This window comes from Saccharopolyspora mangrovi, assembly GCF_035320975.1.
GTDB lineage: Bacteria > Actinomycetota > Actinomycetes > Mycobacteriales > Pseudonocardiaceae > Saccharopolyspora > Saccharopolyspora mangrovi.
In genome coordinates this window covers 6,962-63,114 of sequence record NZ_JAWLNX010000020.1, presented here as the reverse complement: position 1 = coordinate 63,114, position 56,153 = coordinate 6,962, and the positions used below count along the sequence as shown (strand labels likewise).

At 70.2% G+C, this 56,153-nt stretch carries 57 protein-coding genes (1 of these 57 cut by a window edge); 27 read left to right on the top strand and 30 right to left on the bottom strand.

The window, feature by feature from the left end; genetic code table 11:
- The 5 genes from R4I43_RS24810 to R4I43_RS24790 form a co-directional block, all read left to right on the top strand.
- Positions 1-836, top strand: the 3' portion of a protein-coding gene (locus R4I43_RS24810) for a long-chain-fatty-acid--CoA ligase (protein WP_324268105.1). Its footprint begins 754 nt before the window's first position; 836 of the gene's 1,590 nt are visible here — the last part of the coding sequence; the start codon falls outside the window, past its left edge; the stop codon is at positions 834-836.
- Positions 837-941: 105 nt separating this feature from the next.
- A complete protein-coding gene (locus R4I43_RS24805; protein ID WP_324268104.1) occupies positions 942-2,099 on the top strand; it encodes a Rieske 2Fe-2S domain-containing protein in 1,158 nt (385 codons plus the stop codon).
- Complete coding sequence (locus tag R4I43_RS24800; RefSeq protein WP_324268103.1) at positions 2,096-2,395, top strand: hypothetical protein; 300 nt, start codon at positions 2,096-2,098, stop codon at positions 2,393-2,395. Before R4I43_RS24805 ends, R4I43_RS24800 begins: the two co-directional genes overlap by 4 nt.
- A gap of 104 nt (positions 2,396-2,499) precedes the next feature.
- A complete protein-coding gene (kstR, locus tag R4I43_RS24795) occupies positions 2,500-3,126 on the top strand; it encodes a cholesterol catabolism transcriptional regulator KstR (protein WP_324268102.1) in 627 nt (208 codons plus the stop codon).
- Between the two features lie 121 nt (positions 3,127-3,247).
- Positions 3,248-3,820: a TetR/AcrR family transcriptional regulator gene (locus R4I43_RS24790; protein ID WP_324268101.1), complete on the top strand. Its 573-nt coding sequence runs from the start codon at positions 3,248-3,250 to the stop codon at positions 3,818-3,820.
- On the opposite strand, the gene R4I43_RS24785 is transcribed toward R4I43_RS24790, so the two are convergent.
- The gene (locus tag R4I43_RS24785) at positions 3,786-4,784 is read right to left on the bottom strand and encodes an ABC transporter ATP-binding protein (RefSeq protein WP_324268100.1); all 999 of its coding nucleotides are present in this window, start codon (positions 4,782-4,784) and stop codon (positions 3,786-3,788) included. The genes R4I43_RS24790 and R4I43_RS24785 overlap by 35 nt on opposite strands.
- Before the next feature lie 23 nt (positions 4,785-4,807).
- Entirely contained in the window at positions 4,808-5,569 is a 762-nt protein-coding gene (locus R4I43_RS24780) for a glucose 1-dehydrogenase (RefSeq protein ID WP_324268099.1), read from the bottom strand.
- Between the two features lie 169 nt (positions 5,570-5,738).
- On the opposite strand from R4I43_RS24780, the gene R4I43_RS24775 reads away from it, so the two are divergent.
- Genes R4I43_RS24775 through R4I43_RS24745 form a run of 7 tightly spaced genes read left to right on the top strand, consistent with a single transcriptional unit; the run spans position 5,739 to position 10,506 of the window.
- Entirely contained in the window at positions 5,739-6,932 is a 1,194-nt protein-coding gene (locus tag R4I43_RS24775) for a cytochrome P450 (protein ID WP_324268098.1), read from the top strand.
- A gap of 2 nt (positions 6,933-6,934) precedes the next feature.
- Complete coding sequence (locus tag R4I43_RS24770) at positions 6,935-7,714, top strand: SDR family oxidoreductase (RefSeq protein ID WP_324268097.1); 780 nt, start codon at positions 6,935-6,937, stop codon at positions 7,712-7,714.
- On the top strand, positions 7,711-9,066 hold the full coding sequence (locus tag R4I43_RS24765) for a cytochrome P450 (RefSeq protein WP_324268096.1): 1,356 nt from the start codon (positions 7,711-7,713) through the stop codon (positions 9,064-9,066). Before R4I43_RS24770 ends, R4I43_RS24765 begins: the two co-directional genes overlap by 4 nt.
- A complete protein-coding gene (locus R4I43_RS24760; protein ID WP_324268095.1) occupies positions 9,066-9,260 on the top strand; it encodes a ferredoxin in 195 nt (64 codons plus the stop codon). Before R4I43_RS24765 ends, R4I43_RS24760 begins: the two co-directional genes overlap by 1 nt.
- Before the next feature lies 1 nt (position 9,261).
- On the top strand, positions 9,262-9,813 hold the full coding sequence (locus R4I43_RS24755; RefSeq protein WP_324268094.1) for a Cif family virulence factor: 552 nt from the start codon (positions 9,262-9,264) through the stop codon (positions 9,811-9,813).
- Between the two features lie 23 nt (positions 9,814-9,836).
- Positions 9,837-10,025 carry a ferredoxin gene (locus R4I43_RS24750; RefSeq protein WP_324268093.1) on the top strand — a complete coding sequence of 63 codons (189 nt, stop codon included), beginning with the start codon at positions 9,837-9,839 and terminating at the stop codon, positions 10,023-10,025.
- A 4-nt stretch (positions 10,026-10,029) separates the two neighbouring features.
- Positions 10,030-10,506 (top strand): nitroreductase family deazaflavin-dependent oxidoreductase, encoded by a 477-nt coding sequence (locus tag R4I43_RS24745; protein ID WP_324268092.1) that lies wholly within the window; start codon positions 10,030-10,032, stop codon positions 10,504-10,506.
- Between the two features lie 84 nt (positions 10,507-10,590).
- Here R4I43_RS24745 and R4I43_RS24740 read toward each other — a convergent pair whose 3' ends face one another.
- From R4I43_RS24740 to R4I43_RS24720, 5 genes are read right to left on the bottom strand one after another with little or no spacing between them, the layout of a single operon-like run.
- A complete protein-coding gene (locus R4I43_RS24740; protein ID WP_324268091.1) occupies positions 10,591-11,442 on the bottom strand; it encodes an LLM class F420-dependent oxidoreductase in 852 nt (283 codons plus the stop codon).
- Positions 11,439-11,798, bottom strand: coding sequence for a carboxymuconolactone decarboxylase family protein (locus tag R4I43_RS24735; RefSeq protein ID WP_324268090.1), 360 nt, complete (start codon positions 11,796-11,798; stop codon positions 11,439-11,441). Before R4I43_RS24735 ends, R4I43_RS24740 begins: the two co-directional genes overlap by 4 nt.
- Positions 11,795-12,649, bottom strand: a complete 855-nt coding sequence (locus R4I43_RS24730) for an NAD(P)-dependent oxidoreductase (protein ID WP_324268089.1) — start codon at positions 12,647-12,649, stop codon at positions 11,795-11,797. The genes R4I43_RS24735 and R4I43_RS24730 overlap by 4 nt, the downstream gene beginning before the upstream one ends.
- A complete protein-coding gene (locus R4I43_RS24725) occupies positions 12,646-13,398 on the bottom strand; it encodes an SDR family oxidoreductase (protein WP_324268088.1) in 753 nt (250 codons plus the stop codon). Before R4I43_RS24725 ends, R4I43_RS24730 begins: the two co-directional genes overlap by 4 nt.
- Positions 13,399-13,413: 15 nt before the next feature.
- Entirely contained in the window at positions 13,414-14,877 is a 1,464-nt protein-coding gene (locus R4I43_RS24720; protein ID WP_324268087.1) for an aldehyde dehydrogenase, read from the bottom strand.
- A gap of 172 nt (positions 14,878-15,049) precedes the next feature.
- Between R4I43_RS24720 and R4I43_RS24715 the strand changes: the two genes are divergently transcribed.
- The 7 genes from R4I43_RS24715 (at position 15,050) to R4I43_RS24685 (ending at position 22,410) form a co-directional block, all read left to right on the top strand.
- A complete protein-coding gene (locus R4I43_RS24715) occupies positions 15,050-15,679 on the top strand; it encodes a PaaI family thioesterase (protein ID WP_324268086.1) in 630 nt (209 codons plus the stop codon).
- An 18-nt stretch (positions 15,680-15,697) separates the two neighbouring features.
- Entirely contained in the window at positions 15,698-16,726 is a 1,029-nt protein-coding gene (locus R4I43_RS24710; protein WP_324268085.1) for a ferredoxin--NADP reductase, read from the top strand.
- A gap of 174 nt (positions 16,727-16,900) precedes the next feature.
- Complete coding sequence (gene kstD, locus R4I43_RS24705) at positions 16,901-18,574, top strand: 3-oxosteroid 1-dehydrogenase (protein ID WP_324268084.1); 1,674 nt, start codon at positions 16,901-16,903, stop codon at positions 18,572-18,574.
- A gap of 64 nt (positions 18,575-18,638) precedes the next feature.
- Positions 18,639-19,442: a crotonase/enoyl-CoA hydratase family protein gene (locus R4I43_RS24700; RefSeq protein ID WP_324268083.1), complete on the top strand. Its 804-nt coding sequence runs from the start codon at positions 18,639-18,641 to the stop codon at positions 19,440-19,442.
- Between the two features lie 83 nt (positions 19,443-19,525).
- Entirely contained in the window at positions 19,526-20,743 is a 1,218-nt protein-coding gene (locus tag R4I43_RS24695) for a hypothetical protein (RefSeq protein ID WP_324268082.1), read from the top strand.
- Between the two features lie 11 nt (positions 20,744-20,754).
- Positions 20,755-22,086: an AMP-binding protein gene (locus tag R4I43_RS24690; protein ID WP_324268081.1), complete on the top strand. Its 1,332-nt coding sequence runs from the start codon at positions 20,755-20,757 to the stop codon at positions 22,084-22,086.
- A 9-nt stretch (positions 22,087-22,095) separates the two neighbouring features.
- Complete coding sequence (locus R4I43_RS24685) at positions 22,096-22,410, top strand: AMP-binding enzyme (RefSeq protein ID WP_324268155.1); 315 nt, start codon at positions 22,096-22,098, stop codon at positions 22,408-22,410.
- A gap of 64 nt (positions 22,411-22,474) precedes the next feature.
- Here R4I43_RS24685 and R4I43_RS24680 read toward each other — a convergent pair whose 3' ends face one another.
- The 4 genes from R4I43_RS24680 to R4I43_RS24665 form a co-directional block, all read right to left on the bottom strand.
- On the bottom strand, positions 22,475-23,578 hold the full coding sequence (locus R4I43_RS24680) for an NAD(P)H-dependent flavin oxidoreductase (protein ID WP_324268080.1): 1,104 nt from the start codon (positions 23,576-23,578) through the stop codon (positions 22,475-22,477).
- Positions 23,579-23,668: 90 nt separating this feature from the next.
- Positions 23,669-25,309: an acyl-CoA synthetase gene (locus R4I43_RS24675; protein WP_324268079.1), complete on the bottom strand. Its 1,641-nt coding sequence runs from the start codon at positions 25,307-25,309 to the stop codon at positions 23,669-23,671.
- A 157-nt stretch (positions 25,310-25,466) separates the two neighbouring features.
- Positions 25,467-27,017 (bottom strand): acyl-CoA synthetase, encoded by a 1,551-nt coding sequence (locus R4I43_RS24670; RefSeq protein ID WP_324268078.1) that lies wholly within the window; start codon positions 27,015-27,017, stop codon positions 25,467-25,469.
- A gap of 241 nt (positions 27,018-27,258) precedes the next feature.
- The gene (locus R4I43_RS24665; protein WP_324268077.1) at positions 27,259-28,314 is read right to left on the bottom strand and encodes an LLM class F420-dependent oxidoreductase; all 1,056 of its coding nucleotides are present in this window, start codon (positions 28,312-28,314) and stop codon (positions 27,259-27,261) included.
- Positions 28,315-28,399: 85 nt separating this feature from the next.
- Here R4I43_RS24665 and R4I43_RS24660 point away from each other — a divergent pair, with 85 nt between their 5' ends.
- From R4I43_RS24660 to R4I43_RS24640, 5 genes are read left to right on the top strand one after another with little or no spacing between them, the layout of a single operon-like run.
- Entirely contained in the window at positions 28,400-29,374 is a 975-nt protein-coding gene (locus R4I43_RS24660; protein WP_407691308.1) for a Zn-ribbon domain-containing OB-fold protein, read from the top strand.
- 10 nt (positions 29,375-29,384) lie between these two features.
- A complete protein-coding gene (locus tag R4I43_RS24655; protein ID WP_324268076.1) occupies positions 29,385-30,440 on the top strand; it encodes a thiolase domain-containing protein in 1,056 nt (351 codons plus the stop codon).
- Positions 30,440-31,600, top strand: a complete 1,161-nt coding sequence (locus R4I43_RS24650) for a thiolase domain-containing protein (RefSeq protein ID WP_324268075.1) — start codon at positions 30,440-30,442, stop codon at positions 31,598-31,600. Before R4I43_RS24655 ends, R4I43_RS24650 begins: the two co-directional genes overlap by 1 nt.
- Positions 31,601-32,470: a TIGR03619 family F420-dependent LLM class oxidoreductase gene (locus R4I43_RS24645; RefSeq protein ID WP_324268074.1), complete on the top strand. Its 870-nt coding sequence runs from the start codon at positions 31,601-31,603 to the stop codon at positions 32,468-32,470.
- Positions 32,471-32,481: 11 nt separating this feature from the next.
- On the top strand, positions 32,482-32,913 hold the full coding sequence (locus R4I43_RS24640; protein WP_324268073.1) for a nuclear transport factor 2 family protein: 432 nt from the start codon (positions 32,482-32,484) through the stop codon (positions 32,911-32,913).
- Between the two features lie 202 nt (positions 32,914-33,115).
- Here R4I43_RS24640 and R4I43_RS24635 read toward each other — a convergent pair whose 3' ends face one another.
- Positions 33,116-34,342 carry a cytochrome P450 gene (locus tag R4I43_RS24635; RefSeq protein ID WP_324268072.1) on the bottom strand — a complete coding sequence of 409 codons (1,227 nt, stop codon included), beginning with the start codon at positions 34,340-34,342 and terminating at the stop codon, positions 33,116-33,118.
- A gap of 200 nt (positions 34,343-34,542) precedes the next feature.
- Here R4I43_RS24635 and R4I43_RS24630 point away from each other — a divergent pair, with 200 nt between their 5' ends.
- Positions 34,543-35,673, top strand: coding sequence for a steroid 3-ketoacyl-CoA thiolase (locus R4I43_RS24630; RefSeq protein ID WP_324268071.1), 1,131 nt, complete (start codon positions 34,543-34,545; stop codon positions 35,671-35,673).
- A gap of 236 nt (positions 35,674-35,909) precedes the next feature.
- Here the strand turns inward: R4I43_RS24630 and hsaB are convergent, their stop codons facing one another.
- The 13 genes from hsaB to R4I43_RS24565 all read right to left on the bottom strand — a co-directional run bounded on the left by hsaB (position 35,910) and on the right by R4I43_RS24565 (position 49,249).
- Positions 35,910-36,464: a 3-hydroxy-9,10-secoandrosta-1,3,5(10)-triene-9,17-dione monooxygenase reductase subunit gene (hsaB, locus tag R4I43_RS24625; protein ID WP_324268070.1), complete on the bottom strand. Its 555-nt coding sequence runs from the start codon at positions 36,462-36,464 to the stop codon at positions 35,910-35,912.
- A gap of 11 nt (positions 36,465-36,475) precedes the next feature.
- Positions 36,476-37,387 carry an iron-dependent extradiol dioxygenase HsaC gene (gene hsaC / locus R4I43_RS24620; RefSeq protein WP_324268069.1) on the bottom strand — a complete coding sequence of 304 codons (912 nt, stop codon included), beginning with the start codon at positions 37,385-37,387 and terminating at the stop codon, positions 36,476-36,478.
- Positions 37,388-37,408: 21 nt separating this feature from the next.
- Positions 37,409-38,260 carry a 4,5:9,10-diseco-3-hydroxy-5,9,17-trioxoandrosta-1(10),2-diene-4-oate hydrolase gene (gene hsaD, locus R4I43_RS24615; RefSeq protein WP_324268068.1) on the bottom strand — a complete coding sequence of 284 codons (852 nt, stop codon included), beginning with the start codon at positions 38,258-38,260 and terminating at the stop codon, positions 37,409-37,411.
- Complete coding sequence (gene hsaA, locus R4I43_RS24610) at positions 38,260-39,432, bottom strand: 3-hydroxy-9,10-secoandrosta-1,3,5(10)-triene-9,17-dione monooxygenase oxygenase subunit (protein ID WP_324268067.1); 1,173 nt, start codon at positions 39,430-39,432, stop codon at positions 38,260-38,262. Before hsaA ends, hsaD begins: the two co-directional genes overlap by 1 nt.
- A gap of 13 nt (positions 39,433-39,445) precedes the next feature.
- Entirely contained in the window at positions 39,446-40,489 is a 1,044-nt protein-coding gene (dmpG, locus tag R4I43_RS24605; protein ID WP_407691307.1) for a 4-hydroxy-2-oxovalerate aldolase, read from the bottom strand.
- A complete protein-coding gene (locus R4I43_RS24600) occupies positions 40,486-41,391 on the bottom strand; it encodes an acetaldehyde dehydrogenase (acetylating) (protein WP_324268066.1) in 906 nt (301 codons plus the stop codon). The genes dmpG and R4I43_RS24600 overlap by 4 nt, the downstream gene beginning before the upstream one ends.
- A gap of 10 nt (positions 41,392-41,401) precedes the next feature.
- Positions 41,402-42,178: a 2-keto-4-pentenoate hydratase gene (locus tag R4I43_RS24595; protein ID WP_324268065.1), complete on the bottom strand. Its 777-nt coding sequence runs from the start codon at positions 42,176-42,178 to the stop codon at positions 41,402-41,404.
- 111 nt (positions 42,179-42,289) lie between these two features.
- Entirely contained in the window at positions 42,290-43,456 is a 1,167-nt protein-coding gene (locus R4I43_RS24590; protein ID WP_324268064.1) for a lipid-transfer protein, read from the bottom strand.
- On the bottom strand, positions 43,453-43,878 hold the full coding sequence (locus tag R4I43_RS24585; protein WP_324268063.1) for a MaoC family dehydratase: 426 nt from the start codon (positions 43,876-43,878) through the stop codon (positions 43,453-43,455). The genes R4I43_RS24590 and R4I43_RS24585 overlap by 4 nt, the downstream gene beginning before the upstream one ends.
- Positions 43,875-44,840, bottom strand: a complete 966-nt coding sequence (locus R4I43_RS24580) for a bifunctional MaoC family dehydratase N-terminal/OB-fold nucleic acid binding domain-containing protein (RefSeq protein WP_324268062.1) — start codon at positions 44,838-44,840, stop codon at positions 43,875-43,877. Before R4I43_RS24580 ends, R4I43_RS24585 begins: the two co-directional genes overlap by 4 nt.
- Before the next feature lie 14 nt (positions 44,841-44,854).
- Positions 44,855-46,009, bottom strand: coding sequence for an acyl-CoA dehydrogenase family protein (locus R4I43_RS24575; protein WP_324268061.1), 1,155 nt, complete (start codon positions 46,007-46,009; stop codon positions 44,855-44,857).
- Positions 46,010-46,018: 9 nt separating this feature from the next.
- Positions 46,019-47,074 (bottom strand): acyl-CoA dehydrogenase family protein, encoded by a 1,056-nt coding sequence (locus tag R4I43_RS24570; protein WP_324268060.1) that lies wholly within the window; start codon positions 47,072-47,074, stop codon positions 46,019-46,021.
- A gap of 78 nt (positions 47,075-47,152) precedes the next feature.
- On the bottom strand, positions 47,153-49,249 hold the full coding sequence (locus R4I43_RS24565) for an acyl-CoA dehydrogenase (RefSeq protein ID WP_324268059.1): 2,097 nt from the start codon (positions 49,247-49,249) through the stop codon (positions 47,153-47,155).
- Positions 49,250-49,362: 113 nt separating this feature from the next.
- On the opposite strand from R4I43_RS24565, the gene R4I43_RS24560 reads away from it, so the two are divergent.
- On the top strand, positions 49,363-50,046 hold the full coding sequence (locus tag R4I43_RS24560; protein WP_324268058.1) for a class I SAM-dependent methyltransferase: 684 nt from the start codon (positions 49,363-49,365) through the stop codon (positions 50,044-50,046).
- A 294-nt stretch (positions 50,047-50,340) separates the two neighbouring features.
- On the opposite strand, the gene R4I43_RS24555 is transcribed toward R4I43_RS24560, so the two are convergent.
- The 3 genes from R4I43_RS24555 to R4I43_RS24545 are packed head-to-tail and all read right to left on the bottom strand — an operon-like array spanning position 50,341 to position 53,364.
- Positions 50,341-51,405 (bottom strand): prenyltransferase/squalene oxidase repeat-containing protein, encoded by a 1,065-nt coding sequence (locus R4I43_RS24555; RefSeq protein ID WP_324268057.1) that lies wholly within the window; start codon positions 51,403-51,405, stop codon positions 50,341-50,343.
- The gene (locus tag R4I43_RS24550; protein WP_324268152.1) at positions 51,392-52,105 is read right to left on the bottom strand and encodes a methyltransferase domain-containing protein; all 714 of its coding nucleotides are present in this window, start codon (positions 52,103-52,105) and stop codon (positions 51,392-51,394) included. Before R4I43_RS24550 ends, R4I43_RS24555 begins: the two co-directional genes overlap by 14 nt.
- 2 nt (positions 52,106-52,107) lie before the next feature.
- Complete coding sequence (locus R4I43_RS24545; RefSeq protein WP_324268056.1) at positions 52,108-53,364, bottom strand: glycosyltransferase family 4 protein; 1,257 nt, start codon at positions 53,362-53,364, stop codon at positions 52,108-52,110.
- 171 nt (positions 53,365-53,535) lie between these two features.
- Here R4I43_RS24545 and kstR (R4I43_RS24540) point away from each other — a divergent pair, with 171 nt between their 5' ends.
- A complete protein-coding gene (gene kstR, locus R4I43_RS24540) occupies positions 53,536-54,141 on the top strand; it encodes a cholesterol catabolism transcriptional regulator KstR (protein WP_324268055.1) in 606 nt (201 codons plus the stop codon).
- Here kstR (R4I43_RS24540) and R4I43_RS24535 read toward each other — a convergent pair.
- Positions 54,127-55,152, bottom strand: coding sequence for an MBL fold metallo-hydrolase (locus tag R4I43_RS24535; RefSeq protein WP_324268054.1), 1,026 nt, complete (start codon positions 55,150-55,152; stop codon positions 54,127-54,129). The two genes, kstR (R4I43_RS24540) and R4I43_RS24535, sit on opposite strands and share 15 nt — an antisense overlap.
- Positions 55,153-55,209: 57 nt before the next feature.
- A complete protein-coding gene (locus R4I43_RS24530; RefSeq protein ID WP_324268151.1) occupies positions 55,210-56,115 on the bottom strand; it encodes an SDR family oxidoreductase in 906 nt (301 codons plus the stop codon).
- Positions 56,116-56,153: the final 38 nt, after the last annotated feature.

Below are 56,153 nucleotides of genomic sequence, written 5' to 3'. Positions count from 1 at the left end.
ACTACGTCGGCACCCCGCTGTCCTACGTGCTGGCCACCCCGGAGAAGCCGGACGACGCCGAGAACCCGCTGCGCGTCGTCTACGGCAACGAGGGCAACCAGCGCGACATCGCCCGCTTCGCCGAGCGCTTCGGCTGCCACGTCGTCGACGGCTTCGGCTCCTCGGAGGGCGGCATCGCCGTCTCACGCACCCCGGACACCCCGGCGGGCGCGCTCGGCAAGGCCACCGACGGCGTGGCCGTCCTCGACCCGGACACCGGAAAGCCCTGCCCTCCTGCTGAATTCGACTCCGCCGGTAGGCTGCTCAACGGCGACGCGGCGATCGGCGAGCTGGTCAACACCACCGGCCCCGGCTGGTTCGCCGGTTACTACGGAGCCCCCGAGGCCGACGCGCAGCGGATGCGCGAGGGCATGTACTGGAGCGGCGATCTCGGCTACCTCGACGCCGACGGGTTCTGCTACTTCGCGGGGCGCTCGGGCGACTGGCTGCGGGTGGACGGGGAGAACCTCGGCACCGCCCCGATCGAGCGGATCCTGCTGCGCCACCCGCACATCCGCGAGGCCGCGGTGTACGCGGTGCCCGCGGAGGTGGGCGACGCGGTGATGGCGGCGATCACCACCACCGGGGACTTCGACCCGGCGTCGCTGGCGGACTTCCTGGCCGCGCAGGCGGATCTGGGCCCCAAGCAGTGGCCGAGCCACGTCCGGCTGGTGCCCGAACTGCCCCGGACCTCCACGCACAAGGTGCTCAAGCGGGAGCTGGCCGCCGAGGCGCTCAGCACGTCGGACCCGGTCTGGACCCGCGCGAGCGGCGGCTACGAACTCCACCTTCTATAACATGTTCTATTTTTCTTCCAATCGATCGACGTTAGCCAATGGCGTAGATGCCCCCTATTCCTATAACCTGTTTCACATACAACACGTGACTTACGGAGGGACGCGATGAGCGGGACGGAGCGTGAGCACGGGGTGCGCACGATCGATGCCGGTGCCCCGCCGCAACGGTTCGCCCGGGGGTGGCACTGCCTGGGCCCCGTCGAGGAGTTCCAGGACGGCAAGCCGCACGCCGTGCACGCCTTCGGCACCAAGCTGGTGGTCTTCGCCGACAGCCAGGGCGCGCTGCACGTGCTCGACGGCCACTGCAGGCACATGGGCGGCGACCTCACCCAGGGCGAGATCAAGGGCGACTCGGTGGCCTGCCCGTTCCACGACTGGCGCTGGGGCGGCAACGGGCGCTGCACCTCCATCCCCTACGCCAAGCGGGTTCCCGGCCGCGCCCGGACCCGCTCCTGGCTGACGCTGGAGGAGAACAAGCAGCTGTTCGTCTACCACGATCCGCAGGGCAACCCGCCCCCGCCGGAGGTCACGATCCCGCAGATCGACGAGGTCTTCACCGACGAGTGGTCGAACTGGACCTGGGACCGGGTGCAGATCGACAACTCCAACTGCCGCGAGATCATCGACAACGTCGTGGACATGGCGCACTTCTTCTACGTGCACTTCGCCTTCCCGACGTACTTCAAGAACATCTTCGAGGGGCACGTCGCCACCCAGTACCTGCGCTCGCGCGGCCGTCCCGACGTGGGCGCCTCGCAAGGCAACTACGCCGGTGACGACACGACGCTGCGCTCCGAGGCCAGCTACTACGGGCCGTCGTACATGATCAACCGGCTCTGGACCGAGTTCAAGGGCACGCCGATCGACGCCTTCCTGATCAACTGCCACTACCCGGTCTCGCCGACGAGCTTCGTGCTGCAGTGGGGTGTGTCGGTCAAGAAGCTGCCCGGGCTCGACGACGAGCAGGCCAACATGGTGGCCGGCAAGTTCGCCAAGTCCTTCGGCGTCGGCTTCCTGCAGGACGTGGAGATCTGGAAGAACAAGTCGCGCATCGACAACCCGCTGCTGGTGGAGGAGGACGGGCCGGTCTACCAGCTGCGCCGCTGGTACGACCAGTTCTACGTGGACGTCGAGGACGTCAGCGAGGAGATGACCGCCCGCTTCGAGTTCGAGGTCGACACCACGCGCGCCGTGCAGGCGTGGGAGGCCGAGGTCGCCGAGAACCTGGCCCGCCGCGAAGCCGAAGAGGTCGGCAAGTCATGACGGCCGCGCGCACCGACGTCCCGCCCAGCACCACCGCCGACCAGCGGCTGTACCTGGAGGGAGGCCTGCGCCCGCTGCCCTGCGCCACGTGCGGGGTGCGGGTGCTGGTCAAGAAGCTCAGCCCGGAGCAGACCAGCATCCAGTGGACGACCTCGACGGGCGAGTGCCCGGAGATCTCCGCCCGCATCGCCGACGGTGAGCACCCGGCGCTGGTCGACACCTGCCCGCGGTTGCGCGCCACGATCGAGCACGCCATCCGCGAAGGAATCCTCGAAGTCCCCGATACCGGCGAATGAGTTCGAAACGCAGGTGAAACGAGTTACCGAACGCACCGTGTTAACGTGATCTCGCGGTTGGCGCGATCCGCCTTTCCGCCAAGGGGCTAGGGGGCTCTGCGTCGATGACTTCTGCGGCCAACCGGAACGGCCAGGGCGCCAACGCGCTCAACGCGATGGCCGACGAGGAGCTCACCGCCACCGCCCAGCGCGACCGCCGCAAGCGGATCATCGACGCGACCATGACCCTGGCCGACAAGGGCGGGTTCGACGCGGTGCAGATGCGCGCCGTGGCCGAGCGCGCCGACGTCGCCCTGGGCACGCTCTACCGCTACTTCCCGTCCAAGATCCACCTGCTGGTGGCGAGCCTGGTCCGGGAGCTGGAGCGGATCCAGGAACGCCTGGACCGCTCCCCGGTCCGCGGTGATTCCCCCTACGAGCGACTGCTGTTCGTGCTCGGCCGGCTCACCCGCGCCTTCCAGCGCAACCCGAACCTCTCCGAGGCCGTCACCCGCGCGCTGATGTCGGCCGACGCCTCGGCGGCCACCGAGGTGGACGCGGCGAACCGGATGATGGAGGGCATGTTCATCGCGGTGATGAGCGATGGTGAGCCCAGCGAGGAGCAGGTGGCCGTGGCCCGGGTGATCGGCGACGTGTGGCTGTCGAACCTGGTGGCGTGGGTGACCCGGCGCGCCTCGGCCACCGACGTCTCCAACCGCCTGGAACTGACGGTCCGACTCCTCCTCCGATGAATTCCCACGACGTAGAACACGTTATCGGTTTGTGTCGCCCACGAGCGAATTCCGGGCAGTTCTCACACGGAGCGATGCGACCAGGAAATCACGTCGCGACTCCGGGCGTTAGGCTGATCGCATGACCGAGCCTGTGCGTCAGTTCGTCGAAGGTCGGCGTGCGGATACCGTTCGCCGGTTGTTGGACGCCACGGTCGAGGAGCTGGAGAGCCGCGGTTTCGGTTCGATGACCGTGCGGTCGGTGGCCGAGCGCGCCGAGGTCTCGCGCGCCACCGCCTACTCCTACTTCTCCTCCAAGGAGCACCTGGTCACGGCCGTGTTCTGGAAGCGGGTCCAGGCGTTGCCGCCGAGCGGCGAGGACCGCCGCACCGGCAAGCCGGGCGAGGACGTCGCGCAGGTGGTGGACACGATCGCGCGCATGCTGGCCGCCGAACCGGCCCTGGTGCGCGCCTGCACGACGGCGCTGCTGGCCGATCAGCAGGAGGTCAAGCGGCTGCGCGACGAGATCGGCCGCGAGGTCTACCGGCGGTTGACCGACGCGGTCGGCGACGCCGACCGCTCGGCGCTGGAGGCCGTGATGACGGCGTTCGTGGGATCGCTCGTGCTGGCGGGCAGCGGTTATCTGCCGATGGAGGAGATGGCCTCGCACGTGGCGGGCATCACCGACCGGGTGTTGCCGCCGGCTGGGAGTTGATGCTGCGCAGCACGCTGTCGCGAGCCGCGGGCGGGAGTTCGTCGAGCATGCCCAGCACCCGGTCCTGCCTGCGCCGCACGGCTTGACGTTCCGGCAACCCGTCGCTGACCGGCAGCTGCGGCGGCACGCCGGTGACCCGCTGCTCGGCGGCGATCCGGCCGCTGGCCAGCCACTGCCGCTCGCGGTCGACGCTGGCCTGGTCCTTCTCCTCGCTCATCCCGATCGGCCCGGTCCGGTGCCCGCCGAGGAACTGCGAGACCACCGGTTCCTCGCTGGTCAGCAGCACTTCGCGGGGTCCGAACAGGACGAGTTCCCGGCGGAAGAGCATGCCGAGGTTGTCGGGCACGGTCCGCGCGACGTTGATGTTGTGGGTGACGATCAGGATCGTGGCGTCGAGCTGGGCGTTGAGGTCGATCAGCAGTTGCGAGAGGTAGGCGGTGCGCACGGGGTCGAGCCCGGAGTCCGGCTCGTCGCAGAGGATGATCTCCGGGTCCAGCACCAGCGCGCGGGCCAGTCCGGCGCGCTTGCGCATGCCGCCGGAGATCTCGCCGGGCAGCTTGTCCTCGGCACCGGTGAGCCCGACCATCTCCATGCGTTCCAGCACGATTCGGCGGATCTCCGCCTCGGTCTTGCGGGTGTGCTCGCGCAGCGGGAACGCGACGTTGTCGAACAGGTCCATCGACCCGAACAGCGCGCCGTCCTGGAACAGCACCCCGAAGAGCTTGCGGATCTCGTAGAGCTCGTCCTCACCGCACGAGCAGATGTCGACGCCGTTGACCAGGCACCGCCCGCTCTCCGGTTTCAGCAGCCCGATCATCGACTTCAGGAACACCGACTTCCCGGTCCCCGAGGGACCCAGCAGCGCTGAGACCTCCCCCGCGGGCAGCGTGAAGTCCACGTCCCGCCAGATCGTCTGCGGCCCGAAGGACTTGCTCAACCCCTCGATCACGACCTCGGCGCCCATACCGCGCTCCTCACGTCGACGTGTCAGCGGCGGTAGTAGGCGTGGGTGGCCGTGGCCCCGCCGTCGGCCACGAACTCCGCACCGGTGCAGTAGGTGCTCTCCTCGCTCGCCAGGAAGACCACCAGGCCGACGATGTCCTCGGGCTGGCCGATGCGGCCGAGCGGAACCATCTCGCCGATCGGGGTGAGATCGGTGCCCTCGCCGGTGAACTGCCGGGTCATGCCGGTGTCGAACATGCCCGGGTGCACGGAGTTGACCCGGATGTTGCGCGGGCCCAGCTCGGTCGCGGCGGCCTTGGTCATGCCGCGGATGGCGAACTTGCTCGCGGTGTAGGCCACCAGCTGCGGCATGCCACCGATGCCCTCGACCGAGGAGAAGTTCACGATCGACCCGCCCCCGGCCGAGGTCAGCGCCGGTGTCGCGGCGCGCATGCCGAGGAAGGTGCCGAACTGGTTGACCCGCACGATGCGCTCGTAGTCGGCCAGCGAGGTGTCCTCCAGCGCGGAGAACATCAGCACGCCGGCGTTGTTGACCAGGACGTCGAGCCGGCCGAAGCGTTCGGTGGCGCGGTCGACCGCGGCGGTCCAGTCGTGCTCGTCGGAGACGTCGAGGTGCACGTAGCTCGCGGATTCGCCGAGCTCGTCGGCGAGTTCCTTGCCCGGTGCGTCGAGGATGTCGCCGATGACCACCGAGGCACCTTCGGCGACGAAGCCGCGCGCGATGGCCGCGCCTTGCCCTCGTGCCGCGCCGGTGACCAGTGCGACCTTTCCCGCGAGCCGTCCCATTCGCCGCCCTCCCTGCCGAGCCGAACCCGTCCGCAGTCGAGACTAGAACACGTTCTCGACATAAGGGAACCCACCTCGCAATATGGGGCGATAACCGGATGAACTTGTTCTCGATTCAGCCGAGAGCGGGCTTGCCGAGGGGGAACTTTCCGTACTAGCGTCTGGACACATGTCCAGTGATGTCGTGTTCAGCCCCTACGACTACGCCGTGCACTCCGACCCGTACCCGATCTACGCGCGGCTGCGCGACGAGGCGCCGGTCTACCGCAACGACGAGCTCGACTTCTGGGCGCTGTCACGCCATTCCGACGTCGCAGCGCTGTTCCGGGACAACACGCGGCTGTCCAACGCCAACGGCGTCTCGCTGGACCCCGCGGCCTGGGGACCCGACGCGCACAAGACGATGTCGTTCCTCGGCATGGACGATCCCCGGCACAACCGGCTGCGCTCGCTGGTCTCGCGCGGGTTCACCCCGCGCCGGGTCCGCGACCTGCAACCCCGCATCCTCGAACTGGCCCGCCACCACCTGCTCCCGGCGCTGAAATCCGGCGAGTTCGACTTCGTCGCCGACTTCGCGGGCAAGTTCCCGATGGACGTCATCTCCGAGCTCATGGGCGTCCCGGAAGCCGACCGCGACCGGCTGCGGGAACTCGCCGACACCGTGATGCACCGCGAGGAAGGCGTTTTCGACGTTCCGCAGCCGGCGGTGGAGGCCTCCCTGAACCTGGTGGCCTACTACGCCGACATGCTCGCCGAACGTCGCCGCGAGCGCACCGACGACCTCACCTCCGCGCTGCTGGACGCCGAGATCGACGGCGACCGGCTCAGCGACGAGGAGATCATCGCGTTCCTGTTCATGATGGTCGTCGCCGGAAACGAGACCACGACGAAACTGCTGGCCAACGCCGTGTACTGGGCTCACCGCAACCCCGGCGAGCAGGCCAAGCCGTTCGCCGACCCGACCCGGGTCACCGACTGGATCGAGGAGACGCTGCGCTACGACACCTCCAGCCAGATGGTCGCCCGCACCGCCACCGAGGACATCCGCTCGCACGGCACCACGATCCCGGCCGGATCCCGCGTGCTGCTGCTGATCGGGGCGGCCAACCGCGATCCGCGCGCCTTCGACGACGCCGACCGCTACGACCTCGACCGCAGCACCGACACCCAGATCGTCAGCTTCGGCGGCGGCACGCACTTCTGCCTCGGCGCGCACCTGGCGCGGCTGGAGGCGCGGATCGCGCTCACCGAATTCGTCGAGCTGGTCAAGTCCTACGACGTCGACACCGACCGCGCCCAGCGGGTGCACTCCAGCAACGTGCGCGGCTTCGCGACGCTGCCCGTCCGCGTGGAAAGCAGGTAGCCATGCCCAGATTCGAACCGAACCCGCAGCGCAGGCCGACCGCGATCGCCGGCGCCTCGGCCGGCATCGGCGCCGCCACCGCGCAGGCGCTGGCCGCGTCCGGTCACCCGGTGGCGCTCGGCGCGCGTCGCCTCGACAAGTGCCAGGAGCTGGCCGAGAAGATCTGCGCCGACGGCGGTCAGGCCATCGCCGTGCCGCTGGACGTCACCGACGAGGACTCGGTCAGCGCCTTCGTCACCAGGTCCGCCGACGAGCTCGGCGACATCGAGATCCTGGTCTACGGGGCGGGCGACCTCGACGCCGACCTGGTGCACGAGATGGACGGCGAGCGCTTCCACGGGCAGCTCGACGTCCACCTCGGCGGCGCGCACCGGCTGGTGTCCCGGGTGGTGCCCGGCATGGTGGAGCGCAAGCGCGGCGACGTGGTGTTCATCGGCTCCGACGTGGTCCCCAAGCCCCGACCCCGGATGGGCGCCTACGTGCCCGCCAAGGCCGGGCTGGAGGCGATGGCGCGCACCATGCGCATGGAGCTGGAGGGCACCGGCGTGCGCGCGAGCGTCGTGCGACCCGGCCCCACGTTCACCTCGATGGGCATGCAGTGGGACGACGAGACCACCGAGGCCGTGCTCAACGACTGGGTCAAGTGGGGCCTGGCGCGGCACCCGTACTTCCTGCGCGCCTCCGACATCGCCGACGCCGTGCACCACGTGGTGTCGGCTCCGCGCGGCGTGCACCTGACGTTGATCGAGGTCGAGCCCGAGGCACCCCTGGAGGACCGATGACCCTGCTCGCTCCGAAACAGGTTTCCGGTGGCCACGACGAGCACGGCCACCTCGAGGAGTTGCGCACCGACCCGATCGCGCTGATGCGCCGGGTCCGCGAGGAGTGCGGCGACGTGGGCACCTTCGACCTGGCCGGGCGCCGGGTGGTGCTGCTGTCGGGCGCCGACGCCAACGAGTTCTTCTTCCGCTCCTCCGACGACGACCTGGACCAGGCCGCCGCCTACCCGTTCATGAGGCCGATCTTCGGGCCGGGCGTGGTGTTCGACGCCCCGCCGGAGCGGCGCAAGGAGATGTTGCACAACCAGGCGCTGCGCGGTGAGCAGATGCGCGGGCACGCCCAGACCATCGACGCCGAGATCGCGCGCATGGTGGCCGGTTGGGGCGACGAGGGCGAGATCGACCTGCTGGACTTCTTCGCCGAGCTGACCATCTACACCTCCTCGGCGTGCCTGATCGGCAAGCGGTTCCGCGACCAGCTCGACCACCGCTTCGCCGAGCTCTACCACGACCTGGAGCGCGGCACGGACGCGCTGGCCTACGTCGACCCGCACGCGCCGATCGAGAGCTTCCGGCGCCGCGACGAGGCGCGGGCCGGTCTGGTGCGGCTGGTGCAGGAGATCATGGACGGCCGCGCCGCCGCCGGGAAGCCGCCGCGCGACGAGCGGGACATGCTCGACGTGCTGATGTCGGTCAAGGACGAGGTCGGCGAGCTGCGGTTCAGCGCCGACGAGATCACCGGCATGTTCATCTCGATGATGTTCGCCGGGCACCACACCAGCTCCGGAACGGCCGCGTGGACGCTGATCGAGCTGCTGCGCAACCCCGGCGTGCTCGACGGGGTGGTGGGCGAGCTCGACGAGCTCTACGCCGACGGTTCCGAGGTGAGCTTCCGCTCGCTGCGCGCGATTCCGCGGCTGGAGGGGGCGATCAAGGAGGCGTTGCGGCTGCACCCGCCGCTGATCCTGCTGCTGCGGGTCGCCCAGGGCGACTTCGACGTCCGGGGACATCGCATCGAGCGGGGTGATTTCGTGGCGGCCACGCCGGCGATCTCCAACCGGATCCCGGAGGACTTCCCCGATCCCGACGCCTTCCGCCCGGAGCGCTATGCCGAGCCGCGCCAGGAGGACCTGGTCAACCGCTGGACGTGGATCCCCTTCGGCGCCGGTCGGCATCGCTGCGTCGGTGCGGCTTTCGCGATGATGCAGCTCAAGGCCATCTTCTCGGTGCTGCTGCGGGACTTCGAGTTCGAGCTGGCGCAGCCACCGGAGTCCTACCGCAACGACCACTCGAAGATGGTCGTCCAGCTCGCCCAGCCGTGCCGGGTGACCTACCGCCGCCGGAAGGAGTCGTGATGCGAGTCGTGTGCGACCTCGACCTGTGCCAGGGGCACGCGATGTGCGAGCTGGAGGCGCCGGAGGTGTTCTCGGTGCCCAAGCGGGGCAAGGTCGAAGTGCTGGTCAGCGAGCCGCCGGCGGATCTGCGCGGCGAGGTCGAACGTGCTGTGCGGGAGTGTCCCACGCAGGCTTTGAGCATCGAGGAGGCTTGACATGCCCGCACACCCTCGGGAAGAACTGGAGCGCATGGTCCAGCTCTGGCTGGACGAGAACGAGCGGTGCGAACGGCTCGGCGACTGGAAACCGTTGGCGCAGCTCTACACCGAGGACGCCACCTACGGCTGGAACACCGGGCCCAACGAGGACTTCATGACGGTGGGCCGCGACGAGATCCGCGACATCGCCCTGGGCGTGGAGATGGAGGGCCTGCAGGGCTGGAGCTACCCGTACGAGCGGGTGCTCATCGACGACGAGCAGGGTGAGGTGATCGGGTTGTGGAAGCAGATCGCCGACGCGAAGCGACCCGACGGCACGCCGTACCAGGTCGCGGGCATCGGCGGCAGCTGGTTCCGCTACGGCGGGAACATGCGGTGGTCGTGGCAGCGGGACTTCTTCGACTTCGGCAACGCCGCGCACCTCTTCCTGGAGATGATCAAGGCCGACGTGCTCTCACCCGGCATGAAGAAGCGCATGGAGGTCGCCGCGTCCGGCGTGCCGCAGCCCGGTCACTACCGCAGGGGCACGGCGCCGGTCGAGCTGTGGTGATCCGCGAGAGAACGGGAGTGCTGATGAAGATCGTGGTCGACTTCGACCTGTGCGAGGCCAACGGCATGTGCGAGGCCGTGGCGCCCGACGTCTTCGAGATCGATGAGGACGACAACCTCCACATCATCGCCGAACCCACGGCCGAGCTGCGGGATTCCATCGAGCAGGCCGTGCAGTCCTGCCCGAAGGCCGCGCTGTCGCTGGAGGACTGAGCGGATGCCGAAAGAACGCCCACCGCAGCTGGATTCGCCGATGGTCGGCAAGGTCATCAAGGTGGCCTCGCGGGCCAACACGAAGCTCTACCGGCTCACCGGCGGGAGGCTGGGCGGGAACTGGCGCATCGGCGCCGGTTTCCGCAAGAGCGTTCCGATCTGCCTGCTCACCACCACCGGCCGTCGCAGCGGTCAGCCCCGCACCGCACCGCTGCTGCACATGTCCGACGGCGACCGGGTCGTCCTGGTCGCCTCGCAGGGCGGCCTGCCCCAGCACCCGGCCTGGTACCACAACATCAGGGCGAACCCCGAGGTCACGGTCCAGATCAAGCGCGACGTCCGCCGGATGCGCGCCCGCACGGCCAGCCCGCAGGAGCGGGCCGAGCTGTGGCCCCGCCTGGTCGAGATGTACGCGGACTTCGACGACTACCAGTCCTGGACCGAGCGCGAGATCCCCGTGGTGATCTGCGAACCCACCTGACCGGGCGACCATTTCAAATTTCGCGAGAAATTCGACCGCTGCACGGCGCCGTCGAATTTCTCGCGAAATTGTGAGAGCTTCGTCCTACCGGGTGATGTTGAGCTTGCCGGCGAGGCGCTGGAAGTACTCCGCGACCCACTGCTCGCCCTTCTCGGGGAAGCCGAAGAGGACTTCGGTGACACCGATCTGCTCCCAGCGGGCCAGCGCGTCGAAGTCGGGTTTTCCGGAGAGCGCCACGATCTGCGGCTTGCCTTCGCGCCCGGCTTCCTTCCAGGTGCGTTGCAGCAGGGCGACCTTGTCGTCGATCTCGCCTTCGGTGGGGGTGGTGATCCAGCCGTCGGCGGACCGGGCGATCCAGGTGAAGGTCTTCTCCGTGCCGCCGGCGCCGATGAGCACCGGGGGCCGCGGTTGCTGGATCGGCTTGGGCCAGGCCCAGCTGGGCCCGAAATCGACGTGCTCGCCGTGGTATTCGGCTTCCTCCTCGCACCACAGCTGCTGCATGGCCTCGACGTACTCGCGCAGCACGGTGCGCCGCTTGGCCTTGGGGACGCCGTGGTGGGTGAGCTCGTCGATGTTCCAGCCGAAGCCCGCCCCCAGGCTCACCCGGCCGCCGGAGAGGTGGTCGAGGGTGGCGATGGTCTTGGCGAGGGTGATCGGGTCGTGCTCGACCGGCAGCGCGACCGCGGTCGCGAGCCGGATCCGCGAGGTCACCGCGGCGACCATCGACAGCGCCACCCACGGGTCCAGCGTCCGCAGGTAGCGGTCGTCGGGGAGCTCCTCGGTCCCGGTGCCGGGGTGCGCGGCCTCGCGCTTGACCGGGATGTGGGTGTGCTCGGGCACCCAGAAGGAGTCGAAACCGGCCTCCTCGGCGGCTTTCGCCGCGATCGCGGGCGGGAGGCCGCGGTCGCTGGTGAACTGCACGATGCCGTACTTCATGTGTGGTCCTCCTCGCCGAGGATCTTCTCGATGCGCATGGTGAACTTGGTGCCCAGCGGCCAGCCGACGTAGTGGGTCAGGAACAACCCGATCTCGCGCAGCTGCTCGGCGTCGAGCTCGTCGTTGCCCAGCGCGGCCCGCACCTGGATGTCGGCGACGTCGTCGAGGCCCTGCGCGGCCAGCGCGCCCAGCAGCAGCAGCCGCCGGTCGCGCAGGCTCAGGCCTGGCCGGGACCAGATCTCGGCGAAGAGGTGGTCGACGGTGACGGCGAAGAAGTCACCGGGTCCGTCGGAAACGTCCCAGCCGTAGACCTCACCCATCTTGGCCAGGCCGCGTTTGCGCTGCTCATCGCTCATGTCGCCTCCCGTGCGACGCCGAGTTCGGCGGCCAGGTCGCGCAGCGCGCGGCCGGCCAGCGGCAGCTCGACGCCGAGCCGCTCGCCGAGCCGCAGGGCCAGCGCGAGGTCCTTCTCGCCGAGGTCGCGGACGTTGCTGAAGATCGGGTACCAGTCGTCCGATGCCGACAGCTGCGCGGTGTCGGTGCGCAGCATGATCGCGCCGGGTCCGCCGGTGATCGCGTCGGTGTGCCGCACGATCTCGCCGAGCTCGCGCAGGTCCACACCGGCCGCCTCGGCCAACCGCTGCGCTTCCGCGGTGGCGGCGAAGGACACGAAGTGCAGCAGGTTGCGGGCGAGCTTGCAGCGGGTCCCGGACCCGACCTCGCCGGTGTGCACCACGCGCCCGGCCCAGTGCTCGAACACCGCTGCGCATCGGCTGAAGGCCTCCTCCGCGCCTCCGACCATCACCGCGAGGTTGCCCTGATCGGCCCCCATCGGTCCTCCGCTGACGGGAGCGTCCACCACGGCGACCTCGCGCATCTCGGCCAGTTCGGCGAGCCGGGGCGCGGTGGTCTCGTCGATGGTGGAGTGGATCGCCAGGACCGTCCCCTCAGCGGCACCCGCCAGCAGCCCTTCCGGGCCGCACACCACCTCTTCGACCTGCGCGTCGTCGCGCACCATCACCGAGATGACCTCGGCGTGCCGGGCCACCTCGGCGGGTGTGGTCGCCGCGCGGGCGCCCCGGTCGACGAACTCGGCGACGACCTCGGGCCGCAGGTCGTGCACGACGAGGCCGTCCGGCCAGTCCAGGAGCGTGCGGGCCATCGGGGCGCCGATGTGGCCGAGGCCGACGAAACCGACCGCGCTCACGAGCGGATCACCTGCCCGCCGTCGACGTTGAAGATCTGCCCGGTCACCCACGCGGCGTCGTCCGACAGCAGGAACAGGCACATGCCCACCAGGTCCTCGGGCTGCCCCATGCGCTTCAACGCCATCCCCCTGACCAGCGCCTTCACCATGTTCGGCGGGGTGGTCTCGCGGGTGGCCTCGGTGTCGATCGGCCCCGGGGCGATGGCGTTGATCCGCACGCCCATGCCACCGATCTCGTGCGCGAGCTGCTGGGTCAGGCCGTTGACCGCGACCTTGGCCAGCCCGTAGAAGCCGGAGTACACCCAGGCCGCCGTGGAGGACTGGTTGACGATCGAGCCACCGCCGCGTTCCTGCATGTGCGGCACGCAGGCGCGGGCGCACAGCAGCGCGCCGTCCATGTTCACGCCCAGGAACTTCTTGTAGTAGTCCCAGTCCACCGTGTACAGCAGGTCGAGCTTCATGCCGCCGTAGATGGCGGCGTTGTTCACCAGGTGATCGATCCCGCCGAACCGCTGCACCGCGAAATCGGCCATCGCCGCGGTCGATTCCGGCGAGGAGACGTCGACTTCCACGAACGCCGCGCTGCCGCCGTCGGCGTTGATCTCCGCGGCGACCTTCTCCCCCGCTGCGGTGTTGAGGTCGGCGACCACCACGTGCGCGCCCTCGGTGGCCAGCGCACGGGCGTAGGCCTCGCCGATGCCCTGCGCGGCCCCGGTGACCACGGCGACCTTGCCCTCGAAACGCCCCATCGCGTCCTCCTCGCTCTACGCCGGTTCGGCGATCAGCTTGGTCTCCAGGTATTCCTCGAAGCCCGCGACACCCATCTCGCGGCCGATGCCCGACTGCTTGTAACCACCGAACGGCGCGTCGGCGCCGTACCAGACGCCACCGTTGACGCTGATCGTCCCGGTGCGGATGCGGGACGCCACGGCCCGCGCCCGCTCCAGGTCCTGGCCGTGCACCGCACCCGAAAGGCCGTAGGGCGAGTCGTTGGCGATGCGCACCGCGTCGTCGTCGCCGTCGTGGGGCATGATCCCCAGCACCGGCCCGAAGATCTCCTCGCGAGCCACCCGGGAGTCGTTGGTCAGCCCGGTGATGAGCGTCGGTTCGACGAAGAACCCGCGGTCCCGCTCCGCCCGGCCACCACCGCAGGCGAACTGGCCGCCTTCCTGTCGGGCCAGTTCCAGGTAGCCCTCCACCCGCTCCCGCTGACGCGCGGAAATCACCGGTCCGCACACGGTTCCGGGCTCGTCGGGGTCACCCACGCCGATGCCGCGCAGCGCTTGGGCCGTCACCTCCACCGCCTCGTCGTAGCGGGCGCGGGGCACCAGCAGCCGCGTGGTGAGCGCGCACCCCTGCCCCGCGTGGGTGCAGACGGTGAAGGCCGCCAAGCCGCAGGCCGCGGCCAGGTCGGCGTCGTCGAGGACGACGAACGCCGACTTCCCGCCCAGTTCCAGGAAGGTGCGCTTGATGCCCGGCGCGGCTGCCGCCATCACCGCACGACCGGTGGCGGTCGATCCGGTGAACGACACCAGGTCCACCCGCTCATCGGACGACAGTTGCGCGCCGAGCGCGTGATCGTCCGAGGTCACGATGTTGACCACACCTGGCGGGATGTCGGTCTCGTTCAGCAGGACCTCCCCCACCGCCGCCGCGCACCACGGCGTGTCCGGGGCGGGTTTGAGCACCACCGAGTTGCCCGCCGCCAGCGCCGGACCGAGCTTGGCGAGGTTGATCTGGTGCGGGAAGTTCCACGGCGTGATCGCCGCGACCACGCCGACGGCCTCGCGCCGGGTCCACCGCCTGCTCGGCATCCCCATCGGCTCGGCGACGCCGAGGTCGCGGGTCCACTCGTAACCGGCGGCCACGTCGGCGAAGTGGGCGAGGTCGGCGATCGGCGCGTCCAGCTGGGCACCACCGGTCAGGAACCGCGGCGCCCCGGCCTCGGCGATCGTCAGCTCCCGCAACTCCTCGGCGTGGCCCTGCAGCGCCGCGCTGAGCTGCTTCAAGCAGCGCACGCGCAGGTCGAGGTCGCGGGACCACTCCGTCTCGTCGAACGCCCGCCGCGCGGCCCCGATCGCCCGGTCCAGGTCGGCGGTGGTCGCGTTGGCCGCCGTGCCGAGCACTTCTTCGGTGGCGGGATTCGCGGTTTCGAACCGCCCTCCGGAGCCGGGGATGGATTCACCGTCGACCAGCAGGTTCGACGACTTGTCGGTCCAGACGCTCATCGGCAACACATCCGGTTTCTAGACACCTGTCAAGACTAAGGTCCATCTTTGCCGCCCACAAGGCCGGTCGGCAATAGAACCGGTTGCCCCTCTTCCGGCGAGCTCCCGTTGACACAGCATAATCGAGCCGTAGAACATGTTCTAGATATTCGGCGCACGAGGGGACCACCGGATGACCGACAGAACACCAGGCGCGACCTCGCTACCGGCGGCCGGACCGGTCCCGGTCATCCCGGAGATCCCGGCCGGAACGACCCTGCTGGCCGGACGGGCCCGCGAACTCGCCGAGGCCGCGGTCTTCACCGACGCCGACGCCGACGCGCTGCAGCGAGCCGCCGAGCACGTCGCCGCCGCCACGGCGCTGCTGCGCGGGCGCACCAGGGAGAAACCGCTGCTGCTGTCCTACGTGGACGGACACCAGGTCAGCGTGCACAACCCGGTGGAAGGCCCCGGCAACCCCCTCGCGCCGCCGATGGTGGGCCTGGAGATCGACGAGTCCGGGACAACCTCCTCGACCGCGCTGCTCAGCGCCGCCTACGAGGGGCCTCCCGGGCGGGTGCACGGCGGCTGGGTGGCCTCGCTGCTGGACCACGCCGTGGGCCGCGCGGTGGCGGTCGCCGGTCACCCGGCGATGACGGTGTCGCTGACCGTGGACTACCGGCGCGGCACCCCGCACGGCGTGCCGCTGACCATCAACGCGCGGTTCACCGGCGAAGAGGGCCGCAAGGTCTTCGCCACCGCCGAGATCGTCGCCGACGGCGAGATCACGGCCGAGGCCAGCGCGATCCTGGTGACCTACTGACCAGCGAGGAGACTTGCGATGCCTGAGTTCCACCGGCTGCGGGTGGCCGAGGTCGTCGAGGAGACGGCCGACGCCCGCTCTGTGGTCTTCGACGTCGACACCACCCGCTTGCCCTACCGGCCGGGTCAGTTCCTGACGCTGCGGATCCCCAGCGACCGCTGCGGATCGGTCGCCCGCGCCTACTCGCTGTCGAGCTCGCCGGCCACCGACGGGCGGCTGGCGGTCACGGTCAAGCGCACCACCGACGGTTACGCCTCGAACTGGATCTGCGACAACGTCGCCGCGGGCACCGAGCTGGACGTGCTGGAACCGGCCGGGGTGTTCACCCCGAAGTCGCTGGAGACCGACCTGCTGCTGTTCGCCGCGGGCAGCGGTGTCACGCCGATCATGTCGATCCTGAAGTCCGCGCTGGCCACCGGTTCCGGGCGGATCGTGCTGGTGTACGCCAACCGGGACGAGAGGTCGGTGATCTTCGCGCGCGAGCTCACCGAGCTCGCCGCCGCGCACCCCGAGCGGCTGCTGGTCCTGCACTGGCTGGAGTCGGTGCAGGGGCTGCCCACGCAGGAGGCGCTGCAGTCGCTGGCCGGGGCGTTCCCGGAGCACGACGCGTTCATCTGCGGGCCGAAGCCGTTCATGGACGCGACCCGAAAGGCACTGCGCGAGGCGGGCTTCCCGAAGTCCGCGATCCACCTGGAGCGCTTCGCGTCGCTGGCGGGCAACCCGTTCGACAACGCCACGCCCGCCGAACCGGCGGCCGACGAGTCCCGGCCGGAGGACTCGGTGGTCGAGGTGACGATCGACGGCGAGGCCCACACCTTCACCTGGCCCGCCGACAAGCGGCTGCTGGACCTGCTCAAGGAGAACGGCCTCCAGGCCCCCTCCTCCTGCGCCGAGGGCATCTGCGCGGCGTGCGAGTGCCGGGTGACCGAGGGCGAGGTCACGATGGTCAACAACCAGGTCCTGGAGCAGGAGGACCTCGACGACGGCTACCGCCTGGCCTGCCAGTCGCTGCCGAAGACCCCGAAGGTCAAGGTCGACTACGACTGATCCGCCCGAGGAGGTGTAGAACTTCGCGCGAAGTTCGACACCCACCGAGCACTCGTGCAACACGTTCCTGTTCAGGATCTGCGGTGAAGTGAGTGGAGTTTCGGCTAGACGTAGCATCCTGCCAATCAAAACTATAACCTGTTTCAGTAGCGTGAGGCCCACTATGGAGGTGCCATGACAGAAGCGACCTTCGATGTCGTCGTGGTCGGCTCCGGCGCCGCCGGCATGACCGCCGCGCTCGCCGCGGCCGACCGGGGGCTGTCGGCACTGGTCGTGGAGAAGGACCGCTACTTCGGCGGCTCCACCGCCCGCTCCGGCGGTGCCGTCTGGGCCCCGCACAACGAGGTGCTGCGACGCGCGAAGTCCGGCGACAGCCCCGAGAAGGCCGCGACCTACCTGCGGCACCTGATCGGCGAGGAGATCGCCGCCGACCGCCGCGAAGCGCTGCTGTCCCACGGGCCCGAGATGGTCTCGCTGGTGTTGCGCCGCACCCCGATGAAGCTGAAGTGGATCCCCGGCTACTCCGACTACTACCCGGAGACCCCCGGCGGCATCCCGATGGGCCGCTCACTGGAACCGAAGCCGTTCAACGGCAAGCTGCTCGGCGACGAACTCGCCAACCTGCAACCTCCGTACCTGCCCGCGCCCGCCGGGATCACCGTCACCGCGGCCGAGTACAAGTGGATGAACCTCATCGCCCGCCACCCGCGCGGCGTGTTCACCTCGGCCAAGGTCGGCCTGCGCCGGGTGATCTCGCTGGCCACCAAGCGCCCGCTACTGGCGCTGGGCCAGGCCCTGGCCGCCGGACTGCGGGCCGGTCTGCTGCGCGCCGGCGTGCCGGTGTGGCTCAACAGCCCGCTGACCGAGCTGCACGTCGAAGACGGCGCGGTCACCGGCGTGCGCGTGCGACGCGGTGACGAGGAGGTGCTCATCCGCTCGCGGCGCGGCGTGATCATGGCGGCGGGCGGTTTCGAGAAGAACGAGCGGATGCGCAAGCAGTTCCAGCGCGAGCCGATCGGCGTCGACTGGACGGTGGGCGCCGAGTCCAACACCGGTGACGGCATCGAAGCCGGTCAGCGCGTCGGCGCGGACGTGGACCTGATGGACGACGCGTGGTGGGGGCCGTCGATCCCGCTCCCCCGCGGCCCGTACTTCTGCCTGTCCGAGCGCAACCTGCCCGGCTCGATCATCGTCAACGCCGCAGGTCGGCGCTACGTCAACGAGGCGACGCCGTACGTCGACGCGGTGCACGCGATGTACCGTGGTCACGAGACCGGTGTCTCGCACATCCCGTCGTGGCTGATCGCCGATCAGCGGTACCGCAACAACTACACCTTCGCGGGCCTGCCGCCCCGGCAGCGCTTCCCCGGCCGCTGGTACAAGGCCGGGATCGTGCACAGCGCCGGGACCATCGAGGAGCTGGCGGCGAAGATCGAGGTTCCGGCCGAGCAGCTCCGCGCGACGGTGCAGCGGTTCAACGGCTTCGCGAACAACGGCGCAGACGAGGACTTCCACCGCGGGGACAGCGCCTACGACCGGTACTACGGCGATCCCCGGCTGCCGAACCCGAGCCTGGCGCCGCTGGAGGTCGCGCCGTTCCACGCGGTGAAGATCGTGCCCGGCGACCTGGGCACCAAGGGCGGGCTGCGCACCGACGCCCGGGCGCGGGTGCTGCGGGAGGACGGTTCCGCGATCCCCGGCCTCTACGCGGCCGGCAACGCCAGCGCGGCGGTGATGGGTTCGACCTACGCCGGCGCCGGGGCGACGATCGGACCTGCGATGACCTTCGGGTACGTGGCCGTTCTGGACATCGCGACCAGGGCCGAGGGCGGTTCTCCCTCGAATTGACCGGACCGAACGGACGTTGATCACGGGCAGTTCCGGCAAGGACTGCCCCGATTCTGGAGGCGGGATGACCTCGACGGAGACCGAGCAGCCGCATTGCCTCGTGGAGCAGCGGGGAGGCGTGCTGGTGGTGACGATGAACCGCCCGGACGCCAAGAACGCGCTGTCCGGCGAGATGATCAAGATCATGATCGAGGCCTGGGACCGGGTGGACAACGACCCGGACATCCGGGCGTGCGTGCTCACCGGCGCGGGCGGGGCGTTCTGCGCCGGCGCGGACCTGAAGAGCATGAGCAACAACCACCCCGGCGACCAGCACGCGCAGGGCTCGTTCAACCCCGCCAGGATCGAGGGCCTGCTCAAGGGCCGCCGCCTGACCAAACCGCTGATCGCCGCGGTCGAGGGCCCCGCCATCGCCGGGGGAACGGAGATCCTGCAGGCCACCGACATCCGCGTGGCCGGGGAGAGCGCGCGCTTCGGCGTCTCCGAACCGCGCTGGGGTCTGTTCCCGCTGGGCGGTTCGGCGGTGCGGCTGACGCGCCAGATCCCCTACACCGTGGCCGCCGACCTGCTGCTGACCGGACGCCACATCAAGGCCCCCGAAGCCAAGGAGCTCGGCCTGATCGGCCACGTCGTGCCGGACGGGACGGCGCTGGACAAGGCGCTGGAGCTCGGCGAGATGATCGCCGCCAACGGTCCGCTGGCCGTGCAGGCGATCCTGCGCACCATCCGGGAGACCGAGGCGATCCCGGAGGAGGAGGCTTTCGCCATCGAGGCCGAGCACGGCATCAAGGTCTTCACGAGCGAGGACGCCAAGGAGGGCCCGAAGGCCTTCGCGGAGAAGCGCAAGCCGAACTTCCAGGGCAAGTGAGCCCCTGATCGGTCCAGCAGCACCGGGACCGGCCGTCCGTCGTTGCAGAGTCAAACGTCCCCGCACTGCCGCGAGGTGCACGTATGCAGAGTCGCTACGCAACACTGCCCCGGTCCCGGCTGGCCGCGCTGCTGCCGGAGCTGCTGCTGGCAGGTCAGCTGATCGACAGGTCGGCGATGGCCTGGTGCATCTCCGCGTTCGGGCGGCAGGAGATGACGCGGATCGCCATCGAGGAGTGGATGGCGGCCAGCCCGATCTACACCCGCCGGATGCAGCGCGCGCTGGGTTACACCGGCGACGACGTGGTGACGATCTTCAAGGGCCTGCAGCTCGACATCGGAGCTCCGCCGCAGTTCATGGACTTCCGCTACACCGTGCACGACCGGTGGCGCGGGGAGTTCCACCTCGACCACTGCGGCGCGTTGATGGACGTGGAACCGATGGGCGAGCGCTACGTGCGGGCCATGTGCCACGACATCGAGGACCCGACCTTCGACGCGACGGCGGTGGCCACCAACCCGAAAGCGCAGGTGCGGCCGGTGCACCGGCCGCCTCGGGTGCCCGCCGACCGGCAGCCGCACTGCGCCTGGACGGTGATCATCGACGAGGCCCACCCACCGGTGTCGCCCAGCGCGGACTGCGTGGCGCTGCGGGAGTCGCGAGCGGCGAACCTGGAGCTGACGCCCATCGACACCTCCGAGGACGGGCGCGGCGACTACGCCGGGCCGCTGCTCAGCGACCTGGACTTCGCGGACTTCAGCGCATCGGCCCTGGTGCGGATGGCTGACGAGGTGTGCCTGCAGATGCACCTGCTCAACCTGGGTTTCGTGCGGGCGGTGTCGCGACGCGCGGACGCTCCCCGGGAGATCTGCACCAAGCAGCTGGTGGGCATCGCCGGGGTGGCCGCGGAGCGCATCCACCGGGCGCTGGGGCTGCCGGGCGGGGTGGAGGGCGCGCTGCGGACCTTGGAACTGCACCCGCTGCTGAACCCGGCGAACTACGTGCTCGCGTCCCGGGACGGCGATGCGATCTCGGTGCGGCCCGGGCCGGCGCACCAGGACGGGGCGTGGATCTCGTTGTGCGGGCCGGATTCGGTGGCCGCGTTGCAGGCGGTGGTGCGCGCGGTCGATCCCCGCCTCGACGTCGTCGTCGACGGCACCCCCGACTCCTGGACCGCCCGCGTCGTGACCGGCGCCGAACCCGCCGGGGAGTTCGACGAGGTCGCCGTGACCCGGATCAGCACCGGATCGACCTTCGCCTTCCAGCCCCGGAAGTCCATTCCCATCACGCCAGTTCGCTGAGGAGCTCACACATGACGGGAACGAGCTTCAACCTCTCCACCGTCTTCCAGACCGTCGCCGAGGCGGTTCCCGACCAGGAGGTGCTGGTCTGGGGCGATCGGCGGTTCAGCTACGCCGACCTCAACGCGCGCGTCGACGGCGTCGCGCACTACCTCGCCAGGCAGGGGCTCGGCAGCCACACGCCGCGCGAGCGGCTGGCCGGGCACGAGTCCGGGCAGCACCACGTGGGCCTGTACCTGCACAACTGCAACGAGTACCTGGAAGCGCTGGTCGGGGCGCTGCGCGCCCGCGCCGTGCCGTTCAACGTCAACTACCGGTACGTGGCCGAGGAACTGCTGCACCTGTTCCAGGACGCCGGCACCGAAGCGCTGGTGTTCCACTCGGCCTTCGCGCCGCAGGTCGCCGCGATCCGGGACCGATTACCCGGGTTGCGGGTGCTGATCCAGGTGGCCGACGACAGCGGCAACCCGCTGCTGCCGGGCGCGGTTCCGTACGGGTCCATCGTGGACACCCCCGCGCCCGATGCGCTGCCGGAGCCCAGCGGCGACGACCTGTACCTGCTCTACACCGGTGGCACGACCGGGATGCCCAAGGGCGTGATGTGGCGGCAGCACGACGCCTACGTCAGCGCGATGGGCGGCACCCCGTTCGGCAGCCCGGAGCCCTACCGGTCCTACGCCCAGATCGCCGAGGCCGCGGCCTCCGGAGGCGGTGGGATGCGGTTGATCATGACCGCGCCGTTCATGCACGGCGCCGCGCAGTGGTCGACCTTCCACATGATCACCCAGGGCGGGGCGATCATCCTGCCCAGCGACGCGAAACGCCTCGACTGGGCGGACGTCCTGCGGACCGTGGAGCGGGAGCGGGTGGTCAGCGTCCCGGTCGTCGGCGATGCGATGGCCAGGCCGATGGTGGCCGAGCTGGAGCGCGGCGACTACGACCTCTCCGGGGTCTTCGCGGTGCAGAACGGCGGCGCCCCGCTGACCCCGACGGTGCGCGCCCGGCTGCAGGCGCAGCTGCCGAACGTCCTGTTCGTCGACACCGTCGGGTCCTCGGAGACCGGCATCCAGATGACCCAGGTCGCCGACGGCAACGGCACCGACACCGGCGTCTTCACCCCGGACGGCGACACCACCGTCCTCGACGACGACCTCACCCGCGAGCTCGCCCCGGGCGAGGGGCAGGGGTGGCTGGCCCGGCACGGCCTGGTCCCGCTGGGCTACCTCGGCGACGCCGACAAGACCGCCCGCACGTTCCCGGTCCTCGACGGGCGGCGCTTCAGCGTTCCCGGCGACCGTGCGATCCGCCTGGAGGACGACCGGATCCAGCTGCTCGGGCGGTAGAGCGTCACCATCAACTCCGGTGGCGAGAAGATCTTCGCCGAAGAGGTCGAGCGCGCCGTCGCCGCGCACCCGGCCATCGCCGACGTCATCGTCACCGGCCGCCCCTCCGAGCGCTGGGGCAGCGAGGTGGTGGCCGTCGTGGAACTCCTGGAGGACCACTCCCCCAGCGACGACGACCTCCTCGCGGAGGCGGCCCGCCACGTGGCCCGCTACAAGCTCCCCAAGGCCATCGTCCGCGTTCCCCAGATCCAACGCTCCCCCAGCGGCAAGGCCGACTACCGCTGGGCCAAGGCCCAAGCCGAGAAATCCGCGGCCGAGGCCTGACCTCGACCACGCGAAAACCCCTCTCGGGCCCGGTGTCGGGCCCGAGAGGGGTTTTCGGTTCGGGTCAGCGGAGCTTGTCGAGGCGGGTGAAGGTTTCCTCGACTTCGCGGAGCAGGTCGTTGAAGACCTCCGCGACCGGGCGGATCTCGTTCATCCGGCCCACGATCTGCCCCACCGGCATCGACACCGCTCGCGGGTCGTGGGCCCGCATCATGCGCTGGTGGGCCTCGGAGACGAGGATGTTCTGCAGCGGCATCGGCAGCGGCTGCGGGGCGTCCGGAACCGCCCAGGCCTCCGTCCACTTGGTCTTGAGCAGCCGCGCCGGCTTGCCGGTGTAGATGCGGGAGCGGACGGTGTCGCTGGAGTCCGCTGCCAGCAGCGCCTCCTGGGTCACCGAGTCGCCCATCGTCATGCCGTACTCGGCCGTGGTGAGCCAGTACGAGCCCATCCACGCGCCCGAGGCGCCCAGCGCGAGCGCGGCGGCGATCTGGCGCCCGGTGCCGATGCCGCCCGCCGCGAGAACCGGTGCGCGGGAACCGATCGCGTCGACGATCTCCGGCACCAGCACCATCGTGGCGATCTCACCGGTGTGCCCGCCGGCCTCGTGCCCCTGGGCGACGACGATGTCCACGCCGTTGTCGACGTGCCGCTTCGCGTGCTCGGCCTTGCCCGCCAGAGCTGCCACCAGCACGTCGTGCGAGTGGGCCTGCTCGATGATGTCCACCGGTGGAGAGCCCAGCGCGTTGGCGATCAGCGAGATCGGGTGCCGCAGCGCCACGTCGACGTGCGAGCGGGCCACCGAGTGCAGCCAGCCCAGCACCCCGCCGCGCTCCTGCTCGTCCTCGGGCAGCTCGGGGACGCCGAGCTCGTCGAGGGTCCGCTTGACGAACTCGCGGTGCTCGGCCGGGATCAGCGAGTCCAGGTCGACCTGCGTGCCCTCGGTGGGGATCTTGGCCGGCATCACGACGTCCACGCCGTAGGGCTTGCCGCCGGTGTTGGCGTCCATCCAGTCCAGCACGCGGTCGAGCTCGTCGGGGTCGTTGAACCGCACGCACCCCAGCACGCCGAGCCCTCCGGCCTTGCTCACCGCCGCGGCGACGTGCTCGGACGGCGTGAAGGCGACGATCGGGTGCTCGATCCCGAGCGTGTCGCAAAGCGGAGTTCGCATCTCTTTCCTCTCAAAGACCGTGCCATTGCTCGTTCTGCGTAGCGGTGCGGGTTGCGGCACCCCGCTCGCGCACACCACCGCGGGGGGCGGTCAGCGCGCGGCGGATTTCCGCGTGGGGTCGTTGACTTCGGAAGGTTCGTGGGTCTCGGTGTGCTTGCGCGCCCACGGGTAGTCGGGTTTCCCGCTGGGTGATCGGGTGATCTGCTCGACGATCCACAGGCTGCGCGGGACCTTGTAACCGGCGATCACCTTGCGCGCGTGGGCGTCGAGCTCCGCGAGGCTCGGCGAGGCCCCGTCGCGCGGCTGGACGAGCGCGGCGACCCGCTGTCCCATGCGCTCGTCGGGCACGCCGACCACCAGCACGTCGAAGACGTCCGGGTGCGACTTCAGCGCGCTCTCGACCTCCTCGGGGAAGACCTTCTCGCCGCCGGTGTTGATCGACATGTTGCCGCGCCCGAGCAGCGTGACCGTGCCGTCGGCCTCCAGCCGCGCGTAGTCGCCGGGCACGACGTAGCGGGTGCCGTCGACCTCGACGAACACCGATGCGGACTTCTCCGGGTCCTTGTAGTAGCCCAGCGGCACGTGCCCGGACTTGGCCAGCCAGCCGATCTGACCGGAACCCGGTTCCAGCGGCTTGTTGTCGTCGTCGATGACGATGAGCTTGCGGTCGGCCGTGACCCGCGGGCCTTCGGTCTGCACGCCGTCCTTGGTGACGATGCCGATGCCCCCGAACCCGGTTTCCGACGACCCGATCGCGTCGGTGATCACGACGTTGGGCAGCGCGTCGAGGTACTGGTGCTTGACCGAGGTCGAGAACAGAGCGGCCGTCGAGGAGATCGCCACCACCGAGGACGCGTCGTAACCGCCCTCGTGCAAGGCCTCGATCATCGGCCGCGCCATCGCGTCACCGACGATCGCCAGCACGTTGACCTTGTTGCGCTCGACGGCCCGCCACACCTCGTGCGGGTCGAACTCGGGCACGAAAACCGTGGTGGCGCAGGCGAAGAGGTTGCCGAAGGTGGCCCACTGCGCCGCGCCGTGGATGAACGGGGCGGCCGGTAGGCGCACCAGCCCGCCGTTCTCGGCGCCGGTGCGCGCCAGCTCCCACTCGTCCTTGACGTACTCGCCGGTCATGAAGTCGATGCCGCCGCCGAGGACGCGCCACACGTCCTCCTGCCGCCACATGACGCCCTTGGGCATGCCGGTGGTGCCGCCGGTGTAGAGCAGGTAGAGGTCGTCGGCGCTGCGCTCGGCGAAGTCGCGGTCACCGCGCTGGGCGGCGAGGGCGGATTCGTATTCCACGCCGCCGTAGCGCTCGTGGTCGGCGTCCGATCCGTCCTCGATCACTAGAACATGATTCAGCGCCGGAACGTGCGGCAGCACCTCGGCGACGTGGTCGCTGTAGCGCCGCTCGTGGACCAGCGCCACCATGTCCGCGTTGGAGAAGATGTACTGCAACTCAGCCGGCACGTACCGGTAGTTCACGTTGATCGCGACGGCCCGCAGCTTGTACGCCGCGAGCATCGCCTCCAGCGCCTCGATGGAGTTCCTGGAGTACACACCGATGTGCGCGCCCGGTCCGACTCCGCGGGCGGCGAGGTGGTGCGCCAGCCGGTTGGACCGCTCCTCCAGTTCCGAGAACGTCACCTGGCGCTCGCCGCAGACCACTGCGACGCGCTCAGGGACCAGGTCGACTGCGTGCTCGAAGAGATCTGCGATGTTGAGTGCCACTCGAAAAAAGTAGAACGTGTTATCGCGGAAGACAAGGGTTGGGAAGTGCTACCGCGAAACGGGCGATCCGGCATCACGACTTCCGATGGGCAGCACGAAACCGCGTGCGGCGGGGACGTTCCGCCGCCGCACGCGGTCGCGCGCGGATCACCGCAGCTCAGATGGCCTTTTCCCGACCCTCCCAGTACGGATCGCGCAGCTTGCGCTTGTAGAGCTTGCCGTTGGGGTCGCGCGGCAGCTCATCGACGTAGTCGATGCTGCGCGGCACCTTGAACTTGGCCAGCCGCTCGCGCGCGTAGGCCAGCAGCTCCTCGGTGAGCTCGTCACCCGGCACGACGCCCGCAGCGGGCTGGACGACGGCCTTGACCTCCTCGCCCCAGTCGTCGTGCGGCACCCCGAACACGGCCACGTCGGCGACCTTGCCGTGCACCGACAGCGCGTTCTCGATCTCGGCCGGGTAGATGTTCACCCCACCGGAGATGATCATGTCGTTGCGCCGGTCGCACAGGTAGAGGTAGCCGTCGGAGTCGAGGTAGCCGACATCGCCCAGGGTGAACAGGTCGCCCACCCGCGCTTCCCGGGTCTTCTTCTGGTCGTTGTGGTACTCGAAGGTCGAGGCGCCCATCTGCATGTAGACGGTGCCGATCTCACCGGCGGGCAGCTCCCCGCCGTCGTCGCCGAGCACCCGCACCACCGAGCCCGGCCACGGCTTGCCCACCGAACCGGGCTTGCGCAGCCACTCGTCGGCCATGATCGTCGTGCCGCCACCCTCGGTCGCCGCGTAGTACTCCACGACCACCGGGCCCCACCAGTCCAGCATCGCGCGCTTGACCTCCTGCGGGCACGGCGCGGCGCCGTGGATCATGGTGCGCAGCGAGGAGACGTCGTAGCGCTCGCGGGTCTCCTCGGGCAGCGCCAGCAACCGGTGGAACTGGGTGGGAACCATGTGGCTGTGGGTGACGCGGTGCTGCTCGATCAGCCGCAGCATCTCCTCGGCGCCCCAGCGGTCCATCAGCACCGCGGTGTGCCCGAACTGGATGGAGATGCTGACGAAGTTCAGCACCGCCGTGTGGTACAGCGGCGACCCGCACAGGTGCACGTGGTCGTCGAAGGGCTTGAGCCCGAACACCCCGAAGAACCACGCGTTGGCGGCCGGCACGTCGTCCGGGTCAGCGCCGGTCAGCGGCCGACGCACGCCCTTGGGACGGCCGGTGGTGCCGGAGGTGTAGAGCATCGGCGAGCCCGTGGTGCGCACGTCGGGCCGCTTGGCGGGTTCGTCGGCGCCGAGGTTGGCCAGCGGCTGGAACCCCGGGACGTCGCCGACGGCGAAGCGCGCTCCCCCGGGCAGGCCGCTGCGCGCGGCGGCGTCGGAGGCGGCCTCGGCGAAGCGCTCGTGCGCGATGAACGCCTTGGCCCCGCTGTCCTCGACGATGTAGGCGACCTCGGCACCGACCAGGTGCCAGTTCACGGTCACCACGTACAGGCCGGTCTGGATCGCCGCGAAGTAGGCGGCGAGCAGGTCGGCGCCGTTGGGCAGCATCAGCACGATGCTGTCGCCCGGCTCCAGCCCCATGCTCTGCAGACCGCGGCCGTACCGGTTGGCGGCGGCGGCGAGTTCGGCGTAGGTCACCGAACCGCCGTCCGGCGTGACAACGGCCGTGCGGTCCGGCTGCTGGTCGGCGATGTTCCACAGTCCTATGTCGGCCACGGCGGACTCCTGTCGACGGCGAGAGCTTTCCCCAGCCGAACAAACCTAGAACGTGTTGCAGTTGTGGAGCAAGGTCGCAGACCGAACCGATCACGGCGACTTCGCCCCACAGAACCCACAAATCAAGAACAAATTCCAGCACTGACCCCAGATCGCACCGGCACTCCGAACCCCGATCACCGCCGTAATCAGGACCCCGATCACCGCCGTAATCCGAACCCTGATTACCGGCGCAATCCGGTCAGCGATCGGCGCTGTGATCCGGTCCGATGACGTCGGCGACCGCCCGGACGTGCTCGACGTCGCGGCAGCCCACCAGCAGCACGTCCACACCCGCCTTCTCCCACAACGCGATCCGCTCCCGCACGTGCTCGCGATCGCCGATGATGGCCACGTCGTCGACGGCCTCGTCCGGCACCGCCGCCACGGCCTCCTCGCGACGGCCCGCGGCGAAGAGCCGCTCGATGTCCGACACCGCCTCGTCGTAGCCCATCCGGCGGAAAAGCTCGGCGTGGAAGTTCATCCCCGGCGCGCCCATGCCGCCGATGTAGAGCGCCACCGAGGGCTTGAGCTTCGCCCGCTCGGCCTCGGGGTCGTCGGTGACCACGACCTGGCAGGTCGCGGCCACCTCGAACTCCTCGCGGGTGCGGCGCGCGCCCTCGCGGGCGAATCCCTCGGCCAGCCACTCCTCGTACATCCCGCCGACCCGCGGCGAGTAGTAGACCGCGATCCAGCCGTCGGCGATCTCGGCGGTCTGCGCGACGTTCTTCGGCCCCTCCGCGCCCAGCCAGATCGGCAGGTCCGCGCGCAGCGGGTGGGTGATCGGCTTCAGCGGCTTGCCGAGGCCCAGCGAGCCGGGTCCGTCGTAGGGCAGCCGGTGGTGCACGCCGTCGTTGCGGATCGGCGCCTCGCGCGCCAGCACCTGCCGCACGATCGAGACGTACTCCCTGGTCCGGGCCAGCGGCTTGGCGAACGGCTGGCCGTACCAGCCCTCCACCACCTGCGGTCCGGACACGCCCAGCCCCAGGACGGCCCGGCCGCCGGAGAGGTGGTCGAGGGTCAGCGCGTGCATCGCGCAGGAGGCCGGCGAGCGCGCCGACATCTGCGCGACGGACGTTCCCAGCCGCACGTTCCGCGTGTCCGAGCCCCACCACGCCAGCGGCGTGAAGGCGTCCGAGCCCCACGACTCGGCGGCGAAGACGGCGTCGAATCCGACCCGGTCGGCCTCGAGAACGAGTTCTTGAGCGTTCTGCGGAGGGGCTGCGCCCCAGTACCCCAGCTGCAGTCCTGCTTTCACTTGTGGACCTCCCTTTCCCGACCGCACGCGGACTCCGCCCATACTGCACCGGATATTGCCGGGATGGCGAGAACATGTTTCACTTCTGCTTGTGACTGGGATCTCCGAACCGCTCAGCGCCCCGCTCAACATCGGCTTCGACTACACCCGCTCGCTCGGGACCGCGCACAGCCGATTCGCCACCGCGCTGCGCGACGGCGGCATCGTCGGCGTGCGCGGCAGCGACGGCCGGGTGCACGTGCCACCCGTCGAATACGACCCGGACACCGCCGCACCGCTGGACGACTTCGTCGAGGTCGGGACCCAGGGCACGGTGGTGAGCTGGACCTGGATGCCGAATCCGCTGGCCGGCCAGCCGCTCGACCGGCCGTTCGCCTGGGCGCTGGTGCGTCTCGACGGCGCCGACACCCCGATGCTGAACGCCGTGGACGTGCCCGGCCCGGAGGCCATCTCCACCGGGATGCGCGTGCAGGTCCGCTGGGCCGCCGAGCGCGGCAACGGGATTCGCGACATCGCCTGCTTCGAACCCGCCGGCGCCCCCTCCGGCGCTGCGCCGACGGCTGCTGCGACCACCGGGGATCCGGTGACGATGCTGACCACCCCGGTGCACCTGGAGTACACCCACTCGGCCTCGCCCGAGGAGAGCCGCTACCTCGAAGGGCTCATCGAGGGACGGCTGCTGGGCCAGCGCTGCCCCGCCTGCTCGAAGGTCTACATCCCGCCGCGCGGCGCCTGCCCCACCGACGGCGTGCCCACGGTGGAGGAGGTGGAACTGCCCGACACCGGGATCGTGACCACCTTCTGCATCGTCAACGTGCCGTTCCTGGGCCAGCGCATCAAGCCCCCGTACGTCGGCGCCTACATCCTGCTCGACGGCGCCGACATCGCGTTCCTGCACCTGGTGCTGGGCTGCGAAGCCGATCAGGTGCGGATGGGCATGCGGGTCAAGGCGTCGTGGAAACCGCGCGAGGAGTGGCGCCACACGCTGGAGAACATCGACCACTTCGAACCGACCGGGGAACCGGACGCGCCGTTCGAAACCTACGCCCACCACCTGTGAAGGAGCTGGAATGACTGACGTCGCCGTCGTCGGCTTCGCACAGGCACCGAACGTGCGCGCCACCAACGGCACCACGAACGGTGTCGAGATGCTCGTCCCGATCTTCCAGGAGGTCTTCGCCCAGACCGGGTTGTCCAAGACCGACATCGGCTTCTGGTGCTCGGGATCGTCGGACTACCTGGCCGGGCGCGCCTTCTCGTTCATCGCCGCGGTCGACGCGATCGGCGCGTTCCCGCCGATCAACGAGTCGCACGTGGAGATGGACGCCGCCTGGGCGCTGTTCGAGGCCTGGGTGAAGATCCAGACCGGTGAGGTCGACACCGCGCTGGTCTACGGCTTCGGCAAGTCCTCGGCCGGCGACCTGCGCCGCACGCTGGCGATGCAGCTCGACCCGTACTCGGTGGCACCGCTGTGGCCGGACTCGGTGAGCATCGCCGGTCTGCAGGCCCGGATGGGCCTGGACGCCGGGGACTACACCGAGGCCGACATGGCCGAGGTCGCGGTCCGCAACCGCGCCTCCGCCAAGGGAAATCCCAGCGCGCAGATCTCCGGCGCGTTCGACGCGCAGGAGCTGCTGGCCGAGCCCTACCTCGCCGATCCGCTGCGCGCGCACGACTGCGCGCCGATCACCGACGGGGCCTCGGTGGTCGTGCTGGCCTCCGCCGAGCGGGCCCGCGAGATCCGCGAGCGGCCCGCCTACATCGGCGGCATCCAGCACCGCATCGAGTCCGGCAGCCTCGGGGCCCGCGACCTGCGGCGTTCGGAATCCACCGAGGCCGCGGGCGAGGCGCTCGGCACCGGTGGCGTCGAGATCGCCGAGCTGCACGCACCGTTCACCCACCAGGAGATCGTGGTGCGCCGGGCGCTTGGACTGGGCGAATCGGTGGCGGTGAACCCCTCGGGCGGGACGCTGTGCGGCAACCCGATGTTCGCGGCCGGGCTCTCGCGCATCGGCGAGGCGGCCACGCAGATCTTCGAGGGACGCGCGGGCAAGGTGCTTGCGCACGCGACCAGCGGCCCCGCGCTGCAGCAGAACCTGGTGTGCGTGATGGAGGGACGGGCCTGATGGGCAAGCAGTTGGCGGCCGTGCTGGGGACCGGTCAGACCCACCACACCAGCAAGCGGCTGGACGTCTCGATGGCCGGGCTGTGCCGCGAGGCGATCGATCGCGCGATGGCCGACGCCGGGGTCGACTGGCCGGACATCGACGCGGTGGTGATCGGCAAGGCCCCCGACCTGTTCGAGGGCGTGATGATGCCCGAGCTGCACCTGGCCGACGCGCTCGGCGCGACCGGGAAACCGCTGCTGCGGGTGCACACCGCCGGTTCGGTGGGCGGTTCCACCGGCAACGTCGCCGCGAGCCTGGTGCAGGGCGGCGTGCACAAGCGGGTGCTGGCGGTGGCCTTCGAGAAGCAGTCCGAGTCCAACGCGATGTGGGCGCTGTCGATCGTCCCGCCGTTCAACATGCCGGTCGGCGCCGGGGCGGGCGGTTACTTCGCGCCGCACGTGCGCTCCTACATCCGCCGCTGCGGGGCGCCGACCCACACCGGGGCGATGGTGGCGGCCAAGGACCGGCGCAACGGCGCCCGGAACCCCTACGCGCACTTGAAGCAATCCGACATCACGGTAGATTCGGTGATGTCCTCGCAGATGTTGTGGGACCCGATCCGCTACGACGAGACCTGCCCGTCCTCCGACGGCGCGTGCGCGGTGGTCATCGGCGACGAGGCCAGCGCCAACGGCCGCAAGGCGGCCTGGATCCACGCCACCGCGATGCGCACCGAGCCGACCACCTTCGCCGGGCGCGACCAGGTCAACCCGCAGGCGGGGCGCGACGCGGCGGCCGCGCTGTGGAAGCAGGCCGGGATCACCGATCCGCTGTCCGAAGTGGATGCCGCGGAGATCTACGTGCCGTTCTCCTGGTTCGAGCCGATGTGGCTGGAGAACCTCGGTTTCGCGGCCGAGGGCGAGGGCTGGAAGCTCACCGAAGCGGGCGAGACCGCCATCGGTGGCCGGCTCCCGGTCAACCCCTCCGGCGGTGTGCTGTCGTCGAACCCGATCGGCGCCTCCGGGCTGCTGCGCTTCGCCGAGGCGGCGCGGCAGGTCACCGGTGACTCCGGGGAGAACCAGGTCGAGGACGCCCGGGTGGCGCTCGGTCACGCCTACGGCGGTGGCTCGCAGTACTTCTCGATGTGGGTCGTCGGATCGAACAAACCGGGAGCCTAGATGAAGTTCACGATGTCGGTGGCGATGACGCCGCTGGACCAGCTGACCGAGCTCGCCCGCACCGCCGAGGAGTGCGGGTACACCTCGGTCGCGCTGCCGGACTCGCTGTTCTACTCCGAGCAGGTCTCCGCCGAATACCCCTACACGCCCGACGGTTCGCGGATGTGGAACGCCGAGACGCCGTGGGTGGACCCGCTGATCGCCGCGGCCGCGATGGGCGCGGTGACCACCCGGCTGCGGTTCTACACCTCGGTTCTCAAGCTCGGTCCGCGCAATCCCGTGCTGCTGGCCCGGCAGCTGGCCTCGGTGGCGTCGATGACCGGCGACCGCTTCGGACTCGGGCTCGGCCTGGGCTGGGCGCCGGAGGAGTTCGAGTGGTGCGGGGCGCCGTACGCCAAGCGCGGGGCGCGGGTCGACGAGATGATCGAGATCATCCGGCTGATCCTGGGCGGCGGGATGGTCGAGTACCACGGGAAGTTCTTCGACTTCGACAAGCTGCAGATCTCCCCCGCTCCCGCCGAACCGATGCCGTTCTACGTGGGCGGGCACACCGAACCGGCGCTCAAGCGCGCGGCGCGGGTGGGCGATGGCTGGGCGTCGGCGATGATGAAGCTGTCCGAGCTGCGGGAGACCATCGACAAGCTCGGCGAACTGCGCGCCTCCTACGACCGGGCCGACGTGCCGTTCGAGATCCAGGCGGTGTGCATCGACCGGTTCGGCGTCGACGGCTACCGCGAGCAGGCCGAGGTCGGCGTCACCGACGCGATCGTGGTGCCGTGGATCTTCGACGGCCACGGCTTCGACGCGCCGCTGCAGGCCAAGCTGGACTCGATCCGCAAGTTCGCCGCCGACGTCATCGAGCAGGTCTGAGGAGGCCGGAGATGAGCGGAGTGCACTGGAAGGCCACTCGCGAGTCGCATCCCGCCCGCGACGCCGCCCTGGCGTCGATGGACGCGGTGTCGCGGGGGGCGAAGGAGGAGTGGCTGTCGCTGTTCGCGGCCGACGCCGTGGTGGAGGACCCGGTGGGGCCCTCGGCGTTCGACCCCGAGGGGAAGGGGCATCACGGCTGGGAGGCGATCTCGGCGTTCTGGGAGACCGCGATCGCGCAGGCCGAGCGCATCGAGTTCTTCATCGACGACTCCTTCGCCTGCGGCAACGAGGTCGCCAACATCGGCACGATCACCACGCACCTGCCCGACGGTTCGACGATGGACGCCGAAGGCGTCTTCTCCTACCGGGTCGACGACGAAGGCCGCGTCAAGGCGCTGCGGGCCTTCTGGGAGTTCGACCGGGCGGTCGCCACGCTGCGCTGACCTCGCACGTGACGGCGCATCTCCGAGAACAACCGTCGGCACACGCTTCACCAGCCTCCTCACGCCAAGTGCCGAGGCCCACGACATCCCCGCGGAATCCCACCACCCCGGCACCCGCCACCCGACCATCCCTCCCCCACCGACCGGCGGCGAGGTGGGGCGGCGAGGCCCCGGAGCTCGGTCCGGGGCCGGCCCGTCGGGGTCAGCGGTACTGGACCCGGTACTCCTTGATGCCGTTGAGCCAGCCGGAGCGCAGCCGGCGCGGCTCTTCGAGCTGGCGGATGTCGGGCATGTGGTCGGCGATGGCGTTGAAGATCAGGTCGATCTCCAGCCGCGCCAGGCTCGCGCCGAGGCAGTAGTGCGCGCCCGTGCCGCCGAAGCCGACGTGCGGGTTCGGGTCGCGGGTGATGTCGAAGCGCTCGGGCTGGTCGAAGACCTCGCGGTCGAAGTTGGCCGAGCTGTAGAACATCCCGACCCGCTCGCCCTTCTTGATCTGCACGCCGGACAGCTCGGTGTCGGCCATCGCGGTGCGCTGGAAGGACACCACCGGGGTCGCCCAGCGGACGATCTCATCGGCCGTGGTCTCCGGGCGCTCGCGCTTGTACAGCTCCCACTGGTCGGGGTTCTGCATGAAGGCGTGCATGCCGTGGCTGATCGCGTTGCGGGTGGTCTCGTTGCCCGCCACCGCCAGCAGGATGGTGAAGAAGCCGAACTCGTCGTCGCTGAGCGCGCTGCCGTCGACGTCGGCCTCGACGAGCTTGGTGACGATGTCGTCCATCGGGCACTTGCGCTTCTGGTCGGCCACGCCCATGAAGTAGCCGAGCATCTCCGCGGCCGCGGTCTCCGGGTCGATGTCGTACTCGGGGTCGTCGTAGGCGACCATCTGGTTGGACCAGTCGAAGATGTCCTTGCGGTGGTCCTGCGGCACGCCCAGCAGTTCCGCGATGGCCTGCAGCGGCAGTTCGCAGGCGATGTCGGTGACGAAGTCGCCGGTGCCGGACTCCAGCGCGCCGGTCGCGATCGCCTCCGCCCGCTGGTGCAGCACCTCCTTGAGGCTGTTGACCGCGCGCGGCGTGAACCCGCGGGCCACCAGGCGGCGGACCTTGGTGTGCTCCGGCGGATCGATGTTGAGCATGACGAACCGCTGCATCTCGATCTGGTCCCGGGTCATGTCCTCGTTGAACCGGATGATCGCGGTGTTCTCGTAGGTGGAGAACACGTCGGTGCGGCGGGAGATCTCCTTGACGTCCTCGTGCCGGGTGACGACCCAGTACCCCTCGTCGTCGAACCCCGACTTGCGGAAAGGCTGCTTGTTCCACCAGATGGGCGCGGTGCGCCGAAGCTCCGCGAATTCCTCCAGCGGCACCCGCTCGGAGTAGAGGTCGGGGTCGGTGAAGTCGAAGCCTTCCGGAAGGCTCGGTGCTACCACGGCTACCTCCTGCGCTGCACGAACTGAAACGAGTTCTATGTGAAGCGAACCACAAGATGCGAGCTCGGTAAACCCCTTTAACTACACATGAATCGTGCAAGCAAAGGGAAAGATCGTTTGTCCGCGGCTCGGGGCATGACATCGAGGGATAACATGTTCTAGATTCGTCTGGACGGCGATCGCGGTGAGAGGAGATTCAGGTGGGCACTCCGGTGATCGTGGAGGCGGTGCGCACGCCGATCGGCAAGCGCAAGGGCTGGCTGTCCGGGCTGCACGCCGCGGAGGTCCTCGGCGCCGCCCAGCGCGGCCTGCTGGAACGAGCCGGTGTCGAGCCGGCCGCGGTGGAACAGGTCATCGGCGGCTGCGTCACCCAGGCCGGCGAGCAGGCCGGCAACGTCACCCGCACCGCGTGGCTGCACTCCGGCCTCCCCCAGGAGACCGGCTGCACCTCCATCGACGCCCAGTGCGGATCGGCGCAGCAGGCCACCCACCTCGTCGCCGGGCTCATCGCCACCGGCGCCATCGAGGTCGGCATCTCCTGCGGCGTGGAGGCGATGACGCGGGTGCCGCTGGGCAGCAACATCGGCACCGAGGTGGGGCGGCCCAAGCCCGGCTCGTGGGACATCGACCTGCCCAACCAGTTCCTGGCCGCCGACCGCATCGCCGCTCGTCGCGGCTTCACCCGCGAGGACCTGGACCGCTTCGGGGTGCGCTCGCAGGAGCGCGCGCAGCTGGCGTGGAAGGAGGGGCGCTTCGACCGGGAGATCGTGCCGGTCCGCGTCGGCGACGACGAGGTGACCCGCGACCAGGGCCTGCGCGAGACCAGCTTGGAGGCGCTGGGCGGGCTCAAACCGGTCCTCGACGACGGGCTGCACACCGCGGGCAGCTCCTCGCAGATCTCCGACGGCGCCGCCGCGCTGCTGCTGATGGACTCCGACCGCGCCACGGCGCTGGGACTGCGGCCGCGCGCCCGGATCGTCTCGCAGTGCCTGGTGGGCGCTGAGCCCTACTACCACCTCGACGGGCCGGTGCAGGCCACCGAGCGGGTGCTGGCCCGCAGCGGCATGAAGATCGGCGACATCGACGTCTTCGAGGTCAACGAGGCCTTCGCGTCGGTCGTGCTGTCCTGGGCCGACGTGCACGGCCCCGACATGGACCGGGTCAACGTCAACGGCGGCGCCATCGCCCTCGGACACCCGGTCGGGAGCACCGGCGCCCGCCTGCTCACCTCCGCCCTGCACGAGCTCGAACGCCGGGACGGCACGACGGCCCTGGTCACCATGTGCGCGGGCGGCGCCCTCTCCACCGGCACCATCATCGAGCGACTCTGACGTCGCCGCGGTGCGCGCCGACGCGGGCCCTTCACCCGCGCCGACGCGCACCCCACGCCCAACACGCAAGAATCGGAACGTCCACCACTGCCCGCTCCTCATGCCGCCACCAGGCACAACACACCCGACCGCAGGGGGACCAACGCAATTTCGCGCGAAATTCGAGTCCGAAGTTCTGGACTCGAATTTCGCGCGAAATTGGGATTCCTCACCCGGCCGTGTGCAGGGGTGGCCGGTCAGAGCCAGTCTTCCGGGGTTCCGGTGAGGAAGTCCTCGGGCCAGCAGCGGGCGGGTGTCGTGGGGTGGGTGATTCCCGTGTAGGCGCCCTTGTAGAAGAGGAGCGGGTCTTCGTCCGCGGTCTCGCCCAGGGTGCGGACTCGGCCGAGGACGATGTGGTGGTCGCCGCCGTCGAGAACGGACTCGACCGCGCAGTCCAGCCACGTGAGGGTGCCGTCGAGGACCGGGGCGCCGGAAGGGGCCGGGGTCCAGTCCAGGCTGGCGAACTTGTCCTCGCCCCTGCGGCCGAATACCGTTGACACGTCTCGCTGCCCGGCCGCGAGCACGTTGACGCAGAAGTGGCCCGCGCGCTCGATGAGCGGCCACGTGCGGGAGGTCTTACCGGGGCAGAACAGCACCAGTGGCGGGTCCAGCGACAGCGCCGAGAACGACTGGCAGGCGAAGCCCACCGGCTCGCCGTCGCAGGCGGCGGTCACGACCGTGACGCCGGTGCAGAAGTGCCCGAGCGTGCGCCGGAACGCGGCGCCGTCGACCTCCGGGACCACCACGTCCATCGCCCCTCCCATCACTGCCCGGGCGGCCGGTTGCCGACCGAGAAGTCGTGACCCCACAGGCTCACCGCCGTGCTCTCCCGCGCGATCCAGTCACCGTCGTCGACCTGCCGTCCCTCGCAGCCGAACTCGACGTCGAACCCGCCGGGGGTCTTCATGTAGAACGACAGCATCAGGTCGTTGACGTGCCGTCCCAGCGTCGCCGACATCGGAACCTGGCGCCGGTAGGCGCGGTCGAGGGTGAGCCCGACGTCGTCGACGTCGGCGACCTCCACCATCAGGTGCACGATGCCGCTGGGCGTGGGCATCGGCAGGAACGCCAGGCTGTGGTGCCGGGGGTTGCAGCCGAAGAACCGCAGCCACGCCGGTTCGCCGTCGGAGGGGCGCCCGACCAGCTCGGGCGGCATCCGCATCGAGTCGCGCAGCTTGAACCCGAGCACGTCGCGGTAGAACCGCAGCGCCGCCTCGTCGTCGTGGGTGGACAGCACCACGTGCCCCAGGCCCTGCTCGCCGGTGACGAACGTGTGCCCGTAGGGGCTGACCACGCGGCGGTGCTGCAGCGCCGCGCCGTGGAAGACCTCCAGCTCGTTGCCCGACGGGTCGCTGAAGCGGATCAGCTCCATCACCCGGCGGTCGGCCAGCTCCTCCTTGGTGCCCTCCTTGAACGGAATCCCGTTGGCGCTCAACGAGTCCCGCACCTCCTGCAGGCCCGCCGCGTGCTCGGCCTCCCAGCCGGCGTGCAGCAGCCGGTCCTGCGAACCGGGCACGACCACCAGCCGCGCCGGGAAGTCGTCCATGCGCAGGTACAACGCGTCCGGATCACCACCGCTGCCCTCGACCATGCCGAGGACCTTCAGGCCGTAGGTCCGCCACGCCTCGATGTCGGTGGCCTCGATGCGCAGATACCCGAGCGAGCGAATCCCCATCGGACTACCTCCCTTCACCGGCTAGTTGAGCAGGAAATCCCGCGTCAAAGCGTTGAACTCCTCGAACTTCTCCAACTGCGCCCAGTGCCCGCAGCGGCCGAACACGTGCAGCTGCGCGCGCGGGATGAGCTTGAGCGCCACCAGAGCACCGTCCAGCGGGTTGACCCGGTCCTCCCGGCCCCAGATCAGCAGCACCCGCTGCCGCAGCTTGTAGGCCTCCCGCCACAGCAGGCCCTCCTCGTAGGTCTCGGGCTGGGCGAAGGACTTGCCCATCGCCTTCATCGCGGCCAGCGACTCGGGCGCGCTCGCCGCGGCGAAGCGCTCCTCGAGCAGCTCCTCGGTGATCAGCGACTGGTCGTAGACCATCGTGCGCAGGAACGCTTCGAGCTTCTCCTTGGTCGGGCCGGGCGGAGCGCCGAACTGGCCCAGCTTCTGCACGCCTTCGGTCGGGTCCGGCGCGAACACGTTGAGGCTCAGCCCGCCCGGGCCCATCAGCACCAATCGGCCCGCGCGGTCCGGGAAGTCCAGCGCGAAGCGCACCGCCGTCCCGCCGCCGAGCGAGTTGCCCAGCAGGTGCGCCTCGCCCACGCCCAGCACGTCGAAGAGCTCCTTCAACGCACCGGCGCTGTGGGTGAAGTACTGGCCGTGCTCGGTCGGTTTCGACGACTTGCCGAAACCTGGCTGGTCCACGGCGATGACGTGGAACTCCTCGCCGAACGCGGCGATGTTGCGGCTGAAGTTGCTCCACGCCGACGCCCCGGGACCACCGCCGTGCAACATGACCACAGTGGACTCGTTGCCGACCCCGGCCTCGTGGTAGTGCAGCGTCAGCCCGGAGGGCAGGGTCGCGTCCTGGCTCTTGATCTCCACCATCAGACCATCGAATCCTTCACCGGTAGACCGAATTCCCCGCTGCCGAACATCGTGTAGGCGCGCTCGGCGTCGTTGGCCGCGTGCACCCGGCCGGCGTGCGCGTCCCGCCAGAACCGCTGGATCGGCGTGCCCGCCTGCAGCGCCCGGCCGCCGGAGTTCTCGAAGAGCCGGTCCACCGCGGAGATCGCCCGCGCGGTGCCGCGCACCTGGTCGCGCCGCGCCTTCAACCGCAGCGACATCGGCACCTCCTCGCCCGCCTGCAGCAGCGCCAGTTCCTCGGCGATGTTGGTGGACAGCTGCAGCCACGCGGCGTCGATCTCGCTGGCCGCCTCGGCGATGCGGACCTTGGCGAACGGGTCGTCCTTGGCCTGCTCTCCGGCGTAGGCGGCGCGGACCCGCTTGGCCTGGTGCTCGACGTGGGCGTCGTAGGCGCCCTGCGCCATGCCGATGATCGGCGCGGTGATCGTCGACGGGTGCACGGTGCCCCACGGCAGCCGGTACAGCGGCGCGGTGTTGACCTCGTGGCCGGGGCACTGCGTCTTCGACATCGCCATGAAGCTCAGCGCCCGGTGGGACGGGATGAACACGTCGTCCACCACGATGTCGTTGCTGCCGGTGCCGCGCAGGCCGACGGTGTCCCACACGTCGTTGATGGTGTAGTCGCCCAGCGGCAGCAGGTAGGTGCAGAAGTCGACCATCTTGCCGTCGCCGTCGAGCGCGGGTCCGCCGACGAACACCCAGCTGGCGTGGTCGCAGCCGGACGAGAAGCTCCACTTGCCGGACAGCCGGTAGCCGCCGTCGACGACGGTGGCCTTGCCCATCGGCGCGTACGAGGAGGAGATCCTGGTGTGCGGGTCCTCGCCCCAGACGTCGTCCTGCGCCTGCTGCGGGAACAGCGCCAGGTGCCAGGGGTGCACGCCCAGGATGGAGGCGACCCAGCCGGTCGATCCGCAGGCGCTGGCGATGAGCTTGACCGCGCTGTAGAACTCCACCGGGTCGGCTTCGAAACCGCCGTAGCGCTCGGGCTGCAGCAGCGCGAAGAAACCCGCGTCCTGGAGTTCGGCGATCGATACCGCCGGGATCTTGCGGCCGTCCTCGGCCTGCTGCGCGCGATCCCGCAGCGCTGGAAGCAGTTTGCGCACCGCCTCGAGAACTTCAGTGCTGTCACTCATGCAGCGCTCCTTGTCACTTGGCCTGTTCGCGCTGCAGTTCCAGCGCGATGTCGATCAGCTGGTCCTCCTGGCCGCCGACGAGCTTGCGCTCACCGGCCCGCACCAGCAGTTGCGCCTGGCTGACGCCGTAGCGTTCGGCCTGGTTGGCGGCGTGCTTGAGGAAGCTGGAGTACACCCCGGCGTAGCCCATCATCAGCGCGGAGCGGTCGAGCAGGCATTCCTCGGGCATCGCCGGGCGCACCACGTCCTCCGCGGCGTCGGCGATGGCGAAGAAGTCCACCCCGGTGCGGAAACCGAGCTTGTCGCACACCCCGACGAACGCCTCCACCGGCGTGTTGCCGGCCCCGGCGCCGAAACGCCGTGCGCTGCCGTCGATCTGGACGGCACCGGCGCGCGCGGCGGCCACCGAGTTGGCCACGGCGACGCCGAGGTTCTCGTGCCCGTGGAAGCCGATCTGCGCGTCGCCGCCGATCTCGGCGTCGATGGCCTGGACCCGCTCGGCGACCTGCTCCAGCACCAGAGCGCCGGCGGAGTCGACGACGTAGACGCACTGGCAGCCGGCGTCGACCATGATCCGCGCCTGCTTGGCCAGCACCTCCGGTGGCTGGGAGTGGGCCATCATCAGGAATCCGACGGTCTCCATGCCCTGCTCGCGCGCGAGCCCGAAGTGCTGCACCGACACGTCGGCTTCGGTGCAGTGGGTGGCGATCCGGCACACCGAGGCGCCGTTGTCGCGGGAGATCACGATGTCGTCGGTGACGCCCACCCCGGGCAGCATCAGCACGGCGATCTTGGCGTTGCGCGCGGTCTCGGCCGCGAGGGTGATCAGCTCCTGCTCGGGGGTGCGCGAGAACCCGTAGTTGAACGAGGATCCGCCGAGCCCGTCGCCGTGGGTCACCTCGATCACCGGCACCCCGGCGCCGTCGAGCGCGGTGACGATGTCGCGCACCTCGTCGGCGGTGAACTGGTGGCGCTTGTGGTGCGAGCCGTCGCGCAGCGAGGTGTCGGTGATGCGCAGGTCCAGCTCGTTGCTGTAGGTCTTGGGCAGTCCGGTCACCGCGCGGCCTCCTTCTGCAGCGCCCCGGTGCGGGCGAGTTCTTCGCCGACCCGCACGGCGGCGGCGGTCATGATGTCGAGATTCCCGGAGTACTTCGGCAGGAAGTCGCCTGCGCCCTCGACCTCGACGAACACCGCCACGCGGGCCTGGCCGCCGGTGACGGCCGAGGGCGGGTCGAACTGCGGCTCGGACAGCAGCCGGTAGCCGGGGACGTACTCGGCGATGTCGCGAGCCATCCGGGTGATCGACTCACCGATGGCGTCGGTGTCGGCGTCGGCCGGGATGGCGCAGAAGATGGTGTCCCGCATGATCATGGGCGGGTCCGCGGGGTTGAGCACGATGATCGCCTTGCCGCGCTCGGCTCCGCCGATGACCTCGATGCCCTTGGCCGTCGTGCGGGTGAACTCGTCGATGTTGGACCGGGTTCCGGGCCCGGCCGACACCGAGGCGACCGAGGCGACGATCTCGGCGTAGGCGACCGGGACCACCCGCGAGACGGCGTGCACGATCGGGATGGTGGCCTGCCCGCCGCAGGTGATGAGGTTGATGTTCGGCGCCTCGAGGTGCTCGCCGATGTTGACCGGCGGCACCACGTACGGACCGACGGCGGCCGGGGTGAGGTCGATGGCCCGGATGCCGCGCTCGGCGTAGCGCGGCGCGTTGGCCTTGTGCACGTAGGCCGAAGTCGCCTCGAAGACGATGTCCGGGGTTTCGTTGGCCAGCAACCAGTCCACGCCGTCGGCGCTGGCGGTCACCCCCATGTCGGCCGCGCGGCGCAGGCCATCGCTGTCGGGATCGATGCCGATCATCCAGGCCGGTTCGACGTGTTCGGCCCGGCTGAGCTTGTAGAGCAGGTCGGTGCCGATGTTGCCCGACCCGACGATGGCCGCCTTCGCGGTCATGACGCCCTCCCTAGGGTTTCGCGGTGAGACCGACGGTGCCGAGACCCGAGAACTCGGCGCGGAACGCATCTCCGGGCCGCAGGTCGATGGCGCGGGTGCAGGAACCGGGCAGTACGACGTTGCCCGCGCGCAGCCGCACCCCGAACCCGGCGACCTTGCCTGCCAGCCAGGCCACGGCGGTGGCGGGGTTGCCGAGCACCGCGTCGGAGCGGCCCTCGGCGACGACCTCGCCGTTGCGGTGCAGCACGGCGTCGATGCCGCGCGCGTCGAGCTCGCCGGGCGCCACCCGAGCGGCGCCGAGCACGTAGCCGGCGGAGGAGGCGTTGTCGGCGATGGTGTCGGCGATGCCGATGCGCCAGTCGCGGATGCGGCTGTCGATGAGCTCGATGGACGGGATCAGCGCCTCGGTGCGCTCCAGCACGCCCTGCTCGTCGCAGTCCGGCGGGATGTCTTCGGCCAGCAGGAACCCGACCTCGACCTCCACGCGCGGGTAGCAGTAGGCGCGTGCGTCGATCGGGACGTCCTCGGCCAGCTGCATGTCGGCGAGCAGGTGCCCGTAGTCGGGTTCGTCGACGCCCATCATCTGCTGCATCGCCGGCGAGGACAGCCCGACCTTGTGCCCGGCGACCGCGACGTCGCGGCGGCGGATGTTGATCAGCTGGATCTCGTAGGCGTCGACCACGTCGATGTCGGGGTGCGACTCGACCAGCGGCGGGATCGGCTCCCGTTCGCGCTCGGCCTGCCGCAGCCGCGCGGCGAGGCCTTCCCGGGTCTCGGCACTGAGCATGCGACCTCCACGACACCGTACTGGAACAGGTTCCCTTTGGCGGTAAAACCGGTTCACGTGCTGTTACGCGTCACATCATACTGCCCGAAGCGGCAAAATCTATAACATGTTTCAGTTGGTTGTGAGCACCAGTCCGCTGGTGGGGACGCCAGTGCCCGCGGTCACCAGGACGTTGCCGACCTCGTCGACCTGGTTGACCGCCGTGCCCCGGATCTGGCGGACCGCCTCGGCGATGCCGTTCATCCCGTGGATGTAGGCCTCCCCCAACTGCCCGCCGTGGGTGTTCAGCGGCAACCGCCCGCCGTGCTCGATGGCGCCGTCGGCGATGAAGTCCTTGGCCTCGCCCCGGCCGCAGAAACCCAGCTCCTCGAGCTGGACCAGCACCAACGGCGTGAAGTGGTCGTAGAGGACGCCCACCTGCACGTCCTGCGGCCCGATCCCGGACTGCTCCCACAGCTGCCGCGCCACCAGGCCCATCTCCGGCAGCCCGGTCAACGAGTCGCGGTAGTAGCTGGTCATGGTGAACTGGTCCGGCCCGCTGCCCTGGGCCGCCGCGGCCACCACCGCGGGCGGGTGGGCCAGGTCGCGGGCGCGGTCGAGGCTGGTGACCACCAGTGCCACGCCGCCGTCGCTCTCCTGGCAGCAGTCCAGCAGCCGCAGCGGCTCGGTGATCCACCGCGAGTTCTGGTGGTCCTCCAGCGTGATCGGCCGCTGGTAGAACCAGGCGTTCGGGTTGGTGGCCGCGTGCTTGCGGTCGGCGACCGCGATCCGGCCGAAGTCCTCGCTGGTCGCGCCGTACTCGTGCATGTAGCGGCGGGCGAACATGGCCACCTGCGCGCCCGGCGTGCCCAGCCCCATCGGGTAGGACCAGCTGTTGTCCACCCCGGTGGAGGTCGCCTGCCCGGACAGCCCGGCGTTGAACTGGCCGAACCGCTGCCCGGAGCGCTCGTTGAACGCCCGGTAGCAGACCACGACCTCGGCCATCCCGGTCGCCACCGCCATCGCCGCCTGCTGCACGGTGGCGCAGGCCGCGCCTCCGCCGTAGTGGATGCGGCTGAAGTAGCTCAGGTTCGGGATGCCGACCTCGCGGGCCACCGCCACCTCGGTGTTGGTGTCCATCGTGAAGGTGACCAAACCGTCCACATCGGACGGCGAAAGCCCGGCGTCGGCGAGCGCGGTGCGCACGCATTCGGCGGCCAGCTGGAGCTCGCTGCGCCCGGAGTCCTTGGAGAACTCGGTCGCGCCGATGCCGGCGATGGCGGTCTTGCCTGAGATCATCGGGCCACCTCCGGCAGCTCCAGCCGCACCCGGCCGGTGACGTGGGTGCCGAGCTGGTTGCGGCCCAGCACCTCGACGACGAACACGCCGTCGCCGCGTTCCAGCACCTGACCGTGCATGGTCAGCGTGTCGTACGCGTAGCAGGGCACGCCGAGCTTGATCGACACCCCGCGCACCAGCGCCTCCGGGCCCGCCCAGTCGGTGACGTAGCGCTGCACCAGTCCGGTCGTGGCGAGGATGTTGAGGAAGATGTCCTCCGACCCCTTGGCCTGGGCCAGGTCGCGGTCGTGGTGCACGTCCTGGAAGTCGCGGGTGGCGATGGCCGTGCTGACGATGAAGGTCGGGGTCGCCTCGATGCGCTCCTCGGGCAGCGCGTCGCCGATGGCGACCTCACCCGCCGAGCGCGTGCGCGTCAGGATCATTCTGTCTCCACGGGTTTCCAGTACGGCAAGGTCAGTTCGTCGTCGACGCGCTGGTAGGCGACCTGGACGCGTTGCCCGATCGTCACCTCGTCGGGATCGACGTCGTGCAGCTCGCCGAGGACGCGCACGCCCTCGTCGAGCTCGACCAGCGCGATCACCAGCGGCAGCTCCTTGCCCGGGATCGCGGGCCGGTGGTGCACGACGTAGCTGCAGACCTCGCCGAGCCCGTCGGAGACCAGGTGCGTGCGCTTGGTGGCACCGCACTCCGGGCACATCGGCCCCGGCGGGTGCCGCAGCAGACCGCAGCCGCCGCAGCGCTGGATGCGCAGCTCACCGGCGGCCGTGCCCTCCCAGAAGTAGGCGGTGTCGCGGTTGATCGCGGGCCGGATGACCTCGGCCGGCGGCTCCGGTTCCGGCTGCGGTTCGGCGGGTTTCGCGTCGGCGGGCTTGAACTTCAGGACCCGGAACATCATCTCGGCCACGGGTTCGTCGCCGACGTACCAGGTGTTGCGAGTGGTGACGAACCAGCCTTCACCCAGACCGGTCTTCTTCGGCCCGACCACCGAGTCGAGCTTGGTGGTGACCGTGACGTGCTCGCCGTGCCGCAGGTAGCGGTGGTAGGTCTGGTCGCAGTTGGTGGCCACGACCGAGACGTAACCGGCCTCGTCGAGCGCGCCCATCATCGCGTAGAGCGGGTCGTCGGGGTCGCGCTGCGGGTGGAGCCCGCCCATCGTCCACACCTGCGCCATCGCCGGGGGCGCGACCAGTCCACCGTGGACGGATTCGGCGGCGGCCTCGGCGTCGTTGTAGACCGGGTTGGCGTCGCGCATCGCCTCGACCCAGTTGTTGATCATAGGCAGGTTCACCGGGTCGCGCGCGGAACGCGGTGCGCTGGCACCGCCCTCGGCGATCCGCTTCGCCGCCGCCCGGATCTCGTCGGCTTCGGTGGCGGTACTGGTCATGTCACTCCCATTCCTCAGCGCGGCACCCGCGGCAGTCCCAGCCCGGCGGTGGCGATCAGCTCTCGCTGCACTTCGCTGACACCGCCGCCGAAGGTCAGCACGAGGTTGCGCTTGGCCTGGACGTCCAGCCAGTGCAGCAGTTCTGCGGTGTCCTCATCGGAGGGATCACCGTGGCGTCCGACGATCTCCTCCAGCTCGCGGCCCAGCACCTGCACGGTCTCGGACGAGAACACCTTGGTCGCCGAGGCGTCGGCGACCTCCACCGGACCGAGCGAGGCCGAGGCCGCGACCTGCCAGTTGAGCAGTTCGTTGACCCGCTCGAAGGCCCGCACCCGCGCGAGAACCCGTCGCACGTCGGGGAGTTCCAGCAGACCGTGCGAGCGCGCCCACGCGTGCACGCGCTCGCGCAGCCCGCCGGTGCGGCCGGACGGGCCGAGCATGACGCGCTCGTGGTTGAGCTGGGTGGTGATCAGCTTCCAACCCCGGTCCTGCTCCCCCACCAGCATCGACGCCGGGACCCGCACGTCGTTGAAGTAGGTGGCGTTGACGTGGTGCGAGCCGTCGGCGGTGATGATCGGCGTCCACGAGTAGCCGGGGTCGCTGGTGTCGACGATGAGGATCGAGATGCCCTTGTGCTTGGGCGCGTCGGGGTTGGTGCGGCAGGCCAGCCAGATGTGGTCGGCGTCGTGCCCGCCGGTGGTGAAGATCTTCTGCCCGTTGACCACGAACTCATCGCCGTCGCGCACCGCGGTGGTGCGCAGCGAGGCCAGGTCGGTGCCCGCCTCGGGCTCGGTGTAGCCGATGGCGAAGTGCACGTCCCCAGCGAGGATCTTGGGCAGGAAGAAGGACTTCTGCTCCTCGGTGCCGTAGGCCTGCAGGGTGGGCCCGACGGTCTGCAGCGTCACCGACGGCAGCTGCACGTCGGCGCGGGCGGCCTCGTTGGCGAAGATGTACTGCTCGACGTCGCCGAAACCCCGTCCGCCGTACTCCTGCGGCCAGCCCACGCCGAGCCAGCCGTCGCGACCCATCCGGCGCACGACCGCGCGGTGCGCCTGGTCGTGCCGGTCGACGGCCAGCGCTGCGCGCTCCTCGGGGGTGACGAGGTTGCTGAAGTACTCGCGCAGCTCGGCCTGCAGCGCCCGCTGCTCCTCGGTGAGTTCGATGAACACGGCTTCTCCTCAGGCGTGTCGGGCGAGGACGTCGACGCGGTGCGCGGCGCCGCCCGCGAGCCGCGCGAGGTCCTTGACCTGCGAGTAGTAGCGGTGCATCGGGTAGGTGATGTCCACCCCGAGCCCGCCGTGCAGGTGGTGGCAGGTGTGCATCGCGCCCGGCGCCTGGTCGGTGAGCCAGAACGCGGCGACGTCGAGGTCTTCGCCCGCGTCGCGCCCGGTCCCCAGCCGCCAGGACGCCGACAGCGCGGCCAGGTGCAGGGTGCGGTTGACGACGTAGACGTCGGCGATCTGCTGCGCGACCGCCTGGAACGCCGCCAGCGGCTTGCCGAACTGGTGGCGGGTGCGCAGGTGCTCTGCGGTGAGCTCCAGCGCCCCGGCCACGGCTCCGTCACCGAGCGCGCACATGCCCGCGAGCGCGCAGGCGTGCACGTCGTCGAGCAGCTCTTCTCCTGGCGCGCCGAGGATTTCGCATTCGACCGCGTCGAGGTCGACGACCCATTCGGTGCCGGTCGAGGACTTGGCGGAGTGCAGCGTGACGCCGTCGGCGTGCGGGTCGACGAGCGCGATCGCGGGCCCGCGCTCGGTGCTCGCCGAGACGAGCAGCCGGTGAGCGGTGTCGGCGTGCAGCACACCGGTCTTGCGCCCGGTGACGCGCGATACCCGCACCACCGCAGCGGGTTTCACCGGCAGCGGGTTCGAGACCTCGTTGAGCGCGGCGCTGAACACGCGGCCCGGCTCGGCGAGCAACCGCTCCTGCTGGTCGTGCTCGCCGTGCCGCGCGATGGGCAGGACGCCGAAGGCGAGGGTGGCCAGCGCCGGGACGCCGACCCCGGCCTTGCCGACCTCGGTGAGCACCAGGCCGACCTCCAGGGGGCCGAGACCGGCACCACCGAGGCGCTCGGGGACCGGCAACGACAGCAGGCCGGCTTCGCCGAGCGCCTTCCACACCGACTCGTCGAAACCGATTCCAGTTGAGGCGGCCGACCGCTCGGTCTCCCGCGCCAGAACTTCAGCCGCGAGATCCCGCACTGCCTGCTGCGTCTCTCCGAGCGTGAACTCCATCCCGCCCCCTCGACCAACCCTGGCCACGTTGTGAAACTTGTTCTACTTCTACCGTCTGAGCGACCTCCCGCGCAAGCCTCAGCGAGGCAGCCCGAGGATCCGTTCGGCGATGACGTTGAGCAGGATCTGCGTCGTGCCACCGGCGATGGACAGGGCGCGGGTGAGCAGCACCTCGTGCACCGGTTCGGCCTCCACCACGAGCGCTTCGGCGCCGAGCACCTCGGTGCCGAGCTCGGCGACGTTCTGGCGGTGCCACACGCCCAGCAGCTTCTCGACGCTGGACTCCGCGCCCGGCCCCCGGCCGTGCAGGCTGCGCAGGGTGGAGCGCAGGCGCAGCAGCGAGCCGGTCAGGCCGTCGACCACGGCCGCTCCGAGGCGTTCGCGCATCGACGGGTCCGCGCAGCCGGGATCGGCCAACAGCCGCTCGACCTCCTGACCGAGGCTCGACCCGCCGCCGAGCGCGACGCGCTCGTTGGCCAGCGTCGTGCGCGCGAGCTTCCATCCCTGGCCAGGTTCGGCGACCAGGCAGTCGTCGGGGACGAAGACCTCGTCGAGGAACACCTCGTTGAACCGCTCCACGCCGGTGATCTCGCGCAGCGGGCGCACCGTGATGCCCTCGGAGCGCATGTCGACCAGGAAGTAGCTGATGCCGCGGTGCTTCGGCGCCTCCGGATCGGTGCGGGCCAGGCAGATCCCCCAGTCGGCCTCCTGCGCGAGCGAGGTCCACACCTTCTGGCCGGTGAGCTTCCAACCGCCGTCGACGCGTTCGGCCTTGGTGCGCAGCCCGGCGAGATCGGAACCGGCGCCCGGCTCGGAGAACAGCTGGCACCAGGTGACCTCGCCGCGCAGCGTCGGCCAGACGAACCGCTCGCGCTGGGCGTCGGTGCCGTGCTCGACGATGGTCGGCACGGCCCAGTTGCCCACGACCATGTCGGGGCGCCGCACGCCCGCGCGGTCGAGCTCCTCGTCGATGAGCAGCTGCTCGTGCGGGCTCGCGCCGCAGCCGTAGGGCCGGGGCCAGTGCGGGGCGAGGTAGCCGGTCTCGGCGAGCCGGATCCGCTGCTGCTGCGGGGAAAGCGCGGCGATCCCCTCGACCGCGCTGCGGATCTCACCGCGCCGGTCCTCGGGGAGTTCGGCCGACAGGCTCAGCCGCCTGCGCGCACCGGAAGCCGACAGGTCCGCGACGCGGCGACGCCAGCCGGCCGAGCCGCCGACGGTCTGCCGCAGAGCCAGCGCCCGGCGGAGGTAGAGGTGGGCGTCGTGCTCCCAGGTGAAGCCGATGCCGCCGAGCACCTGGATGCAGTCCTTGGCGACCTCCACCGCCGCGTCGAAGACCGCGGCTCCGGCCGCGGCGGCGGCCAGCGGGTGCTCGTCCGGGGCGTCCTCGGCCGCGCGGGCGGCGTCCCAGGCCAGCGCGGTGGCCTTCTCGACCTCGCAGAGCATCCGGGCGCAGAAGTGCTTGACGGCCTGGAACGAGCCGATGACCTGGCCGAACTGCTCGCGGGTTCCCGCGTGCTCCACCGCGGTGCGCAGGCACCAGCTCGCGATCCCGGCGGCCTCGGCGGCGGCGAGCGTGACCGCGAGGTCCCGGACGTCGCGGTCGAGGACGTTCTCGGCCGGGATCGCGACGTCGCGGAGCACGACCTCGGCGACCGGGCGGGACAGGTCCAGCGACGCGCGCGGGTGACGTTCCGCCTGGTCGGCTGCGACGAGGAACCAGACCTCGCGGTCGCCCGAGCGGGCGGGCAGCAGCAGGTGGGTCACCCCCATCGCGCCCGGGACGGCCGCGATGCGGCCGGAAACCACCAGCCCGTCAGCGGTTTCGACGGCGTTCAGCTCGCCGGGCTCCAGCGCAGCGGCGGCGGTGGCCCGGCCTTCGGCGAAGTCGGCGTCGCCCAGCAGCGCGACGGCCAGGGCCGTGGACCACACCGGACCTGGGACCAGCGCATCGGCCGCCTGCTCCAGACCGGCGGCGAGGTCGGCCAGCGTGCCGATCCCCTCGGCGAGCAGTGAGAACACGCCGATCTCGGTCAAGCCGGTCCAGGTCTCCTCCTCGTGCCAGACCGGGGCCTCGGCGCTCTCCAGCTTGCGCACCGGATCGGTGCCCAGCCCCTCGGCCCAAGATCGGATGGACTCCTGCAGGGCCCGCTGCTCGTCGGTGATCGCGATCGGCACAACGCCTCCTCGTCCGCGCCCGCACTGCGAGAATTAGAACATGTTCTAACAAGCTAGCGGGTGGACCGGGTACGCTGCAACGCGCATCAGTACCGATTCGAAAGAGGCACCACGTGACGCAGGGATCGACCACCGACCGCGAGCACCACCCGTCGATGCCTGTGGAACTGCTCGACCTCGCCGAGCAGGCGACCGGGTTCATGCCCACCGACGAGGGCCTGGCGCTGCACGAGACCGCCCTGGCGCACCTGGGCCAGGGCGTGGGCGTGGAGATCGGCACCTACTGCGGGAAGTCGACGATCTTCCTGGGTGCGGCAGCCCGGCGCACCGGCGGCCGGATCGTCACCCTCGACCACCACCGGGGCTCCGAGGAGCACCAGCCCGGCTGGGAGTACCACGACCCGACGCTGGTCGACCCCGCCGTCGGCAAGCTCGACACCCTCGGCGAGTTCCGCCGGACCATCGCCCGCGCGAGACTGGAGGACGAGGTCACGGCCATCGTCGGCCGCTCCGGCGAGGTCGCGTCGTTCTGGCGGACGCCGCTGACCTTCGTGTTCATCGACGGCGGCCACACCGAGGAGGCCGCCATCACCGACTACGAGGGCTGGGCGCACTGGCTGGTCCCCGGCGGCGCCCTGGTCATCCACGACGTCTTCCCCAACCCCGAGGACGGCGGCCAGGCCCCCTACGGCATCTACCGCCGAGCCCTCGCCACCGGCGCCTTCACCGAAACCCGGGTCACGGGCTCCATGCGAGTCCTCGAACGCACGACGGGCGAACCCGGCTCCCTCCCCTGACCCGGGCATCTCCAATTTCGCGCGAAATTCGAACGCCACACCTCCCCCTCGAACTTCGCGCGAAATTCGAGCCCCACCCCGTGACCAGGCCCTACACGCCCGGGCGCGGGTGAGGATTCGAATTTCGCGCGAAATTCGAGCCCCACCCCGTGACCAGGCCCTACCCGCCCGGGCGCGGGTGAGGATTCGAATTTCGCGCGAAGTTGTGGTGCCCTCCAGGCCGGTCGAACTTCGCGCGAAATTCGAAAAACCCCACTCGGCCGGGTGGTTTCGTGGGCCGAGTGGGGTGATGGGTCAGCGGGTGCGTTCGTAGGTGCAGCAGGCGGCGTTCTCGACCGGGAGGCCGTTCGGGAGGTCTTCGCCTCGGAAGATGCCGTTGCCCAGCGAGGTTCGGGTCAGGGCGTCGGTGGCGAGGACGACCGCCGCGGCGGTCCAGGACGACTGCTCCTCCGGCCAGCGCTTGCCGTCGGCGAAGACGAAACCCGTCCAGTACGAGCCGTCGGGGTCGCGGAGGTGCTGCATCGCGCTCAGCTGCTGCACCGCGCGGTCGTGCTCGCCGAGGGCGTCGAGGGCCAGCACCAGCTCGCAGGTCTCGGCGCCGGTGACCCACGGGTGGTCGTCGACGCAGCGGATGCCGAGACCGTCGACGACGAAGTCGTCCCAGCGCTCGTCGATGCGCCGCAGACCGGCCTCGCCGCGCACCGCACCGCCCAGGATCGGGTAGTACCAGTCCATCGAGTACCGGGTCTTCGGCGTGAACGCCTCCGGATGCCTGCGCAGCGCGTGCCCGAGGCGGCCGACGGCCACCTCCCAGCTCGGCTGCGGCACCCCGACGCGCTCGGCCAGCGCCAGCGCGCACCGCAGGCTCTGGTGGATGCTGGAGCTGCCCGACAGCAGGGCCTCACCGGTCGGCCCGGCTTCGCCGATGCCCCAATCGATTTCGCCGCGCTGGTGCTGCGCGGTGAGCACGAAGTCGATGGCGTCGCGCACCATCGGCCACATCCGCTCGGCGAACGACTCGTCGCCGGTGATCAGCACGTGGTGCCACACGCCCACCGCCGGGTAGGCGCAGTAGTTGGTGTCGGCGCCAGCGTCCTCGACCACGCCGTCGCGCACCTGCAGCGGCCAGGAACCGTCGGCGCGCTGGGTGCTGCGCAGCCACTCGTAGGCGCGCTCGGCCTCGGTGAGCTGCCCGACCACCGACAGCGCCATCGCGCACTCGACGTGGTCCCACGGGTCGGTGTGCCCGCCCGGAAACCACGGGATCTCCCCGGAGGGGAGCTGAACGGACGCGATGGCCTTGCCGGTCTGGACGAGCGCCTCGGCTGAGACGACGCCCGGCAGCTCAGGCGCGGGCACGAGGTTTGCCCAGGTAGACCGCGATGCTCTTGCCGGCGACGGGGTTGAGCAGCTTCTCGGCGGTGCGCGAGATCCACGGCGCCTTCATCATGTCCCACACCAGGAACGCGTGGTACGCCTTGGCCAGCGGGTGGTCGTCGTTGTCGGTGCCCACCGCGCACTTGATCCACCAGTACGGCGAGTGCAGCGCGTGCGCGTAGTCGCGGAAGACGTAGCGCAACCCGGCGTCGGTGAGCTTGCCGATGAGCTCCTCGGCGGAGTAGATCCGCACGTGGCCGCCCTCGACCTGGTGGTACTCGTCCGACAGCGCCCAGCAGATCCGCTCCGGCCAGGCGCGCGGGACGGTGACCACGACGCGACCGCCGGGCTTGACCACGCGGACGAGCTCGCGCATCGCCTTCTCGTCCTCGGGGATGTGCTCCATGATCTCCGAGGCGATGACGACGTCGAACTCGCCGTCGGCGAACGGCAGGGCCAGCGCGTCACCGGAGACGGTCTGGGCCTTGGCGCCCTCGGGCACCTCGCCCTCGTCCTTCATGGCGGCGAACATCGCGGCCACGTTCTCCAGCTCTTCGACGTCCTGGTCGAAGGCGGTGACGTCGGTGCCGCGCCGGTACAGCTCGAACGCGTGCCGGCCGCCACCGCAGCCCAGGTCCAGCACCCGCTGTCCCGGCCGCACGCCGAGCCTGTCGAAGTCCACCGTCAGCAACGCGTTGCTCCCTTCCCACCGCGCGGGCTGCGCGCGATCGCTTCGGCGTAGCAGTCGACGGTCGCCGCTGCCACGGATTTCCAGCTGTAGCGGGCCAGCACCCGCTCACGACCGTTGGCGCCCAGGCGGGCGCGGCGCTCCGGCGAGTCCAGCAGCCGGGCCAGCGCCTTGGCCAGCGCTTCGGCGTCGCCCGGTGGCACCAGGTCGGCGCACTCCCCGTCCGGCCCGGCGACCTCGGGGATCGCGCCCGCGCGGCTGGCGACCAGCGGCGTGCCGCAGGCCATCGCCTCCACCGTCGGCAGCGAGAAGCCCTCGTAGAGCGAGGGAACGCTGGCGACCTCGGCGGAGCCGAACAGCTCGGCCAGCTCCTCGTCGCTGATGCCCTTGACGGTGCGCACCACGTCGCCGATGGCCAGTTCCTCGATGCGCTGCTCGGTCGGCCCACCGGGGGTCAGCTTGCTGACCAGCACCAGCTCCACCTCGCGCTCGGTGCGCAGCTTCGCGACGGCCTCCAGCAGCGTGCCGACGCCCTTCATCGGGGTGTCGGCGCTGGCCATCGCCACGATCCGGCCGGGCACGCGCGGCTTCGCCGGCGGCGTGAACACCTCCGCGTCCACGCCCAGCGGCACCACGCGCAGCTGATCGGGCCGGACGCCGAAGTCCTCGCGGATGTCGTCGGCGGAGTTCTGCGAGACGGTCAGCAGCTGCGGGATCTGCCGCGCGACGCGCGCCTGCATGCGGGTGAAGCCGTACCAGCGGCGCACGGTGAGCTTGCGCCAGCCCTTGGCGTCGGCGAGGTCGACCCGGCGGTCGTGGGTGATCGGGTGGTGCACGGTGGCGACCAGCGGGATCCCGGCTCGCTGCAGCGAGAGCAGGCCGGTGCCCAGGCACTGGTTGTCGTGGACGACGTCGAACTCGTGCGCGCGGGCCTTGAGCAGCCGGGCGGCGCGCATGCTGAAGGTCATCGGTTCGGGGAACCCGGCGGTCCACATGGTGCCGACCTCCAGCAGGTCGATGTGGTCGCGCAGTTCGCGCCAGTGCGGGGTGCGGAACGGGTCGTCGTCGTTGTAGAGGTCGAGGCTGTCCACCGGGGTCAGGTCGCCGCCGGGGTCCAGGTCCGGGTAGGGCTGCCCGGAGAAGACCTCGACGTGATGTCCCAGCTCGGCGAGGCCGCGGCTGAGGTAGCGGACGTAGACACCCTGTCCGCCGCAATGCGGCTTGCTCCGATAGGAAAGCAGCGCGATCCGCACGATTCACCTCACACTGCCCGGGGGCCGCGGGCTGGGTAGACTGGAACATGTTTCGGTCGAGGTAACCCGCTTACCTTAACCCGTTAGTAGCCCCGGACGATGAGTCGCGTGGCGACGAACACGCTTCGCCGTCACCCGCTGTCCGTCGACTGTTCAAGGAGAGCCCGGCCCATGGAAAGCTCGCAGAACGTGCTGGAGGCACTCCGGGGCAGCACGACCGGCACCACGGCGCAGGCTGAGCGCCGCAAGCGCATCATCGACGCCACCCTCGCGCTGGCGAGCAAGGGCGGCTACGACGCCGTGCAGATGCGCGCGGTCGCCGAGAAGGCCGATGTCGCCCTGGGCACCCTCTACCGCTACTTCCCGTCGAAGATCCACCTGCTGGTGGTCGGCCTGGCGCGGGAGTTCGCCCGGGAGCAGGAGAAGCTGGACCGGTCGAAGATCCCGGGTGACACCGCCTACGACCGGGTGCTGCACGTGCTCAACCGCACCACCCGCCAGCTGCAGCGCAACCCCGAGCTGACCGAGGCGATGACCAGGGCGTTCATGTTCGCCGACACCTCGGTGGCCAACGAGGTCGACACCGTGGCGCTGCTGATGGAGCAGCTGTTCACCCAGGCCATGACGCCCGACGAGCCCACCGAGGAGCAGAAGGCGATCGCGCGGGTGATCGGCGACGTGTGGCTGTCCAACCTGGTCGCGTGGGTGACCCGGCGAGCCTCGGCGTCCGACGTGTCCAACCGCCTCGAGCTGACCGTCCGGCTACTGCTGGCCTGAGTACTCCACCGCATCCCCGTTCTGGGTGGCGGTGAGCTCGCCGCGCTGCACCAGCAGGTCCAGGTGCGCGCTGGTCTCTCCGACGGCCAGGACCTGGTTGAACAGGTCGAGGTCGGCGAAGTTCTTGTTGCGCCGGGTCCAGCCGAGCTTCAGCGCGGCTTCGTAGGCGGTTCCGGCGCCGTCGCGGACGACCTCGGCGGTCTGCTGCAGGCGTTCGTCGTGGTGGCTGAGCAGCTCTTCGACCCGCTGGTGTGAACTGCCGCCAACGGGCCCGTGCGCGGGCAGCAGCCGCAGGTCGGGGTAGGTCTGCATGAGCCGCAGCGAGTCCAGGAAGTCGCCCAGCGGCAGGTCCGGGCGGGCCGATTCGACGCCGATCGAGGGCGTGATGTGCGGCAGGATGTGGTCGCCGGAGAACAGCACCGACGAGTCGGCGTCGAGGAACACGACGTGCCCGCGGGTGTGCCCCGGCGTGGGCACGGCCAGCAGCGTGCGGGAGCCCAGCGGGATCTCGACCTTGCCGTGCAGCCACTCGTCCGGCGGCTCGTAGGGGTTCTCTCCCTTGCGCTCCGGCGGTTTTCCGTACTCCTCGGCGAGCCTGCCGAGGAGTTCCTGCGCGCCCCAGCGCTGCAGCCGCCGCATCTCGGCGAGTTCGGTGCCACCGGCCAGGATCGCGTCCATCGTGGGCTGTTCTCCCGCACCGAGGCTGATCTTGGACCCGAAGGTGCGGCGCAGCTGCACCGCCAGCGTGTAGTGGTCGCGGTGCACGTGGGTGACCAGGAACCGCTGCACGTCGGCGAAGTCGTAGCCGATCTCGCCGAGGCCCTTCTCCAGCTGCGCGCGGGCCTCCTCCAGCGCCCAGCCGGAGTCGATGAGCACCAGCCCGTCGGAGTCCTCGATGGCGTAGACGTTGACCGCCCGCAGGCCGTCGTTGGGCAGCGGCAGCGGGATGCGGTGCACGCCCGGGCCGACCTGTTCCACGCCGGGCTCGATCCACGCGTGCCGATCGCTCACCGCTGTCCTCCGAGAATTCGACGAACTTCCTGAAAAGAGATGTACCACCCCGCTCGCTCAGGTGCCGTAGACGGGGCCGGGAACCGGGGCCTTGGCGAGCAGTTCTGACACGACGGGGCCCAATTCGCCGGCGTTCCAGCGGCGTCCCGCGTCGCGGGAGGGTCCTCGGGTCCAGCCGGTGGCCACGGTGATGTCCCCACCGGCGACCTCGAAGACCCGGCCGGTGACCTCGGCGGATTCGACGCTGCCGAGCCACGCCACCAGCGGCGAGACGTTCTCCGGGGCCATCTCGTCGAAACCCTGGTCGGGCTGGGCCATCATGTCGGCGAAGACGGTCTCGGTCATGCGGGTGCGCGCCGAGGGCGCGATGGCGTTGACGGTGACGCCGTAGCGGGCGAGTTCGGCCGCGGTGTTGAGGGTGAGCGCGATGATCCCGGCCTTGGCCGACGCGTAGTTGGTCTGGCCGACGCTGCCGAGCAGTCCGGCCCCTGAGGTCGTGTTGATGATCCGCGCCTGCACGGACTCACCCGCCTTGGTGCGGTCGCGCCAGTGCTGCGCGGCGTGCCGCATGGTTGCGGCGTGGCCCTTGAGGTGGACGCGGATGACCTGGTCCCACTCGTCCTCGGCGAGGTTGACGAACATCCGGTCCCGCACGAACCCGGCGTTGTTCACCAGCACGTCGAGGCGTCCGAACCGCTCCACGGCGAACTCCACGAGCTCCCGCGCCTGGCTCCAGTCGGCGACGTCGGCCCCGTGCACCTCGGCCTCACCCCCGAGCGCCCGGATCTCCTCGGCGACCTCCGCGGCCGCCGACCCGTCCCCGCCGGTCCCATCGAGCTGCACGCCGATGTCGTTGACGACGACCTTCGCCCCCTGCCGCGCGAACTCCAACGAGTGCGCCCGCCCGAGCCCACGCGCACCCCCGGTCACGATCACGACCCTGTCCTGACAGATCACGTCAATCCTCCTCGAAGTTCGTAGCGTTCAACGGATTACCGCCG

Coding starts and splice junctions, on each gene's coding strand:
- R4I43_RS24695 (WP_324268082.1), top strand. CDS start 19,526: ATGCAGAGTCGCTACGCAACACTGCCCCGGTCCCGGCTGGCCGCGCTG.
- R4I43_RS24690 (WP_324268081.1), top strand. CDS start 20,755: ATGACGGGAACGAGCTTCAACCTCTCCACCGTCTTCCAGACCGTCGCC.
- R4I43_RS24600 (WP_324268066.1), bottom strand. CDS start 41,391: ATGACCGCGAAGGCGGCCATCGTCGGGTCGGGCAACATCGGCACCGAC.
- kstD (WP_324268084.1), top strand. CDS start 16,901: ATGACAGAAGCGACCTTCGATGTCGTCGTGGTCGGCTCCGGCGCCGCC.
- R4I43_RS24805 (WP_324268104.1), top strand. CDS start 942: ATGAGCGGGACGGAGCGTGAGCACGGGGTGCGCACGATCGATGCCGGT.
- hsaB (WP_324268070.1), bottom strand. CDS start 36,464: ATGGACGTGGTGGTCCCGGAGGTCGACGGCGCCGCGTTCCGGCGCACG.
- R4I43_RS24765 (WP_324268096.1), top strand. CDS start 7,711: ATGACCCTGCTCGCTCCGAAACAGGTTTCCGGTGGCCACGACGAGCAC.
- kstR (WP_324268102.1), top strand. CDS start 2,500: ATGACTTCTGCGGCCAACCGGAACGGCCAGGGCGCCAACGCGCTCAAC.
- R4I43_RS24750 (WP_324268093.1), top strand. CDS start 9,837: ATGAAGATCGTGGTCGACTTCGACCTGTGCGAGGCCAACGGCATGTGC.
- R4I43_RS24775 (WP_324268098.1), top strand. CDS start 5,739: ATGTCCAGTGATGTCGTGTTCAGCCCCTACGACTACGCCGTGCACTCC.
- R4I43_RS24740 (WP_324268091.1), bottom strand. CDS start 11,442: ATGAAGTACGGCATCGTGCAGTTCACCAGCGACCGCGGCCTCCCGCCC.
- R4I43_RS24720 (WP_324268087.1), bottom strand. CDS start 14,877: ATGAGCGTCTGGACCGACAAGTCGTCGAACCTGCTGGTCGACGGTGAA.
- hsaC (WP_324268069.1), bottom strand. CDS start 37,387: ATGGGGATTCGCTCGCTCGGGTATCTGCGCATCGAGGCCACCGACATC.
- R4I43_RS24700 (WP_324268083.1), top strand. CDS start 18,639: ATGACCTCGACGGAGACCGAGCAGCCGCATTGCCTCGTGGAGCAGCGG.
- kstR (WP_324268055.1), top strand. CDS start 53,536: ATGGAAAGCTCGCAGAACGTGCTGGAGGCACTCCGGGGCAGCACGACC.
- R4I43_RS24640 (WP_324268073.1), top strand. CDS start 32,482: ATGAGCGGAGTGCACTGGAAGGCCACTCGCGAGTCGCATCCCGCCCGC.
- R4I43_RS24715 (WP_324268086.1), top strand. CDS start 15,050: ATGACCGACAGAACACCAGGCGCGACCTCGCTACCGGCGGCCGGACCG.
- R4I43_RS24585 (WP_324268063.1), bottom strand. CDS start 43,878: ATGATCCTGACGCGCACGCGCTCGGCGGGTGAGGTCGCCATCGGCGAC.
- R4I43_RS24780 (WP_324268099.1), bottom strand. CDS start 5,569: ATGGGACGGCTCGCGGGAAAGGTCGCACTGGTCACCGGCGCGGCACGA.
- R4I43_RS24680 (WP_324268080.1), bottom strand. CDS start 23,578: ATGCGAACTCCGCTTTGCGACACGCTCGGGATCGAGCACCCGATCGTC.
- R4I43_RS24725 (WP_324268088.1), bottom strand. CDS start 13,398: ATGGGGCGTTTCGAGGGCAAGGTCGCCGTGGTCACCGGGGCCGCGCAG.
- R4I43_RS24595 (WP_324268065.1), bottom strand. CDS start 42,178: ATGCTCAGTGCCGAGACCCGGGAAGGCCTCGCCGCGCGGCTGCGGCAG.
- R4I43_RS24785 (WP_324268100.1), bottom strand. CDS start 4,784: ATGGGCGCCGAGGTCGTGATCGAGGGGTTGAGCAAGTCCTTCGGGCCG.
- R4I43_RS24745 (WP_324268092.1), top strand. CDS start 10,030: ATGCCGAAAGAACGCCCACCGCAGCTGGATTCGCCGATGGTCGGCAAG.
- R4I43_RS24790 (WP_324268101.1), top strand. CDS start 3,248: ATGACCGAGCCTGTGCGTCAGTTCGTCGAAGGTCGGCGTGCGGATACC.
- R4I43_RS24755 (WP_324268094.1), top strand. CDS start 9,262: ATGCCCGCACACCCTCGGGAAGAACTGGAGCGCATGGTCCAGCTCTGG.
- hsaA (WP_324268067.1), bottom strand. CDS start 39,432: ATGAGTGACAGCACTGAAGTTCTCGAGGCGGTGCGCAAACTGCTTCCA.
- R4I43_RS24735 (WP_324268090.1), bottom strand. CDS start 11,798: ATGAGCGATGAGCAGCGCAAACGCGGCCTGGCCAAGATGGGTGAGGTC.
- R4I43_RS24650 (WP_324268075.1), top strand. CDS start 30,440: ATGGGCAAGCAGTTGGCGGCCGTGCTGGGGACCGGTCAGACCCACCAC.
- R4I43_RS24590 (WP_324268064.1), bottom strand. CDS start 43,456: ATGATCTCAGGCAAGACCGCCATCGCCGGCATCGGCGCGACCGAGTTC.
- R4I43_RS24760 (WP_324268095.1), top strand. CDS start 9,066: ATGCGAGTCGTGTGCGACCTCGACCTGTGCCAGGGGCACGCGATGTGC.
- R4I43_RS24570 (WP_324268060.1), bottom strand. CDS start 47,074: ATGGAGTTCACGCTCGGAGAGACGCAGCAGGCAGTGCGGGATCTCGCG.
- R4I43_RS24580 (WP_324268062.1), bottom strand. CDS start 44,840: ATGACCAGTACCGCCACCGAAGCCGACGAGATCCGGGCGGCGGCGAAG.
- R4I43_RS24800 (WP_324268103.1), top strand. CDS start 2,096: ATGACGGCCGCGCGCACCGACGTCCCGCCCAGCACCACCGCCGACCAG.
- R4I43_RS24645 (WP_324268074.1), top strand. CDS start 31,601: ATGAAGTTCACGATGTCGGTGGCGATGACGCCGCTGGACCAGCTGACC.
- hsaD (WP_324268068.1), bottom strand. CDS start 38,260: ATGGTGGAGATCAAGAGCCAGGACGCGACCCTGCCCTCCGGGCTGACG.
- R4I43_RS24710 (WP_324268085.1), top strand. CDS start 15,698: ATGCCTGAGTTCCACCGGCTGCGGGTGGCCGAGGTCGTCGAGGAGACG.
- R4I43_RS24655 (WP_324268076.1), top strand. CDS start 29,385: ATGACTGACGTCGCCGTCGTCGGCTTCGCACAGGCACCGAACGTGCGC.
- R4I43_RS24770 (WP_324268097.1), top strand. CDS start 6,935: ATGCCCAGATTCGAACCGAACCCGCAGCGCAGGCCGACCGCGATCGCC.